Consider the following 57,273-nt stretch of genomic DNA (forward strand, 5'->3'; position numbering starts at 1 on the left):
CAGCGTCTATGGCGGCATTCGGTTGCTGGGCCTGCCGCGCAATGTCGCCGCTGCCGGAATGCTCGGCCTGTTCCTCATTCCGCAGATCGGCTGGGAATCGCAGCGCGCGCTCACCCACTCCGTCGCCGGCACGACAGGCTGCGCCTGGGCCTTTCTGGCCTTCGCCTGGCACATGAGATCACGTTCCGCCCTATCCGCGGCGCTCTTCGGGCTGGCGATGGCGGCCGCCTTCCTCGGCAAGTTCAACGCCAGTTTCTTTCTCCTCACCCTGCTCGTCACATCCCTGACGATCGCGGATTACAGGAAGGTGCTGCTGTCGCGCCTTTCGCTGGTGACAATAGCCGTTTCTGCACTCTGCCTTGCACCGACCGGTTTATGGATGCTGCAGCACAGGGACAGCGTCCTGGCCCGCTCGAGCAAGTTCGAGATCGGCGCCACCGGCAGTTTCCTGCTCGACCGGATGCTTGGCGTGTTTCGGCTTTTCGAGGTCAGTTTCCTCTTCTCTATCCTCGCCGTCGCCGTCGCCGGCATCATATTCATTCTCCATCGCAACCGAAGAAACCCTGCCCCTGTCGCCGTGACGACGGGCGAGCGGTTCCTGCTCCGCCTCATTCTTATCGGCTTTGCTGTTGTCTTTGTCGGCGTCTGCCTGACCGGCGCGACCAATGTGAAGGACCGCTGGCTGCAGCCCGTGCTGTTCCTGCTTCCGGCCAGCCTCGCCTATCTCCTCCACCGTTACCGGCTGACCGACCGCAGCCTGTTCGATTTCGGCATCGTCAGCATCGTCGTGGCGCTCCTGGTCCCGCCGGTCCTGGCCATCAACCTGATCTATGGCAGCCGAAACGACCCGCCCATCGGTCAGCTCGACTACGCGCAATTGTTCAGGCAAGTGCATGAACAGGGCAATTTCTCCACCGTTCTGGCAGATTTCCCGCAGATACCCGGCAATTTCCGGCTCTATGATCCCTCGATCAGGGTCGTTCATCCGGAAACACCCGATGCGGCGTCACGGATCGTCAAACCTTTGCTCGTCCTCTGGTTCGGTGGCGATAAGCCGCCACAAAAGGTCATGGCTATTCTCCAAGCCGCGCATATCCAATTGCCAGCCGATAAAATCGCCTCTTCGGAACTGGCTTACCGCACCTATCCGGATACCAAGCTTCCCGTGCATTACGTGATCGTCGATTGAGCAGGCCATATGCGGCATACGCATTGACCTGATATAAAGACTTCCTTATATCTTTATCCAATCTCTGAAACTGGAAACACCGCCATGAATGCCGCGCCCGCATCGAACCCGCTATCCGATCTCATCGTTGAAAAAGGCGTGCTGCTCGCCGACGGCGCGACAGGCACCAACCTCTTTGCGGCCGGGCTCGAGGCGGGCGAAGCGCCGGAGCTCTGGAACGAGAGCAATCCCGACAAGATCAAGGCGCTGCACCAGGGCTTCGTCGATGCAGGCGCCGATATCATTCTCACCAATTCCTTTGGCGGCACCAGGCATCGCCTGAAGCTGCATCATGCCCAGGACCGGGTTTTCGAGCTTAACAAGAAAGCGGCCGAGCTTGCCCGCGCTGTCGCCGACAAGGCGGGCCGCAAGGTGATCGTTGCCGGTTCGGTCGGACCGACGGGCGAACTGCTCGTACCGCTCGGCGCACTTACTTATGAGGAGGCGGTTGCAGCCTTCAAGGAACAGATCGAGGGATTGAAGGCCGGCGGCGTCGATGTCGCCTGGATCGAAACCATGTCGGCGGCAGACGAAATCCGCGCCGCGGCGGAAGCCGCGACGTCGCTCGGCCTCGCCTATGTCTATACCGGGTCGTTCGATACGGCCGGCAAGACGATGATGGGGCTCCATCCCAGGGATATTCATCATGTCGTGGACGGGCTTGCAGCAAAGCCGGTGGCGGTGGGCGCCAATTGCGGCGTCGGCGCTTCCGATATTCTGTCGTCGCTTCTCGACATGACCGACGCCGACCCGGCAGCCACCGTCGTGGTGAAGGGCAATTGCGGCATACCCGAATTTCGCGGCTCGGAAATCCACTATTCCGGAACGCCGGATCTGATGGCGAATTATGCACATCTGGCCGCCAATGCTGGCGCCAGGATCATCGGCGGCTGCTGCGGCACCTCGTTCGTTCATCTGGCGGCCATGCGCAAAGCGCTCGACAGTCACATCCAGGGGCCACGCCCCACGGTCGAAACCATCATCGAGACCATCGGCCCGATGCGCAACAAGATCGCCGGCGACGGCACCGCTGCCCCACGCCGCGAACGACGCGGTCGCCGAGGCTAAAAACCTCTATTGGAGCTTATGAAAGCCGCCATATGAAAGCGCTGCTGCGCGGCTTCATAGGCATATTCCCGCCCGACCGGGCACGCGAGCCGGGCGCGACAGCCACCATCACGGCAGGCCTCCCCGGCATCCGCCCGCAGATAATTCCGGCAGATGTCGACGGCAAAGCCAGTACCGTCGAACGCATCGACCGGGCAGGCCGAGAGACAAGGTCTGGCGGCGCATCGCTCGCACGGATGGCCTAAATCATCACGCGCGGGAAAGCCGATCTCCTCATCGAACAGCAACGCGCCGCGATAGGCGTGCCAGAGCCCATAGACCGGATGGATCAGCAGGCCGAGCGGCGATGGCTGCAAACCTTCTGCCCGCATCGCCCATTGCTGGAACGGCAGCCACGGTTTGTCGGATGGGAAAACCGCCCTTGCGCCCAGCCTCGCCGCAGCCTCGTCCAGCACCTCTTTCGACCAGCGATCGAGTGGATTGGCCTCGCCCCCGCCCTTAACAGCATACCAGCGTGAAAAATGCGGCCAGATGGACGATCCCGCATGACCGGCGAGAACCACGCTACGCGCATGATCCCGATCCAGCGCAGGCGGCGCATCGTTGCCATCGCCGAAAACAAAGCCGCCGCGCGAGATAAGCCCGAAGGGCTCCAGCGCGGCGGCAATGTCGCCCAGCGAAGGCGAATGCCTGGTCATTTTTCGGCACGGCCGCTTATGGCCGACCCCCAGACCTCGCGGTGAATCAGATCGGCCACTTTAGCCCGGCCGTCTACGGGCTTCTTTCATGTGAAGGCGTCAGGCATCGAGGCTTTCTTCTCCGCGATGAACGCCTGCAGCGCCTCGTCGATCGCCGGATCGAGATATGGCGCCTCATAGGTTTCCAGCCAGCGGCGCGCTATATCGTTGGCGCGCTGATCGGCCCGCTTCTCGCCCTCCGCAAGCCATTGCTCGTAGGAATTATTGTCCGCAATGGAGGAGCGATAGAAAGCGCTCTGGAAATTGGCCTGTGTGTGCGCGCAGCCGAGATAATGGCTGCCGGGGCCGACTTCGCGGATCGCATCCATCGCCTGGCCATTCTCCGAGAGGTCGACGCCTTGGGCAAACTTCTGCTGCATCCCGAGCTGGTCGATATCCATCATGAATTTATCATAGGATGAAACCAGCCCGCCTTCGAGCCAGCCTGCCGCGTGCAGCACGAAATTGGTGCCGGCAAGCATCGTCGAATTGAGCGTGTTGGCGCTTTCATAGGCCGCCTGCGCATCGGGAAGCTTCGAAGCGCAGAGCGAGCCGCCGGTGCGGAAAGGCAGCCCGAGACGCCGCGCGAGCTGCGCCGCGCCGTAGGAAACGAGCGTGGGCTCCGGCGTGCCGAAGGTCGGCGCACCCGACTGCATGGAGATCGACGAGGCGAACGTGCCGAAAATGACAGGCGCGCCGGGGCGAATCAGCTGCGTGAACGATGCACCGGCCAGGACTTCCGCCAGGATCTGCGTCAGCGTGCCGGCTACCGTCACCGGGCTCATGGCGCCGGCAAGGATGAACGGCGTGACGATGCAGGCCTGGTTGTGGCGCGCATAGACCTTCAGCGCGCCGAGCATGGTCTCGTCGAAGACCATCGGCGAATTGGCATTGATCAGGCTGGTCAGGACCGTGTTGTTCTCGACGAATTCGTCGCCGAACAGGATCTTGCACATCGCAATCGTGTCTTCGGCCCGCTCAGGCGCCGTCACCGAGCCCATGAACGGCTTGTCCGAATAGCGGATATGCGCATAGATCATGTCGAGATGGCGCTTGTTGACGGGCACGTCGACCGGCTCGCACACCGTGCCGCCGGAATGGTGGATGGACGGCGCCATATAGGCGAGCTTCACGAAATTATGGAAATCCTCGATCGTCGCATAACGGCGATTTCCGTCGAGGTCGCGCACGAAGGGCGGGCCGTAGACGGGAGCGAACACTGTCGCATTACCGCCGATCTGCACGGAACGCTCCGGGTTGCGCGCATGCTGGATATAGGTTGATGGAGCGGTCTTCAGAAGCGACCTGCAAAGCCCTTTCGGAAAGTGCACGCGCTCGCCCTTGACGTCCGCGCCCGCTTCGCGCCATAGCGCCAGCGCCTCCGCATCGTCGCGGAATTCGATGCCGATCTCCTCCAGAACGATATCGGCATTTGCCTCGATCAGCGCCAGCCCTTCCTCGTTCAGCACCTCGTACACGGGCACGTTGCGGGTGATGTAGGTGAGCGACTTGCCCGGACCACCGCCCGAGCGCGCAGCGCGTCTTGCAGCAGCTCCGCCGCTTGCGCCGCGCCCGCGGCGTCCGCTGCTCTCTTCTCCGGTTTCGACAGATGCTTCCTGGTCCATCTTTTTTCTCCTGCGCCTGGATACGCAGTCTCCCTTTCGCACATATGGATATCCGAACCAACAGCCTAATCGCGATGGAGGAAAGAACGTTCCCGTGTGCGCCAAACCGTGGCGCGTTAAAGACAGGCTCCGGTCGCTTTCATGTTTCGCGAGGTCGCTTTTGAGCAATGGATTTTTACGGCTTGTCAGATATGTAGTAGAAATGCGATGGCCCGTTTTTCAAGAACGGAGCTCAAGGTGAGGGTGCGCTAATGGCCGACGACGAAATCATTCTTTCCGAACTTTCCGACGACGAACTCGTGCAGCAGATGCATGACGATCTCTATGACGGCCTTAAGGAAGAGATCGAGGAAGGCACCAATATCCTGCTCGAACGCGGCTGGGTGCCCTATAGGGTTCTCACCGAAGCGCTCGTAGAAGGCATGCGCATCGTCGGAGAGGATTTCCGCGACGGCATCCTCTTCGTGCCGGAAGTCCTGCTCTCGGCCAATGCGATGAAGGCGGGCATGTTCATCCTGCGTCCCCTGCTCGCTGCCACCGGCGCGCCGAAACAGGGCAAGTTGGTGATCGGCACCGTCAAGGGCGACATTCACGACATCGGCAAGAATCTCGTCGGCATGATGATGGAGGGCGCCGGCTTCGACGTCATCGACCTCGGCATCAACAATCCGGTCGAAAATTACCTGGCCGCCATCGAAGAGCACCAGCCGGACATCGTCGGCATGTCAGCCCTGCTGACGACCACCATGCCCTATATGAAGGTCGTCATCGATACGATGAAGGAAAAGGGCATCCGCGACGATTATGTCATCCTCGTCGGCGGCGCGCCGCTCAACGAGGAATTCGGCAAGGCTGTCGGCGCCGACGCCTATTGCCGTGACGCGGCCGTCGCAGTCGAGACAGCCAAGGCCTTCATGAAGCGCAAGCACAACCAGCGCACAGGAACGGCCGGGTAGAACAAAGATCGAATCATAAGGGCGATCCTCTTTGCAGTGGATCGCCCCTTGAGATAATCCGCTCCTGGAATTGAGCGGTTCGAATATGATGCTACGCCAAACAAAAACGACTTAAGCGGCCCGGAATATAAAGGCGCCTGGCGTACGGCTGAACACCCTAGATGCTATTCCACGGTATCCTGGATCGCATGGGCGGTACTTTTGACATCCTTGCCGACGCCGCGCACCGTATTGGCGCAGGCAGTGAGCGAAATCGCGCAGAGAATGGCAACCAATGGCGCAACGCGTGACGATTTCATGGACGGTGTCTCCCGATCTGATAGAATGACGACAATCTGCGGAATCACCTCCGCTTCAGGAGGGTAGCGTGATGAACGCGCTTGGCCAAGATGAAGTTTGAGCCGCCGGAAGCACCATCGCCGAAGAGATTGCGGATAATCGCCTGCGGCATGATCGCGCGCGAAATCCTGGCGATCCGCGAGCAGTTCGCCCTCGACCATATCGAACTGAAATGCCTTCCCGCCATTTATCATCATTATCCCGACAGAATCGCCCCCGCCGTGGAGCGCGCGATCAGGCGGGCCAGACGCGAGGGCATCGAGCGCATTTTCGTGGGATATGCCGATTGCGGCACCGGCGGCGCGCTCGACAAAATTTGCGAGAAATATGGCGTGGACCGCATTGCCGGGCCACACTGTTTCTCTTTCTATGTCGGCAACGAGGCTTTCGCGGAACGCTGGGATGACGACATGACATCCTTCTTCATGACCGATTTCCTCGCCCGTCAATTCGAGGCGTTCTTGGTCAAGCCGCTCGGCCTCGACCGTCACCCTGAGTTGCGCGACATGTATTTCGGCAATTATACAAAGATGATCTATCTGGCACAGACGGATGATCCGGAACTCTCCCGCAAAGCAGAGGAAGCGGCCGCATTCCTCGGACTTGCCTATGAGAGGAGGTTTACCGGATTTGGCGACCTTACCAGTGCAATCAGGAAAGAAAGCAGCAGAAATACGCTCAATCACACCTGAAGCTGATCATATAAACTTAAATATACTTGAATTTATTATGGATACATCCACGCATTAAACGAATTCCACATCGAAATCCCCTGCACTCCGCCCCGTTCTTAATTTTCATCACCGGAGTTTCGTGTCATTGAATTATCATCATAAGCGGGCGATATGCAGGGCATGAACCAAAAGCCGCATCCGACACCCTCCCGGGAAATCTCTACCCCGGCGACTGAAACTGCAGGTCCCGATCAGCCATCCGGCTTTTCCGACAGCCGGCCGCTGTCACAGGTTTTCGAGGATCTGGCGGAGAATGCAAAAGGCCCGATCAGCTTCGGCCAGATCGAGCAGGCGCTTTCCGACCGCAGCTTTGCTGCAGTCCTCACCTTCTTTGCCCTGGTCAACCTCCTGCCGCTTCCGCCCGGGACTGGCATTCTCACCGGCATTCCGCTGGTGCTTATCTCTGCCCAGATGGTGCTGGGCTTCGAAACGCCATGGCTGCCGCGCTTCCTGCGTGAACGCTCGTTGACGCCGGAGCGCTTTCGCCAGCTTTCGCAGCGGGGCGTTCCCTGGCTCAAGCGCATCGAACGCTTCATCCAGCCCCGCATGTGGCCATTCGCCCGGCGTCACGGCGACCGTTGGCTGGGGCTTCTGACGCTGATCCTCGGGCTCGCCGTGGTTTTTCCGATACCGCTCTCCAACTGGCTGCCTGCCCTCGCCACCGCCATTATCGGCGCCGCCCTCACCGAGCGAGATGGCATCCTGATGGTGATCGGCATCCTGATCGGGCTGATATCCCTTGGCATCATCGCCGCAGTACTGTTCACCGCTGGAACGCTCATCACCAAGCTGCCCTTTCTCTGATCCAATTTGACCACCTCGGCTCATGACGCAAATACGACAGCCGCTCACGTCGCTTTTGAATGGCCGCACGTCGCCGCGCAGCAAGCCCCGCCCCGCGATTCCAGCGATGCTGAGCATATGGAAGGATGAAAGTGCATGGCTGATCTCGTTGTCGTCTATTGGCGGGATATACCCGCCCAGGTGATCGTCAAGCAGGGGCGCAAGGCCGCCAAGCGCGAATTGCCTCTGCGGTTCACCGAGGCGATCGACATGTGCGCCATGCGCGTCGGCGCGCAGGATACCGACGCCTATCTCGCCGAATGGCGTCGCGGATCGCCTACGCCTGTCGGCGATGATCTCGAAGCCGAAGCCAGCGCCGCACTGGAGCGTCTCGACCGTGAATTCACTCAAACCCGCCTCGTGGCGCTGGTAAAGGCAGGTGGACATGACCATCCATGAATTTAAAACCCGTGAGGCAAGCATGAGCCGCATCGCCGCATCCATCGAGGTCGCGCCAAAGCAGGCGATCGAATCGCAGGAACTGCCGGGCCTGTTTCCCGCCGGCAGCCGCGTCTACATCACCGATATCGGCACCGATTCGGTCGATACACTGACCGCCGCCGCCAAACGCGTGCACGATCTGGGCTACAAGCCCGTGCCGCATTTTGCCTGCCGCCGCCTCACCACGAAGGAGGCGCTCGAAACCCGCATCCGCCGTGCGGCTGAAGAGGCTGGCGTCACCGACGTTCTCGTCATCGGCGGTGGCCTTGAGCGCCCTGCCGGTGAATTCAATTCCACCATGCAGGTCCTCGAAACCGGTTTCTTCGACCGCTACGGCATCACTGAAATCGGCGTCGCCGGCCATCCCGAGGGCAGCCCGGACTTTTCCGAATCCGTCGCCATCGAGGCGCTGCGCCTGAAAAGGAATTTCGGCGAACGCACCGGCGCAAGGCTGCGCATCGTCACGCAGTTTGGCTTCGATGCTGACCATTTCATTGCCTGGGCGGAAGGCTTGCGCGAAGCCGGCATCGATCTGCCAGTCCATCTTGGCGTGGCCGGACCCGCCAAGATCACCACGCTCATCAAATATGCCGCCATGTGCGGCGTCGGCAATTCGATCAGCTTCCTGAAGAAGAATGCCTTCGCCCTGACCGCGCTCGCCACCACCCATTCGCCGGAAGGCGTCGTCGGGCCGATCGAGCGCCATATGCTCGAAAATCCCGCGAGCAACATCAAGCAGGTTCACGTCTTCCCCTTCGGTGGCATCAAGAAAGCCTCCGAATGGCTGGTCGAGCGTGGAACCTGGAATTTAGACCCCGCCGCCCCTGTCGCCGCCGCGCAATAAGGAACAGATTCGCATGACCCGCACCATCGTCGCCTCCGCGACAAGAGAAATCGTCATCGGTTTCGACCAGCCCTTCTGCGTCATCGGCGAGCGCATCAACCCGACGGGTCGCAAGAAGCTCGCCGCCGAAATGGTGGTGGGCAATTTCGAGACGGTCATCAAGGACGCGCTGGAGCAGGCGGCGGCTGGCGCGACCATGCTCGACATCAATGCCGGCGTCACCGCCGTCGATCCGAACGCGACGGAACCCGCGCTGATGGTGCAGACGCTGGAGATCGTGCAGGGGCTGGTGGACCTCCCGCTCTCCATCGACTCTTCCGTCAGCGCCGCCATCGAGGCCGGGCTGAAGGTCGCCAAGGGGCGCCCGCTCGTCAATTCCGTGACGGGCGAACTGGAGAAGCTCGAGGCGATCCTGCCGCTGATCAAGAAATACAACGTGCCCGTCGTGGCGATTTCCAACGACGAAACCGGTATTTCCGAAGACCCTGACGTGCGTTTCGAAGTGGCGCGGAAGATCGTGCGCCACGCCGCCGATTACGGCATTCCGGCCCATGACATCGTCGTCGATCCCCTGGTCATGCCGATCGGCGCGATGGGAAGCGCCGGCCTCCAGGTCTTCCGGCTGGTGCGCCGCCTGCGCGAGGAGCTGGGCGTCAACACCACCTGCGGCCTTTCCAACATCTCATTCGGCCTGCCGCACCGCCACGGCATCAACGCTGCCTTCATCCCCATGGTGATCGCCAGCGGCATGACCTCCGCCATCATGAACCCCTGCCGCCCGCAGGAGATGGAAATGGTCCACGCTGCCAATGTGCTGAACGGCACTGACCCCAATTGCGGCCGATGGATCAACAAATACCGCGACCACCAGCCGACGGCCGCTGCCAGTGCGAATACGGGCCAGCCTGCGCCAGCGGGTGACGGAAACGGCCGTCGTCGTGGCGGACGCGAGGCAAGGCGCGGCGTCATGGCTTAAGGCTATGCGGCCCGGCTTGAATGTCAGGGCCGCATGGATGATATATCGGGGGTGACAATACCCCCTCTGGCCTGCCGGCCATCTCCCCCCACAAGGGTGGAGATAAGCCTTCGTTCTGCAACCTTGCCGATTGGCTGCCAACGACAATAACAACCCATCTCCCTTCTTGTGGGGGAGATGGGCGGCAGGCCAGCGGGGGGTGAAGAACACAGGCCGCCCTGCTCGCGGTTAGAGCACAAGAAGGTTGATTGCAGCCATGAATGCCCCAGCGAAAAATCCCGCCGCACAGGCCAGCCACCCCCTCGTTCTTTTCATGCCCTCCGGCAAGCGTGGGCATTTCCCGGTTGGCACGCCGATCCTCGAAGCCGCGCGCACCCTCGGCGTCTATGTCGAAAGCGTATGCGGCGGACGCGCCACCTGTGGGCGCTGCCAGGTCGAGGTGCAGGAGGGCCGGTTCGCCAAGCACGGCATCACCTCCTCGAACGACCATATCTCCGAAGTCGGCCCGAAAGAACTTCGCTATGCCGAAAAGCGCGAGCTGAAGCCGGGCCGCCGCCTCTCCTGCTCCGCCACCATCGAGGGCGATCTTGTCATCGACGTGCCGCAGGACGTCCAGGTCAATGCGCAAACCATACGCAAGGATGTCGACACCCGCATCATCGCGCGCAATCCAGCCATCCACATGTGCTATGTCGAGGTCGAGGAGCCCGACATGCACAAGCCGCTCGGCGATCTCGACCGGCTGAAGGCGGCGATCGAAAAGGATTGGGGATACAGGAACCTGCAGGTCGACGCTCATCTCCTGCCCCATATCCAGCATATCCTCCGCAAGGAAAAATGGGGTGTCACCGCCGCCGTCCACCAGGATGAGGAAACGGACCGCCCGACCCTGATCGCGCTCTGGCCTGGCCTCAAGAACGAGGCTTACGGCATCGCCTGCGATATCGGTTCGACCACCATCGCCATGCATCTTTCCTCGCTGCTTTCGGGCCGCACGCTCGCCTCTGCTGGCGCGTCCAACCCGCAAATCCGCTTCGGCGAAGATCTGATGAGCCGCGTTTCCTATGTCATGATGAACCCTGACGGACGCGAGGCGATGACGCTTGCCGTGCGCGAGGCGATCAACGGGCTGATCGACAAGGTCTGTGCCGAAGGCGGCATCGCGCGGGAAGACATTCTCGACGCCGTCTTCGTCGGCAATCCCATCATGCACCATCTGTTCCTGGGCATCGATCCGACGGAACTCGGCGGCGCACCCTTCGCGCTGGCTGTTTCAGGCGCTGTGCATCTGAAATCGTCGGATATCGGGCTGCCGATGAACGCCGGCACCCGCGTCTACATGCTGCCCTGCATCGCCGGCCATGTCGGCGCGGACGCCGCCGCCGCGACGCTTTCCGAAGGCCCGCACCGGCAGGACGAGATGATGCTCCTCGTCGATGTCGGCACCAATGCCGAGATCGTGCTCGGCAATCGCGAGCGCACCGTCGCAGCCTCCTCGCCAACCGGCCCTGCCTTCGAAGGCGCGGAGATTTCGGGCGGACAGCGCGCCGCACCGGGCGCCATCGAGCGCGTGCGCATCGATCCTGGGACACTGGAGCCGAAATTCCGCATCATCGGCGTCGAACAATGGTCTGATGAGCCGGGCTTTGCGGAAGCAGCCAGCAGCACCGGCATCACCGGCATTTGCGGCTCAGCCATCATCGAAGTGGTCGCGGAAATGTACCTGACGGGCATCATCTCCGAGGATGGCGTTGTCGATGGCGCGCTGGCCGTCCGCTCGCCACGCATCACCGCCAATGGCCGCACCTTCTCCTATCTCCTGCATGAGGGCAGCCCGCGCATCGCTATCACCCAGAACGACGTGCGCGCCATCCAGCTGGCCAAGGCCGCGCTCTATGCCGGGGTGAAGCTGTTGATGGACAAGCTCAGCATCGATCATGTCGATCAGATTCGCTTCGCCGGCGCCTTCGGCTCCTTCATCGATCCGAAATATGCCATGGTGCTCGGGCTGATCCCCGATTGCGAGCTGGAAAACGTCAAGGCGGTCGGCAATGCGGCCGGAACCGGGGCCCGCATGGCGCTGCTCAACCGCGATTATCGCCGCGAGATCGAGGAAACGGTCAATCGCATCGAGAAGATCGAAACCGCGCTGGAGCCAAAGTTCCAGGAGCATTTCGTCTACGCCATGGCGATACCCAACAAGGTCGATCCATTTCCCAAACTGTCGGCGGCTGTGAAGCTCCCCGAACGGAACTCCGATGGCGACGGCTCCGAGGGGCCGGGAGACGGAGCCCCCCGCCGCCGCTCCCGCGAGGAACGCGCCGCGAGGAGGAACCGTGAGTAGGGCGTTTTGCTTTTCGCCGTAGCGGAGCGGTATCGCCGGGGAATGGATCCCTGTGACAAGCACAGGGATGACGGTGGAGAGATCACCGCCATAACGAGGACCGCCCAGCATACAGCGCGTTACATTAGACTTGAACGTCACCCTCTCCCGTCAAACCTGAACGTCAACCTCTTCCGTCATTCCTGTGCTTGTCACAGGAATCCATGCCTCGCCCTTTCCGCTGCTTCAGCGGGGCAGAATGGCAAGCCGGGAGACGCATCATTTACTCATTTATCAAATTCTCCTCCCATCGACACTGCCCCTGCTTTCTGCGAATAAGTCCGAATGATTACATGCTTCGATATCGGCGGCACCGCCATCAAGAGCGCCAGCGCTTCATCGCCCACGGACATCCAGTCCCTGGGGAAGGTACCGACGCCGCTCCATGATTTCGAGGCCTTCGCCGCCGCGATCGGTCGCATCGCCACGCAAGCGACCGGCAACGATCATAGCCTCATCGCGATCTCGCTTGCCGGCGTTATCGATGCCGACAGCGGGCGCATCACCTGCGCCAACATTCCCTGCATCGACGGGCGCCCGCTGGTCGCCGACCTCAGCGAATTCCTGAAACGGCCCGTGCTGATTGCCAACGATGCCGATTGCTTCGCGCTTGCCGAAGCCGTGACGGGCGCAGGACGCGGCCATCGTATCGTTTTCGGCGCGATCTTCGGCAGCGGCGTTGGCGGCGGCATCGTTATCGACGGAAAGATCCTGGTGGGCGCCGGCGGCTTTGCCGGGGAATGGGGCCATGGGCCCATTTCGGCGACATCGGCGGGAAGTCCGCCGGTCCCCATACCGCGCTTCCCCTGCGGCTGCGGCCAGACGGGGTGCATCGATGCCATATGCAGCGCCCGCGGGCTCGAAAAGCTGCATCGCTATCTCCACGGCGTCGATAGATCCAGCACCGAGATCATCGACGCATGGACGATCGGCGATGCGAATGCCGCCCGCACGGTTGATTGCCACGTCGACATCCTGTCGGATGCACTGGCGCTCGTCGTCAATGTGGTAGGCGCGGCCGTCGTGCCGGTAGGCGGCGGCCTCTCCAATTCCCTCCCACTAATAGAGCGCATCGACCTAGCCGTTCGAAGCCGCATCCTGCGCAAGACCGACCAGCCACTGGTGGTGCGTGGAGAATGCCGCATCGAACCGGGGCTGATAGGCGCCGGTTTGCTGGGACTAGCGGAAGTGCAGCCATGAGCGCCATCCAACTGGAAGTCTGCGTCGATGACACGGAAGGTCTGGCGACGGCGATCGAAGGCGGTGCCGACCGCATCGAGCTCTGCTCGGCGCTGCAACTGGGCGGCCTCACTCCCTCGCCCGGCCTCATCGCCCTCGCCGCGCAGGCAAATATCCCGGTCTATGCGATGATCCGCCCGCGTAGTGGGGATTTCATCTATGGGGAGCGGGAAATCGACCAGATGCTGCGCGATATCGATACGGTCCGCGCTTCCGGTCTTGCAGGCGTGGTGTTTGGCGTCAATAAGCCGGACAGCAGCCTCGATCACCGCGCGCTCGACCGCCTGACGGCGCACGCCAACGGCCTCGGCACCACACTCCACCGCGCTTTCGATCTGGTGCCCGATATCGGCGAAGCGGTGCACATCGCCACCGACACCGGTTTCGAGCGCATTCTTACCTCAGGCCGCGCCCCAATCGCGCTTGAAGGACTCGACGATCTGGAGAAAGCCTTCGCGGCGGCGGGAGACAAGATCGCCATCATGCCGGGATCAGGACTGACGGCGGACAATGTGGATATTTTATTGTCCCGGTTACCTGTGACCGAAATCCACGCTTCGTGCAGCGCGGCGTTTCCGCCATCCAGTAGAAACCTGGTCCGCCTGGGCTTTGATGACGGCCTGCGGCGCAAGACCGACAAACACCGTGTGGCTACGCTCAAGCGAAAGCTCCGGTAAAACAGATAGTTGGCGCATTTATCGGATTCGATATGGAAGCGTTCTGCACTTCCTCTGCCGCCCTTCGACAAGCTCACGAGGGCAGAGGGAGGCATTTAAACGCCACTTTCAGATACTCAAAACTTCCCCGTCCGCTGATACTTCTCGAAAATCCCCCTCAGATGCTCCGCCACCACCTGGACATGCTGGCCGGCATCCTTGGCGACGATCATGCCAAGCTCATAGGTGCCGAGCGGTGGCAGGCCGTGTTCCGGCCCGAGTGCGATGATCCCCTCGCCTAGCAAAGTCTTGCCAAATGGAGCGATGGCCAGATCGGCGAGAATTGCCGAGCGCTGCCCCGTGGTATGTGAACTCATATAGGCGACGCGATAGTCCCGCCCCGCCGCTTCGAGTGCCTCCAGCGCATTGCCGCGCCAGGCGCAACCCTCCTCCCACATCGAGAGCGGCAGCGGGTCGCGTTCATGCGCGGTGCCGCATTTGGCGCCGGCCCAAACCAGTTCCTCGGTCATCAGCACCTCGACATCGCTGGTCTTCGGCACCGTGTTCGACACATTGACCATGGTGATGTCGAGGCGGTGCTCGTCCATGCGCCTGCGCAGATTGATGCTCTGGTCGATGACGACATCGACAGTCACGCTCGGATGCGTTTCGGCGAAGCGCTTGAGCACGAAAGGCAGCACCCATTCCCCGATATCGTCCGGCGATCCCAGACGGACGACGCCCGACACGGTCGGCACCACGAACTTCGCCACAGCCTCGCGGTTGAGTGCGAGCATGCGCCTTGCATAACCCAGCAGCACCTCGCCATCGCTGGTCAGCGCCACCGAGCGCGCATCGCGCTCCAGAAGCGTGACGCCCAGCGTCTCCTCCAGCTTCTTGATCTGCATCGATACTGCCGACGGCGTGCGGAACACCGCATTCGCCGCAGCCGAGAAACTTCCGGTCTCCGCTATCATGACAAATGTCCTCAACACATCAAGATCGAGGATCGGTAGCGGGTGGTGCATGGGAGCTGTCATGATCTGCCTCTTAGATCAATTATTCTGAATGTAACTGTTCTTCAATTTCGTTTGATTGAACATCAAGCGTCCTGCATAGTCAACCCAGAAGTAACGGAAATGGACGAGGAAAAGACCATGACCACCTGCGACAGAGACTATCTGGACAATTATAGCACATCTCGGGCGACCTATGCTGATCGGTTGGTGCGCTTTTTCGAAAGCACCACACTCGGAGTTGCGAGGACATACAGAGAGAAAGTTGCGTTGATCGCCGCCCGGAAGCGGCAGCGCGACACCGTCCGCGCCCTGGCCTATCTGCCAGAGAACATTCTTCAGGATATCGGCTGGCCGGACCTCTATGAGCGTCAGCAAAGGAAGACCGGGAAATGATGTCTCGGGATAATGCCAACGGGCGGCACCGCTTGTTCCTGCCGCCCGTTATTCTTTCCGGCCTGTTCCCAGCCCTATAAAATATCGCCCGTTTGCGACAGCTATTTCGTCGCACTTCCCATAGGAATAATTCTATGGCTCAATGGTTTTTAGGTCTTAACTGCGCCTGAATCGTGCTGAATCATTGTTCAGATGCGACAGAGAAACGGCAGAAGACAGCGGGAACATTGCAGCCATGGATCAGAAAACGCTTATAAAGCGCTCATTCGTCTTCTTTCTCATTCCTGATTTCTCGATGATCGCCTTTGCGACGGCGATCGAGCCGTTGCGGATTGCCAATCGCATGCTCGGCTACAACGCCTATCGCTGGCGTCTCGCATCGAGCGACGGGAAGCCCATCACCGCATCCAATGGCGTTGAATGCGCAGTCACCTCCTCCCTTGAGGATGAGCGCCGCTTTCTGACCGGCGAAGACAGGCCCTCGATGGTGTTCGTCTGCTCGGGCGTCCATGTGGAAAAGTTTCAGAACAAATCGGTCTTCGCCTGGCTGCGCGAGGAGTTCAATCGAGGCGTCGCCGTCGGCGGTCTCTGCACGGGCGCGCATATTCTCGCCGCCGCTGGCCTCCTCTCCGGCAAGCGCTGCGCCATTCATTGGGAAAATCTGCCCGGTTTCGCCGAGGCCTTCCCCAAAGCCGATGTCTATGCCGATTTGTTCGAGGTCGATGGCAATATCCACACCTGCGCGGGCGGCACCGCGGCGCTCGACATGATGCTCAAGCTCATCGGCGACGATTTCGACGACAATCTGGTCAACCGCGTCTGCGAGCAGGCCCTGACCGACCGTGTTCGCAACCCGCATGATCGCCAGCGCCTGCCGTTGCGCGCGCGCCTCGGCGTGCAGAACTCCAAGGTGCTGACCATCATCGAATTGATGGAGGCAAGCCTGACCGAGCCCTTGTCGCTGATCGAGGTCGCCGATCATGTCGGCCTCTCGCGCCGCCAGATCGAACGCCTGTTCCGCCAGGAAATGGGGCGGTCACCGGCACGATATTACCTGGAGATCCGCCTCGACCGCGCCCGCCACCTGCTCATCCAGTCGTCGATGCCTGTGGTGGAAGTGGCAGTCGCCTGCGGTTTCGTCTCGGCGTCGCATTTCTCCAAATGCTACCGCGAACTCTACGGCCGCTCCCCGCAACAGGAACGCGCCGACCGCAAGCAACTGATTGCAGCGTGAGTAGTGAGTATTACCTCCACTCCCAATCCCGCATGCGCTGCTGCCAAACCCGTTCGCCGGCCATGCAGTCGTAATCCTGCTTCTCCTGCACTTTGAGGACCGGCGGATCGTCCGCGTCAAAGGTCTCCGCCGGATCGCCGGCCAGTTCGAGCATCAGTTTGCGCCGCACGGCTTCGGGAAACTGCTCCCATGAATTGACCGGTATCATGAACGCTCCCGGTCCGCCGATGACGCAATCGCCGTAATACTGGTCGAGATCCTTCACGTCCCATCCGCCATAGAGCGAGCCGCGCGTCATCAGCGGCAGGCCGTTAATGGTGATGCCCTTGTCCAGTGCAGCGGCGCGCGCGGCGGTCACCGACCGGCCATGATTGTTCGGGCCGTCGCCGGAGACATCGATGATGCGGCGCTGTCCCTTGAAGCCGCTATTGTCGAAGAGCCCAGCGCTGAAATCGATCGCGCCCGAGATCGAGGTGCGGCTTTGCGGCGGCGGCACCGGCTGGTCGAGCTCGGCGGCGAGCTTTTCCGCCGCCTCTTTGCTATCGACCAGCGTCCAGGGAACGATGATGCGCTGGGAGCCGAAGCCCGCCCATTCGATATAGGTGATGGCGACGCGGCCGTGCAGCCCTTCCAGGATCGCCTTGATCACCTGCGGATGGCGCAGCGCCGCGACATAGCCATCGCGCTGGATCTTCTGCTCGAACGCCTCCATCGAGCGCGACGCATCGACGGCCAGCACCAGTTCCACGTCAACCGGAATGCCGTCTCCCGCCTTATCCTGGGCGCGCGCGGGGAACGAGGCCATAACGGCCATCATCATGACCAGCACATGGATCGTTCGCAGTCCCATACTGGAACAATATCACAAGAAATGAAAAATGCCGCGACGAAAACACACGCCGCGGCATCAATCGGTCAGTCCAACGCGTTTACGCCTTCAGTCGCTCGTTTTCCGGATCGAACGGCGATTCCTGAATGGCGGTTGCCTTGTGCATTCTGCCGAGGATCCGGATCTCGAATTCGGTTCCGAGCGCGGAGAGGTCCGGCTTGACCATCGCGAGCGCCAGGCTCTTGCCCAGGCGCCAGCCATAGCTGCCATGCGTCGCACGGCCGACGAGCTTGCCATTCTGGTAGATCGGCTCCGAGCCGCGTATGTCGGCATCGCCGATATCATGCACCTCAAGCGTCACGAAGTTCCACTTCAGCCCTTGCTCACGCGCCTTCACCACCGCGTCGCGGCCAATGAAATCGCCCTTGTTGGGATGAACGAAGCGGTCGAGACCGGATTCGAAGGCGTTATATTCGATGGAAAGTTCGCGCGGGATCAGGCGATAGGATTTCTCCACCGCCATCGCCGTCATGGCGCGAATGCCGAACGGCTTGATGCCGAATTCCGCGCCTGCTTCCATCAGAAGGTCGTAGATCGTGTTCTGCTGCTCGATCGGGTGATGCAGCTCCCAGCCAAGCTCGCCGACGAAATTGACGCGCAGCGCATGTGCCGTCGCCGGTCCGACACTGATCTTTTTGCCAGACAGCCAGGGAAAGTCCTCATTCGCGAGGCTCGTACGGGTCAGCTTCTGCAACACCTTGCGGCTGTTGGGCCCTGCCAGCACCAGCACGCCGAACAACTGGGTGATGGGACGCAGGCGCACCGATCCGTCCGCAGGCAGAAGCTTGGCGAGATAATCATGATCATGGTTTTCGTAAGCGCCAGCCGAAACCAGATAGAACGAACCGGGCTTCCATTCATAGACGGTGAATTCCGAGCGCACGCCGCCATTCTTGGTCAGCAGATGGCAAAGCGCGATGCGCCCCATCTTCTTAGGGATGCGGTTGGCGAGGATCGAGTCTAGCCATGCGCGCGCGCCGGGGCCGGAAACTTCCATCTTGGCGAAGGCAGACATGTCGAGAAGGCCGACATTCTCGCTCACATTCTTCACCTCGTTGCCGACATGCTCGAAGTAGTTCGAGCGGCGGAACGACCACAACTCCTTGACCTTGCCGTCGGCATCGGGCTTCGGATGGTTGCGGTTGAGCAACACGTCCGGCTTGTCCAGCGAGGCAACATCGATGCCGTAACCTTCCGGCGCGAACCAGTTGGCGCGTTCCCAGCCATAGACGGAGCCGAACACTCCGCCGAGCGCCTTCTGGCGATCATAGGAGGGCGAACGCTTCAAGGGCCGCGCCGCGCCGCGCTCCTCGTCCGGATAATGGACGGAGAAGACTTCCGCATAGGCTTCCTCGTTCTTCTCCTTGAGATAACCCTCGGTCGCATAGGGCCCGAAGCGGCGCGGATCCACGCCCATCATGTCGATGGACGGCTCGCCTTCGACGATCCATTCCGCGAGCTGCCAGCCGGCCCCGCCCGCCGCCGTCACGCCGAAGGAATGTCCTTCGTTGAGCCAGAAATTCTTCAATCGTGGCGCCGGGCCGATGATCGGCGAACCATCGGGCGTATAGGCGATAGCGCCGTTATAAACCTTCTTGATGCCAACTTCACCGAAGGCCGGTACGCGGGCGATGGCCGTTTCAATATAGGGCATCAGCCGCTCCAGATCTTCCTGGAACAGCTCGTATTCGCTTTGGTCGGAAGGCCCATCGACATAGCAGACCGGCGCGCCCTTCTCGTAAGGTCCAAGCAGCAGGCCGCCATTTTCCTCGCGCATGTACCAGGAGGAATCGCTCTCGCGCAGCACGCCCATCTCAGGCAGGCCCTTGGCCTTGCGTTCGAGAATAGCCGGATGCGGCTCAGTGACAATATACTGATGCTCGACCGGAATAACGGGAATATCGAGGCCGACCATCTGGCCGGTCTTGCGCGCGAAATTGCCGGTGGCGGAAATCACATGCTCGGTGAGAATATCGCCCTTGTCTGTCTTGACCAGCCATTGGCCGTCCGGCTGCTGCTCGATGCCCAGAACCGCAGTATGGCGATAGATGGTTGCGCCACGGTCGCGCGCGCCCTTGGCCAACGCCTGTGTCAAATCCGCCGGCTGGATATAGCCGTCATCGGGATGCTGGATCGCCCCCAGAATGCCGTCCATTTCAGCGAGCGGCCAGATTTCCTTGACCTCTTCGGGCGTAAGCAACTTGACCGGCACACCGATCGTCTCCGCCACGCCGGCATAATACATATATTCGTCCCAGCGGTCTTTGGTGCGGGCCAAACGGATATTGGTGCAATTGGTGAAACCGACATTCATGCCGGTTTCTTCCTGCAGTTCCTGATAGAACTTCACCGAATATTTGTGGATCTGGCCGACCGAATAGCTCATGTTGAACAGAGGCAAGAGCCCCGCCGCATGCCACGTCGAGCCCGAGGTCAGTTCCTTACGCTCGATCAGGACGACATCGCTCCAGCCCTTCTTCGCCAGATGGTAGAGCGTCGAAACGCCCACCACACCGCCACCGATCACCACCGCACGGGCATGGGTCTTCATATCGTGTCATTCCCCTGAATAAAGGCGGGCTTCTCGGCCCGCGCATAAGGACGGATTTTTGTGCACTATGCCGAGTGCCCCGGCCATTGGTAAGGCCTGTTTGCGACATGGCCACGAAATGCCGCGACGCGCAACATGGCAGTCATGTCGGCGGCAATCGGCAACGGTCTGCATAATCCCTGAGCCTTGCCATTTCGTCTTTCATGACCGATGAATGGCTGAGCGGGGGAGATCGATCGTGACGGACATGCCGGCTGAACAATATGAAGGGGGCGGCGGGCGGGAGCCTTTCCTGCGCCGTATGGCAAGGGCGCCGCTTGCCTGGCTCGCGCTGGCCCTTCTCGCGCTCTGTGTTCTCCTGAGCATCCGCCTCATCCTGCCCATCGGCCCGATGTATTGGGACACCTACATCTATTTCGATGCCGCGCAGCGGATCTATAACGGCCAGATACCCAACACAGATTTTCTCACTCCGGTGGGGCCGCTCGCCTATTATATCTTTGCGCTGGGCCTGAAACTTTTCCCCCATGCTCAGCCGCTTCTTCTCGCCCAATGGGTCATCCTGATCGTCGCGGCTCCGTTGATGGCGGTGATCATCCAGGACGTCGCTCGCACTGAGCGCCGTCTCGCCTTCGCACTGCTCATCCCATTCCTGATTTTCGCCATCTGCCCCGCCAATGTGCAGTCCTTCCATCCCTATCCCGGCTTGGACGGCTTCGGCATCTACAATCGCCACGCCACGCTGCTGCTCTATGTGCTGGTTTCCGCCCTGATGTTCGTCAAGGATGGCCGCAGGCTCGCGATTATCTGCGGGCTGGCCATGCTGGCGCTGTTCCTCATCAAGGCCACCGGCTTTCTGGCCGGCGGCTTGATCGGCCTTCTGGCGCTATTGTCCGGGCGTATTTCCTGGCGCAGCGTCGTCCTGGCGGGCGCGATATTCCTCGCCGCCCTCATCTGCCTGGAATTCAACGGGCGTATGATAACAGCCTATCTCGACGAGATAGCTCTGCTCATCGGCATGAATGAAGAGGCGTTGCTGCCACGATTCCTCACGGTTCTCTCCACCGATCTGGACATCATTCTGGCCGGTGGCGTTCTGGTTCTCGCGCTCGCCTGGATGGGACGGCAGAAACTCCGCGCCGGCTCAGCGGCGACCCTGCTCAACAGCAATTTCGTCTGGCTCGGCGTGGCGCTTGTCGCCGGCATCTTCTTCGAAACGCAGAACACCGGCAGCCAGGATTTTACCTTCCTGTGGCCGATCCTTCTGGCGATCTTCATCCAGTCCGCTAATGAACCTGTTCCACGGCGGCTTTTGATCGCCGTACTGGTCGGATTTGTCGCGATCCCCTATACAGCCAAGATCGCCCATAAGACGCTGCGCGCCGTCGCCGTATCGCCGACCTATGTCGCAGCACCGGTGACGGATATGAAAACACTGGGGCAGGTCTCTACGCGCTGGGATATCATGGAGCGCAGTCTGCTCATGGAAAAGCACTATCTGAAACATGGCGATGCCTATAGCGATCTCTCCAGCCATGGCCAGCTTCCAAGCTGGCAGCTTTATTCAGAGCTCGATTACCAGATGTACTGGGTCATCTCCGCGGATGAGGCCGTCAAGGCTATCAGGCAGTTCGAAGCCACGAACGGCGTCCACTTCGCAACCCTCATGAATCTCGATTTCACCAATCCGTTTCCATGGCTTCTCGATCGTGACGCGACACGGCACATCCAGATCGGCGCCGACCCCTACCGCACCGTGCCGCCGCTTGATGACGCTGCCCGGAAATCGATCGCCGAGACCGACGCCGTGCTCGTGCCGCACTGCCCGTTGACCACCGGCCGCCGTGCGCTACGCCGCATCTATGCCGACGCGCTCAAGGACCGGCAGGAGGTGAAGCTCAACGATTGCTGGGACATGCTGCTGCGGCCGGGGGTTTTCCCAACCTCCCCTTGATGGTCCTGCCCCCTTGATGGCCGGCATCTGCTCCCCATCTCCCCGAAACAAGAAGATGAAGAGCGGATAGCTTTAAGACTTCACCTGCGCCTTGACGAAATCCTTGACGATCCGGACGATGCCGCGCGAGAGCACTTCGTCCAGCGCCGCGATGAATTGATCGACATGCGCCCGCTCGCAGATCAGCGGCGGCTCCAGCCTGACCACATTGCGATTATATTCGGTAAAGGCCACCAGCACCGCATGGTCGCGCAGGAGATGGCTGCCGATGAAGCCCGGCAGCGAGCCCTTCAGCTTGTCGTCCAGCATGGCGAGGACCGGACGCAGCACGACGGGCACGGACTTGGAGAAATCGTGGAACTCCAGACCGACCATCAACCCCTGCCCGCGCACTTCCTTGATCAGCGACGGATATTTTTCCTGCAGCGCCTTCAACCGTTCGACGAGATAGTCTCCAACCGCCGCGGAATTGTCGATCAAGTGCTCGTCATAAAGCACGTTCAATCCCTCGATCGCCGTGATGCAGGCTTCGCCGATGCCGCCGAAGGTCGCCATGGCGTGGATCAGCGCCGTCTTCGGCGTTCCATAGGCCTTCATATAGACCTCGCGCCTGGCGATCATCGCCGCCATCGCGGTCTTGCCGCCGCCAAGCGATTTCGCCAGCGCCGTCACATCGGGCACCACCCCGTGATGCTCGAAAGCATAGAACTTGCCCGACCTGCCAAGCCCGCACTGCACCTCATCCGCCACCCACAACACACCGTAACGGTCGCAGAGCGCCCGCAGCTTCTGCCAGAATTCGGTCGGCGCGGTGATGATCCCTGCCCCGCCCTGAATGGTTTCGAGAACGATGACGCCGATCTCGGGATCGGACTTGAAGGCATTCTCGATCGCGTCGATATCGCCGAACGGCACGCGCACCGTATCGCCGGCCAGCCTGAACTCGCCACGATATAGCTTGCCGTCGGTGACATTGAGAACGCCCTTGGTCTTTCCGTGGAACGAATTCTCGGCATAGACCACCTTCGGGCGCTTCGGCCCAGCGGCGCGCTCGGCAACCTTCAGCGCCGCCTCCATGGCCTCCGAGCCGGACGAGCCGAAGAACACCATGTCGAGATCGCCGGGGCTGCAGGCGGCAAGATTATGCGCCAGCGCCGCCGCATATTGCGACATGAAGGCCATGGCGATCTCGTGGCGCTTTTCCTCCTGGAAGGCTTGGCGAGCCGCGAGAATGCGCGGATGGTTGTGACCGAAGGCGAGCGAGCCGAAACCGCCGAAGAAATCGAGGATTTTCCGGCCATTCTGGTCGATATAATACATGCCTTCGGCACGCTCGATCTTGATCTTGTTGAAGCCGAGCAGCTTCATGAAATGCAGTTGGCCGGGATTGATATGAGCCGAGAAAAGCTCCGTCATCCGCGGCAGGGCCATCGATTTGGCCTGCTCGACCGTCAGGAGATCGGGCTTCCGCGTTCCCCCTGCCGTTACGGCTGGTATATCGACAGACGCTTCTTTTTTCACAAGTTTCACAGCCTTGGCCATACTTCTTCCCCCGTTCCTATTCCGCTGCAAGCGGCACCATATGGGCCACCGGTTTGCCGTCCACCTTGTTGCGGTATTCCTTGTAGGCGGCGACGAGCATGTCCTCGTCGCGGAATTTCGGCTTCCAGCCGAAAGCGGCGAACGCGCGCGACGTGTCCCGCACGCAATATTCGTCGGCGATCAGATATTGCTCGGGATCCATCAGCGGTTTGTTGACCGCATCGAGCATCGCCAGCGCGCCCTTGACCGCGAAGGCCGGCGTCGGCAGCAGGATCGATTTCGACCCTGCTTGCTTGATCAGTCCGCCCAACAGTTCACGCACCGAAGGGGGATTAGAGGAGCCGAGATTGTAGGCATCGTTCGGCACGCCATGCTCCCAGGCGAGCCGCGCGATTTCCGCGCAGTCATAGACGGAAATGAACTGGTACGGGTTCTTGCCCGAACCGATCATCGGCACCGGCAAATTGCGGTCGACCAGCTTGAACAGTTTTTCCAGGATACCGAGACGGCCCGGGCCGATGATCAGCCGGGGACGCATGATAGAGATGTTCATGCCGCGCGTGCGCCAATCGGCGGCGAGCGCTTCGGTGGCGGCTTTCGATTTGCCGTACTCGCCGAGCGGAGCGATCGGATGATCCTCGGTCTGCGGCGAGACGACGGTGTGGCCGTAGACCATGTCGGTGGTGAACTGCACCAGCTTCGACGCCCCCGCCCGGTCCATAGCGCTCATGATGTGCGCCGCGCCGTGATAGTTTACCGGCCAGAAGAAATCATGACGCTTGGCGCGTACCTGCAGCGGCGCCAGCATCTTTGCCGAGAGATTATAGACCATGTCGTCCGGCTTGAGCCCGACGGCATTCACCTGCGCCTCGCTGGTGACGTCGCAATGGATGAACTTCGCCTTGGCGTAATGCGGCAGGTCGGTCTTGACGATATCCGCCACGACGACCTTCTCGCCTTGGCTGACCAGATCGTTTGCCAGATACCGGCCAACGAAGCCGTCGCCGCCGAAAATGATATGTCGCATGTTTCTACCCGCTATCCCTGAAACATCAGGGCCCTAGAACTTGGAGTTGGAATCGGTATTCACTGTCTCGCGAGACGCCGCCCCGCTGCCGTGACCGCTCTGCGCGATCAGCACCGTACCGATGCAGATGAAGGCGATGCCGGCGATTTTCAATGTGCCGAGATCTTCCTTGAACACCGCCCAAGCGAAAACGGCCACCGCCACATAGGCGAGGCTCAGAAACGGATAGGCGAAGGAAAGATCGACCTTCGACAACACGTAGAGGTGTGACGCCATCGAGATGACGAAGACAGTGAGCCCGGCAAACACCCAGGGATTGAACACAATCTGGAAGATGCGCTGGATCGCGGTATCTGCGCTGAAGCTGATCGGTCCGAGCGTGATCATGCCATATTTGAGCAGGACCTGCGCCGCGGCGTTGGTCATCACCGTGAACAGAATGAAAGGAATATATTTCGTCATCGCATCCTTGCCTTACCCACTTTAGGCTGTCGCCTGCGATCTGCAGCGAAGCGTTACACCGAGCATGTTGAGAAGCCGCAAAGCGCTTCCGTAAAATTCGAACCATCCGCAATTTTTGATTGCAATTGGTATTTCATATCCTGATCAAACGAGCGCCATCGCCGTTCTCTGCCAGAAATTCGACGAAAACGCCGGATCACGATGCTCTTCCAGCTTTTTCCAATGTGGAAACGACGCAGCGAAGGTCGCCGGCGACATCCTCTGGTCCTTGTAGGGATTGACCCGCCCGCCAGCCGCAATCGTCAAACGATCGAGTTCGGACAAAAGCGCCAATGTTCCCGCGCCCCGATTGGGAAAATCGAGCGTCAGAGTATAGCCCGGCTGCGGAAACGACAAAAGTCCCGGCGAGCCGATCGTCCCGAACCGCTTCAGCACCGTCAGAAACGATACCTCGCCTGCCTTGCGCGTCGCCTCAAGCATGGCAGGGATTGTATCCGGTGCTTGTGCATAAGGGATGACGCTCTGGTGCTGGTAAAGCCCCGCAGGACCATAAAGCCGGTTCCAGTCGCGCATGCCGTCGAGCGGATAGAAAAATCGCTCATATCCCGTCAGATGCGGCTCAGCGCCCCTTCCCTTCAAATTCAGATATGCGGCATTGAAAAGTGTCAGGCTTGGCCGGTTCAGCGCCGAAAAGGGCAATTCGAAGGGGACGCGCAGACGTGTCGGTCGTGGGTTGACGGTGAAATTCCCGTTCCCCGCATGGTTTCCCGTTAGAAGCAGCCCGCGTCCGGCGCGCGCTCCTCTCGCGATCTGATCGATCCATGCAACGGCATATTCATTGGCCTCATCCGCCTTCTCAGCCAGTTCGAAGAATTGGTCGAGATCGGCAAAGCGCGTGATCCGCTCCTCGACATCCAGCGACGCAACACGCATCAGCCGAATCCGGGCCGTCGAGATCAGCCCCGTCAGGCCCATTCCCCCGATCGTCGCGGCGAAGAGCGGCTCGTTGTTGAGCGGGGCGCAACTGACCGTCGTTCCGTCTGAACGCAACAGCTCGAATGAAACAACGTGACAGCCGAACGTGCCGCGCCGGTGATGGTTCTTGCCGTGCACGTCATTGGCGATGGCGCCGCCCAGCGTCACAAAGCGGGTGCCCGGCGTCACCGGCAGAAAATAGCCATGCGGCGCGGCAAAGGCGATGATCTCGGCCAGAAGCACGCCGGCTTCGGCTTCGATAATGCCGCTTGCAGCATCGAATCCCAATATCCGGTCTTTCGGGCGCATCTCGACCAAAGCGCCCCGGTCATTATGGCAGCTGTCGCCATAGGAACGGCCATTGCCGAACCCAAGCAAAGACCCCGGCGCAGCAGACCCGTCCTGCAGCGACCGCTCCGCCCCGGCAAATGAAACCGCCCGTCGCGGTTTCCGCTCTATGCGGCCAAAGCTCTCGCCAAAGCGATCGCCAGAGTTATCGCCAAAACGATCGAACGACATCAGCGCATGCCCGCCGTCATCAGCATGACGCCACCGAGCATGATCATCATGATGCTGCGCCAGTCGCTAAGCAGGAACACAACTGGATCGTCATGCATGTGGTCGCGATGCGCCAGAATCCAGATGCGCAAATTGATGTAGAGTACGATCGGACAAAGCGGCCAGATCATCCAGGGATAGGAATAGAGCGTCTTGACAGAATTGCTGTCGATATAGAGCGCCAGAACCATCACCGCGCCGAACGCCGCGGCCACTCCGCTCTGGGCTACAACTTCCCGATCGCTGCTGCGATAGCCCCGGCCGGCGATTTTCTCGTTTTCATCCGGCGGTGCATGGTTCAGTTCGACATAGCGTTTGACCAGCGCCAGCGACAGGAAGAAGAAGATTGAAAAAGACAGGAGCCAGAACGAGCCGGGCGTCGCATTGGCGGCAGCGCCGGCGAGCAACCGCACGGTATAGAGCCCCGCCAGCACCAGCACATCGATGAGCAGCATCCGCTTCAGCGCCGCCGAATAGGCGGTGGTGACAAAGAGGTAGAGCGTCAGCACCAGCATATATTCGGTGGGCAACAGGGCGGCGATCCCGTAGGCGAGCGCCAGAAGTGCTATCGAAGCGCAGACCCCGAACCATATGGGAAGTTCGCCGCTGGCGAACGGCCGCTTCTTCTTGCGGGCATGGCGACGGTCAAGCTGCAGGTCGAACAGGTCGTTGATGATATAGATCGACGACGCAGCGGCGCAAAAGGAGACGAAGGCGAGAAAGGTTCGTCCGAAGACGTCGTGATAGAGGATGTCATGGGCGAGGATCGCCGGGACGAAGACGAGCATGTTCTTCATCCATTGATGAACGCGAAGCATTCTGAGATAGCTGCCGGGCCGCACGCGCGGCGCGGCAAAGAAGCCGCCGGTGTGCCCGTTCGGCCCCTGTTTCAGTCGCCAGGCGCGCACGGCTCTATCAGGCGCGACCACGATGGCATTCCGCGCTCTGTCGAAAATGGCGATATCGGCGCGGGAATTGCCGGCATAGTCGAATCCGTCCTCGCCAAAGGCCTCCACCAGCATCTTCAGCTTTGCCTCTGAAGCGAGGTTGCGATACCGGTCTGTCGAATAGACCGCATCGAAAATACCGAGATGCTTCGCTACCGCCTCGGCAAAGGAGGTGGCGGCGGCGGTCGCAAGAACCAGCTTGCGGCCCTCGGCATGTTCCGTCTTCAGGAATGCCAGGAATTCCGGCCGGTAGGGCAGCGTCGAGGGGTCGATCGTAACGCGCTCGGCTATTTCATGCTTCAGCCTCGCCCTGCCCTGCAACGCCCAGATCGGCAGCAGAAAGACAAACAGGAAATTTTTTTTCAAAAGCAGGAAGATGCCTTCCCACAAAAGATCCGTCGCGATCAAAGTGCCGTCGAGATCGACCGCCAGGGGTACTTTCGTATCGGCCCTGTTGTTTTTGCCCGCAGCCATCGTTTTCCTACCCCCACGTCCTAAAGGCAATTGTCCCCCAGGGCATTTGATCGCCCTGGAACCGGCCCGGAAAATGAGAACCCGTTTCCCAACTACCTTTTGTCCCGAATTGCGTTCGAGCACAGGAATTGGGCGGTTCTTCGTTTCGTTCAGAACAGCAACTGCTCTAGCAGCTATAAGAAAACGAAGGATGAACTCCGGCGATGTATAGAGGACGCACTTGCGCAACTGTGGGATGGGGTAAACATGCGCTTAAAAAAACAGGGTGATTTCTGCCGATGCAAGAACGCCAGACGCGATCAACCAGGTTTTATCCTGCGTATGCCTCGGATGTGTCGAGGTCGAGTATCCAGGTCTGCCCGACGAGATCCTTGCCGAACGAATGATGCGGGGCTTCATCGATGAGTTGGAAACCTGCGGCCTGATAGATGCGGCGCGCCGACACGAGCACGTCATTGGTCCATAAGGTTAGCTTTTTATAGCCGAGTTCGCGCGCTCGCTCGATGCACGTTTCAACCAACCTGCGTCCGACCCCCATCCCGCGTGCGCTTGGCTCCACATAAAGCAGCCTCAACCTGGCCACGGCGGGATCGGCGCTCTTCATCAGGAATACCGATCCGACGATCACACCGGCACGTTCGGCGACCCAGCCGTCCTCGCCTGCCGGATCGAAATGGGCGACGAAATTACCGAAAATCTCGCAGACAAGCCCCTCATAGGTCCAGTCCCAGCCATATTCGCGGTTGTAGAGCACCATCTGGCGATGCGCGATCCACCCAAGATCGCCCGGCTCGATCCCGCGCAACCGGACACTTCCAGCCTGTGCCTTGTTTGTGTCGAGCACCGTCCTGATTGAATGCATCGCCGAAACGAGCCGCTCGCGTCTTTCTCCGTCGAGCGGCATCAGGATTTCTTCCATCTGCGACCGCGTGCCCTGCTCAAGTGCGGCAAACGCCTCACGTCCAGCATGGGTCAATGCAAGCTGCCGCCGCTTGCCGTGCTCGGGACTGATCCGGCTCACCACCAGCCCGCGCGCGCGAAACCGTGTCAGTATCCGGCTCAAATGAGCTTTGTCCATGCTCAGCACACGGGCGATCTCAGCCGCCGTCAGTTCCCCGCCTCCCTGCTCCGGGCCATGCGCCAGTTCATAGAGAACCCGCGCCTCGGCGAGCGAGAAATCGCTTTTCGGAAGATGCTCGTCCAGAAGCCCGATTTCGCGCGTGTAGAAGCGGTTGAAGCTGCGTATCTCATCAACGGTGTTCATCGATGCGCCCACACTAATGTTGTCTGAGACAACACTTAGCGCAAAACAAAAGATTTGAGAAGGATTTTCAGCGCGGAAAATTCGGGAAGAGCGAGGGAGAGTACGATATAAAAGCAATCATCAGAGCGGCTCCCATCTTCAAAATGGGCGCCGCCCGGACGCAGTCACCTATTTACGCAATCACCTATTTGATGGTCGCCGCGCCGCCGTTGATTTCGATTGTCTCACTTCCCGTCAGCGCCTGGCGATCGCCATTCGGAAAGGTGACGAAGCAGCCCGACGGGCAGAAATCCACCGTCTCGCCCGCCGACAGGAGCAGGTCGCTCTTGGTCGAACCCTCGGTGACAACAAGGGTGCGAGGCTCGCTGTCCTTGTTGACCGCGGTAGCGGCGAATGCTGGAGCGGCGCTGATAACAGTAAGAAACAAGGCTGTTGCAAATCTATTCATATCGCTCCCGGTGTCGCCACCGCCTCCTCTGTAAGGCATGTATCTCTGCCTGTTGTGTCAGGCATTGTTATAAAGCCCCTAAACTGAACGGCAACTGAACATCGTCAGATTTTTATTCCGCTGGTGCCGGCCTTGCCTCCCACTTTTACCGTTACCTTCGTTTCCCCGGGGCGTTCCTGGCCATTGGCATCGGCCGGCGGCTTGTTGTTCCGGGCCGCGATCACATCGGCAATGGCTTCGATCTGCTCGATGCGCAGATGGATGTCGGTTTGCGGGAATGGAATCTCGATTCCCTCCTCCGCGAATCGTTCCACAATCTGGAAACGCAGCTCATTCTGGACCAGCACGATGGCCGATATGTCGGCCAGGAATACACGCAGCTCGAAATCGAGCGACGATGCACCGAACCCCTTGAAAGCGACGAAAGCTTCGGGGTTCTTGAGCACCTGAGGATGGGAACGCCCGATATCCGACAGCAGCGCATGGACTTTGCGCGGATCACTGCCATAGGCCGCCCCCACGGGTATATCAACGCGGCCGAGCTTGTTGCGATGCGTCCAGTTGGCGACATTGCCGTTGATCAGCGACGAATTGGGCACGATGATCGACTGGCGTTGGAATGTCTCTACTTCCGTGGCGCGCACGCTGATCTTCTTGACGATCCCCGCAACGCCGCCGGCCTCCACCCAGTCGCCCACCTTGATAGGCCGTTCGGCCAGAAGGATGAGGCCGGAGACGAAGTTCGACACCACGTTCTGCAGGCCGAAACCGATACCGAGCGAGAGACCACCGGCAACAAGTGCCAGATTGGAGAGGTTGATTCCCGCCGCCGAGATGCCGATCAACGCCGCCACCGCCAGGCCGAGATAGCCGACGACGGTGCGGATCGAATTGCGCACGCCGGAATCGACCCTCCCCCGCGCCATGACACTGCCGTCGAGCCAGTTCTGGAACCAGCGCGTGACGAAATAGCCGATGACGAACAGCAGGAGACCGGTGAAGATACCGGTGAACGAAATCGAGAAATTGCCGATCTGGAAGCCGGTCATCAACCGGAAGAACCATGTCTGCAACTCGGACCACTGAAAGCCGAATTGCAGCAGGATCAGCGGTATGCCGATCAGACAAACGGCAAAGTTCGTGAGAACGCCCGCGACCAGTCCGAGCTGATCGAGCGATGTCTCGTCCATGCCGAAACGCTGCTTCATCGCGCGCCCGACAGAGGTGCTGCCGAAGGCGTGCTCGTCCGTAATGGCCCGGGCGGTCAGGAAACCCAGATACATCGTCACCAGGAAGGCTCCATTGACGACAATCTGCTGCGAAGCGAAGCGCGCCAGCCCGATATAGCCGAGCAGGGCCGCGACGATCGGAAACAGTCCCAGACATATAAGAAAGATCCGCAATGGCTTGGGCCAGGGCCGGACGACCCCGGCATCTTCCCGTTCGATCGGCTTCACCCAGGCGATGGCGATAATCAAAAGTCCTACGAGCACCGTGGCGATAAGGCTTTTCGCCACCGTCAGCGACAGTGGTGACACCACGACCTGGCTGACGGTGTTGAGGAAATAATCGAGCCCGTTGATCAGCGCGGTCGCGGTGATGAGATAGGTCAGTATCCGCGCCGGCTTTGGCGCGATATGCACCAGCCGCCAGGCCGGCATATTCGCGCAGAGCACCGACTTCGCCAGCCTGTGAATGAAATAGACGATGCCGGTAACGCCAAACAGCGACGACAGCATTGTTGCGATATCGGGCCGCAGTACGTTGAAATAATTGAGGAAGAAATAGGTGGTCCCGAGAAATACGCCAACAGCAGCCGAGGGAACAAGCGTCGACCAGAAGGCCGCGGTAAGCCGGCTGAGATAGGACGGGGCATCTGCGGTGGGATCACGCCAGAACAACTCCCCCAGGAAACGCTGCGCGCCGAAATGCAGGACAAGCGCCGCCGCCAAGGCGAAGAACGCCGCAGCCAGGAATGATTTGAGCTTGAACATGACGACGAAACGCCACCAGGATGAAATCACCCGTCCCAGCGTCTGCGTCTCCGCGCCGGCGGCACTGATGACTTCGCTGCCCAGCGAATAATTGATGTCGACACGTTGTGACAAAGTGCGTGCGAACAGTTCGCGGCGCATGTCGCCAATCTGCTCGATCATCTGATTGACGGAAAGCGAGGTGTCCTCCGTTTCCCCGATCATGGCGTTGATCTCGGCCTTTTCACCGGTCAGCCGAGTACGCTCCTCGGTAACGATAGGCGGCTCGGCGGGCTGTCCCTGGGCTGGCGGCGCACCGAGTTGCTCCAGCCGCGCATTGATCTCCGCCAGCCGCGGTCTGAATGCCACACCCGCATCGAGCAACTTCTTCGCCACCTGTTCCATCTGCAGGCGCAGATCGACCAGGGACGCGTCGTTCTTCGACGCTTTCCCCATCTGATCGGACAGGACCGCCGCCTGCCTCTCGAGAGAATCGATAATAGGCCGTTGCTGCGTGGCGATATCCTGGGCAAAGCCCTGCGCAACCGGCGCCAGAAGCGCCAGAAATACAGCGAAAACAAACAGGAATTTCGAGAATTTACCTGATAGAATCAATTTCGACCCGCCAATTTCGATCAATTTCCCGGCCACGAAGCGCTTTCCGAGCTCTATTCATAGAAACCTACCCTACCGTTCACAAGCAAAACCGGGCACAATAAAGGCTTCGGCGTGAATCAAAATTGCAAAACCACGCCGTAAAATACGGGAAACAGGCGATATTTTCTTGTTCCCGGACGCTTGGCTGGTTAAGGAGAGTTGTGATCAGCGCGGTTTTCGTGCAGACGGACAGGAATGTCCGTATATCGCCGTGATGTCATGACATTCACGAAATCACACCATGAAATGTGCAGGAGTTGATCGAGGCAATGCATTTTACCGATGACGCACAACAGGAAAAGCCCGGCCTGATGCCGCTTTTCGCCTGCGTCTTGTGGATTGCTGCCGCACTCTTCGCGTTTCACTGGGCCCTCCCCGGCGAAAACAACACCGATGAAATCCTCGCCCTAGCGGCGGGAAATCAGGATACGCTGCGTTCAGCCGCTCCGATGAAGGAGCAATCGACCCCAGCTCGAAACCCGATGCGGGCCGCAGCGCTGGACGCATGGCATCTGAAGACGGCGCCGCTTCGCCTCGACAGCGGACATGACTCCGTCCTTCTGCCCGCTTCGTCGGCATTCGACACATCGATTGTCGGCAGCGCGACCTTCGGTCAGATAGCTCTGCGGCCCGCCGGGATATCCGGCCGGACCTTATCGGCGCGTGCGCCGCCCGTTATCGCCTGAAACTTATCGGCGCGCGGAATATCCCTTTTGAAGGGGAACTCCATCTAGAAAACCGGCGCCCGCGAACATCCTCCCGCGAGGCTTCAGCGAGCGCGATTTTACCGGACCATAAAAATGCGTACTTCAAAATGGGTCGTCGCGACCTACAGTATCATCATTCTTCTGGGCATTCTCATCGCGATGCCCAATTTGCTCACGCAACAGCAACTGGCTTCGCTGCCGAACTGGCTGCCGAAAAAGCAGGTCACGCTGGGTCTCGACCTGCGCGGCGGCTCATATCTCGTTCTCGAGATTGACGCGGCCAGCCTGAAGAAGGACCGCCTGCGCTCGATGCTTGATGACGCGCGCGCCAAGCTGCGTGCCGAGCGCATTCAGCCCCAGTCGATCCGGATTGTCGGCGACTCCGTGGTAGCCAACATCGCCAACCCCGCTCAACTCAGCCAGGCCGAAACGGCGCTGCGCACGCTTGTCAGCCCTGTCGGCGATAATGGCTTCGGTACGGCGACCAACGATATCGACGTCAGCACCGGCGGCAACCAGGTCCGCATGACGCTGACGGAGGCGGGCACGAAGTACCGCATCGACAGCGCGCTCCAGCAGAGCCTCGAGATCATTCGCCAACGCGTCGATCAGGTCGGCGTCGCCGAACCCTCGATCCAGCGCGTCGGTTCCGACCGCATCGTGGTTCAGCTTCCCGGTCTTCAGGACCCGGCGCAATTGCGCCAGCTTCTCGGCAGCACGGCCAAGATGTCCTTCCACATGGTCGCCGACGCCAACCCGAACGATGTGCCGCCTCCCGGCGTGACCATCCTGCCGGATGCCAAGGACCCGAACATCAAATATCCGATCGAGGATCAGGTGGCGCTCAGCGGCGAAAGGCTGACGGATGCGCGCGCCGGTTTCGATCCGAACACCAGCGAACCCATCGTCTCCTTCCGCTTCGACAGCGCCGGTGCGCGCCAGTTCGGCGATATCACCAGCCGCAATGTCGGCAAGCCCTTCGCCATCGTCCTGGACGGCAAGGTGCTGAGCGCCCCCGTCATCCGCGAGCCGATCACCGGCGGTTCCGGCCAGATCAGCGGCAACTTCACGGTCGAGGACACGGTGACCCTGTCGGCGCTTCTGCGCGCAGGCGCCCTGCCCGCCCCACTGACGGTCATCGAGGAGCGCACTGTCGGCCCGGATCTCGGCGCCGACTCCATCAAGATGGGGCTTTATACCGGTCTGGCGGGCTTCGCCCTCGTGGCGATATTCATCGTCGTGCTCTACGGCTTCTGGGGCATGGTCGCCAATCTGGCGCTGCTGCTCCACACGATCCTCACCTTCTCCGCCCTAAGTCTCCTTGGAGCGACGCTGACGCTGCCGGGTATCGCCGGCATCATTCTCGGCATCGGTATCGCGGTGGACGCCAACGTCCTCATCAATGAACGCATCAAGGAGGAAACCCGCAGGGGGCTCAACGCCATGCCGGCCCTCGACAAGGGCTTCAAGAGCGCCTACGCGACCATCGTCGACGCGAATGTGACGACGCTCATCGCCACCGGCCTTCTCTTCCTGTTCGGCACCGGTCCCGTACGCGGCTTCGCCATCACCATGATGCTCGGCATCGCCATCTCGATGTTCTCCGACGTCGCCCTCGTGCGCATGATGATGGGCTGGATCGTTCGCCGCCGGAAATTGAAAAAGCTGGAAATCAAGCCGCTCTTCAATCTTTCGCCCGGCGAGACAAGTTTCAAGTTCATGCGCGCGCGCTTTCTCGGCATCGGCGTTTCCATTCTTCTCTCGATTGCCTCGATCGTGCTCTTCATCAAACCGGGCCTCAATTATGGCATCGACTTCAAGGGCGGCATCCAGGTAGAGATCAATACGCCCCAGCCGGCCGATCTGGCGCAATTGCGCTCGACGCTCGGTGCGCTCGATCTGGGCGAGGTCGCGCTGCAGAATATCGGCAGTCCCAGCGAGGTGCTGATCCGCGTGCAGCGCCAGGACGGCGGCGAGGAAGCGCAGACGGCGGCGGTCACCAAAGTCCGCGCCGCCGTCGAAAAGCTCATCCCCGACGTCAAGATCGAACGCACGGAAGTCGTTGGCCCGAAGGTCAGCGGCGAACTGGCTCGCTCCGGCATCCTCGCCGTGGGCCTCGCCGCCATTGCCATGCTGTTCTATATCTGGTGGCGTTTCGAATGGTATTTCGCGCTGGGGGCAATTGCCACGCTCATCCTCGACACCACGAAGATGATCGGTTTCTTCGCCCTGACTGGTCTCGATTTCAACCTGACGGCCATCGCCGCCCTCCTGACGATCATCGGCTATTCGGTGAACGACAAGGTGGTGGTCTATGACCGGATGCGCGAAAACATGCGGCTCTACAAGTCCAAGCCGCTGCGCGAGATCATCGACATGAGCATCAACCAGGTGCTGGCGCGCTGTATCTTTACCTCGGCGACCACCTTCCTGGCCATGCTGCCGATGGCGCTCTGGGGTGGCAGCGCGGTCTTGAACTTCGCCGTCCCGATGATCTTTGGCATCGTGATCGCGACGAGTTCCTCGATCTACATCGCCGCTCCGATCCTGCTGTTCCTGGGTGACTGGTGGAAACGCCACAAAGACGAACGGCAGCAGGCAGACGGCGCCGTAACCACCCAGAACTGACGCAAAGACCCGATGGCGCGACCGAAACGATCGGCGCGCCATCGGCTTTTAGAACGTCGGAAGCACAATGAAGGAAAGAGCTTGAGCAGCAGGCGACATGAAGCTTAAGGATTACATCTGGCCGATCGTCGGCGTCGGCGCAGTCACCGTTTCGGCTTGGCTCCTCTACAAGGAGCTGCGCACTATATCGCTTGACGACGTGATCGATAGCCTCGATGCCATCAGCATGCATCGCTGGACGCTCGCTGCCGCCTCGGCGATATTGTCCTATATGGCGCTTGCCGGCTATGACCGTATCGCACTCCTGCATCTGAAGAAGAATATCTCCTGGATATTCATCACGCTGAGTTCCTTCACCACCTATGCGCTCTCCCACAATATCGGCGCCTCGGTCGTGTCAGGCGCGGTCGTGCGCTACCGCGCCTATAGTTCGCAGGGGCTCACCGGAAGCGAAGTGGCGCTCCTCGTAGCCTTCTGCTCCTTCACCTTCTTTCTAGGCACCACGATATTGAGCGGCATCGTCCTGCTCATCGAGCCCGACATCCTGCAACGCTTCAACGAAGATATCTCCCCTCATCTGGCGCTCGGCCTCGGGGTGTTGATGATTCTTCTGGTACTGCTCTATGTCTTCGGCAGTTGGCTGCAACTGCGCCCGCTGGTGATCGGCAAGTTCCGGCTGGAATATCCGCGCCTGAAAATCGTCTGGCAGCAATTGCTGATTGCGCCCGTCGAACTGATCGGCGCGGCCGGAATCATCTATTTCGCCCTGCCTGAGGCGGGAAATCCGGGCTTTCTCATCGTGCTGGGCATCTTTCTCATATCGTTTTCCGCGGCCCTTATCTCGCATGCCCCCGGTGGGCTCGGCGTCCTCGAAATCGTGTTCCTGACCGGATTGCCCGATATGCATCAGGCCGATGTGCTTGCGGCGCTGATCGTTTTCCGCCTGCTCTATCTCCTGATTCCCTTCGCGCTTTCGCTTTTTGTCGTGCTGATCTTCGAAAAGACCCAGTTCGCGCTGCGCTGGAGCGAAAAGGACAAACGTCCGCCGGATACGGATAGCCCGTAACCAGTGATTGCAGACGTCAATTTTTCGCGCTGCTGAATGATTATTAGGCGAATAGTCTCCAAAACCCGGACAACCATAGCCGGGCTTTTCTTCATCAATGCCGCGCCACCGCTTATTCTTGGACAGGATTGAAGTCCTGTTCGAGGAAGCGGAATGACGACGACATTGATCATACCCGGTTACAGGGGATCGGAAGCCGGCCACTGGCAGCGCCAATGGCTTGTCGATGATCCGCAGGCAAAGGTGGTCGAGCAGGAGGACTGGGAGAATCCCGTCCTCTCGGACTGGCTGCATGTGCTGGAGGCGCATCTGGCCGAGCATCCCCATGCCGTGCTGGTGGCCCACAGCCTCGGCTGCGTGCTGGTTTCCCATCTGGCAAACCGGCCGGCGGCGGCCCATGTGGCAGGCGCCTTGCTGGTCGCTCCCGCCGATAGCGAAAGAATGGCGCGTCATGACAGGAAATTCGCGAGTTTCGCGCCCCTGCCCCGCCAGGAACTCATGTTCCCCTCCGTTGTCGTGGCCAGCCGCAACGATGAATATATGAGCTTCGCCAAGGCGAAGGCGTTGGCCGATGTCTGGGGTTCCGGGTTTGTCGATCTCGGCCATGCCGGTCACATCAATCCGGCCAGCGGCTTCGGGTACTGGCCGGAAGGCCTGATCCTCACCTCCTCCTTCCGCCAGCCTGCGCTGATCGCGGCGGAATGAGCACTACTGCATAATTCCTTTAATCGGAATCGATTTAGGGATAAAATTATGCAGCATTTCAAAGTGTTAGAGCGTCCTTTGCGTGTCCAATAGGACGCGCGGCGCTCTAACCGTGCGCCTTGCGCTCCAGGATGTATTTGAGGACCAGCGTCAGAAGCGCGATGAATGCAAGCGTCGAGGCGGCAGCGAAGGCGCCGACCGTATTGTAGTCGTTGAAGAGCAGTTCCACCTGCAAAGGCAGCGTATTGGTCTTGCCGCGGATGGCGCCTGATACGATCGATGTCGCGCCGAACTCCCCCATCACACGCGCATTGCAAAGCACCGCGCCATAGAGAAGCGCCCATTTGATATTGGGCAGAGTGACGTAGAAAAAGGTCTGAAGGCCCGTCGCGCCAAGCGTGATCGCAGCTTCCTCCTCATCGCTGCCTTGGACCTCCATCAGCGGAATGAGCTCGCGCGCCACGAACGGACAGGTGACGAACAAGCTGACCAGGAAGATCGCCGGAACAGTGAACATGATCCGGATATCGTGCGCTTCGAGAAACGGCCCCAGCAGGCCCTGGGAGCCATAGAGGAACAGATAGATCACGCCGGCGACGATCGGAGAGACCGAGAACGGGATTTCGACGAAGGTGATCAGCAGCCGTCGCCCCGGGAAGCGGAACCGAGTCACCAGCCATGCCACGCAGATGCCGAAGATCATGTTGATTGGCACGACGACGATGGCGGTCAGAACCGTAAGCCAGATCGCGTGCAGGGTCGAAGGCTCGGTGATCTCACGCCAGAAGACACCGACCCCGCCGCCGAAAGCGGAAGTGAAGATCACCGCCAGCGGCACGCCGAGGAACAGTGCCGAAAGGCCCACGGCAGCAAGAATCAGCGCCACCTGCCATGGACCGCGCTTCTTCTTCTGTGCGCCGTTATCCCTGACGGCTGTCCTGCCGTTGGCCAAGCTAGCTGCGCTCTGCATATCGTAACTGCCAGGCCTGGATAAGATTCGTGGTGAGAAGCATGAGGAAGGCGACGATCAGCATGACCATCGCCAGCGCCGCCGCCGAGGGATAATCGAACTCGTCGAGCCGGATGAAGACCAGGAGGGAGGTTACCTCTGTCTTGAACGGCAGATTGCCTGAAATGAAAACGATCGCGCCGAACTCGCCGAGGCTGCGGGCGAAGGAGAGCGCGGATCCCGCCAGAAAGGCCGGGAAGATCATCGGCCAGATGATATGCCTGAAAATCTGCCAGGGTCGCGCACCCAATGTCTGCGCCGCCTGCTCCACATCGTCAGACAGATCCTCAAGTACCGGCTGCACGGTGCGGATGACGAAAGGCGCGCTGGTGAAGGCCATGGCGATGGCGATGCCAAGCGGCGCATAGGCGATCTTGATGCCCATCGGCTCCAGATATTGCCCGAACCAGCCATTGCGCGAGAAGACAGTGACCAGCGCCAGCCCGGCGATGGCCGTCGGCAGCGCGAAAGGCAAGTCGATAAGCCCATCGATCAGCCTCTTGCCCGGAAATTCGTAGCGCACCAGGACCCACGCGAGGAGCAGGCCGAAACTGGCATTGATCAGCGTGGCGATCGCAGCGGTGCCGAGCGTGATACGGTATGTGGAAAGCGCGCGATCGGACGTGACGATCGACCAGAACTCGGCCCAGCCAAGGCTCGCCGTCTTCAGGACCATGGCCAGGAGAGGCAGCGCCACGATGATCACCATATAAAGCAGCGTGACGCCCATGGTGATCCCGAAACCCGGCAGAACGCCTTTTCTGATCCTGGATGATTTAGAAAACATGATGGCCTTTGGTCACGCGGGACAGGGTTGATTACAGCATCGGCCCGCGATGCGGAACCGCAATCGACATGTCCGTCCAGACATTTGCGGCGCAGTTCGATACCGCGCCGCTTCTTGCTTGATCAATATCGTCTACCGCGCCGTGAAGAGCTGGTCGAGAATGCCGCCGCTGGCCAGATGCTCTTCAGTCACCTTCTTCCAGCCGCCGAATGTGTCTTCCACGGTCACGAGGCGAACCTCCGGAAACTGGTCCTTGTATTTCGCCTTGACCGTCTCGTCATGCACGCGATTGAAATTCCGGGCAATGATATCCTGCCCTTCCGGCGAATAGAGGTAGTTCAGATAGGCTTCCGAGACGGTGCGCGAGCCGCGCTCGTCAGCGACCTTGTCAACCAGCGTCACCGGAAATTCCGAGAGAAGGCTGATGGGCGGTACGACGACATCATATTTGTCCTTGCCAAGCTGCTTCTGCGTGCCCAGCACTTCCGCCTCGAAAGTGATTAGCACATCACCGATGCCGCGCTCGGTAAATGTCGTGGTCGCGCCGCGCCCGCCGGTGTCGAAGACCGGCACATGCTTGAACAGCTCGGTGATGAATTCGCGCACCTTGGCGTCGTCATTGCCAAAGGCTTCCCTGGCGTAGGCCGTAGCGGCCAGATAGGTATAGCGCCCGTTGCCCGACGTCTTCGGATTGGGAAAGATCACCTCGACATCGTCGCGCACGAGATCGCCCCAGTTGCGGATATTCTTCGGATTGCCTGCCCGCACCAGGAAGGCTGGCAGCGAATAATAGGGCGAGGAATTGTTCGGAAGGCGCGACTGCCAGTCGGCCGGAATAAGATTGCCCTTGTCGTGGAGGATCTGCACGTCCGTCACCTGGTTGAAGGTGACGACATCGGCCTCCAATCCTTCAAGAATCGAGCGCGCCTGCTTTGAAGATCCGGCATGCGACTGATTGACCGTGATGTCATTGCCGGTCTTCTGCTTCCACGCCGCGGTGAAAGCCTTGTCGATCTGCTCGTAGAGTTCGCGTCCGATATCATAGGAGACGTTGAGTATCTCCTTCGGCTCCTGGGCATGCACAGGCGCCGCACCGAGTGCCAGCGCCATTGCGGCATATAGAAAAATTTTCTTCATGGATCGTCATCTCCATAGGCGCGCTTGCGCAAAGCTGCCTATCCAGGCAGTACATTGGAAAAACAATCTAGCCACTGGAGCGGTGAAATCAACCTAAATCATTGATTTGAATGGATAAACTACTCATCAGCGGGATGACGAAATGTCCATCACGGCGCAATGCGAAAAAGCGGGTGATTTTTTCAAGGCGCGGCCATTGAAAAGCAATCGATTTCCAAAGCAGGAGTGCAGGAAAAGCCGGCCAAAAAGAAAGGCTGGAAAGGAGATGCTCCATCCAGCCTTTTGCGCGGGGCCACATCACCCGCAATTGCCACTGAAATTGAAATTGCGTCTTACCAGAAACCGCGCTGCTTCCAGCACCAGAGGACGTCATCCTCAGTCCGCTCGGTCCTGCGCTTGCGCCGCGCGGCAATCTCGTCGGTATCATGCGCCATGGCAAAAAGCGGGCGCTCCAGGCAGGCCAACGCCCGCAGGAACAATGTGGTGACGGGGAGAACACCGAGTTCGTAAATACGTGTCATCGCTACCTCCTTGCACCGATATCAAAGCTGTAAAGCTCCGATTTGTCCTCTTCGGAATTGCCCTGTTTTCGCCACACAGGTCAACGTTTCTTAATGATGGAGCCTTTCCCCGAGATGTCAATAAGACGACCGCAATGATAGTATATAAATGCAATATATATTTCGTGATAAGGCCAAAAAGACACACTTCACATGGAAAAGCCGCCCCTGTGATTAACAAAAGCGGCTCGAATTAAGGGGCTCAAACGGGGTCGGTCGCGCTCAGGCGCTACGGATCGTTTGAAGGCCCGTGGTCCAGCGGAACAGTTCGCCCAGCACCGTCGTGGCGCTCGCCGCGATCAGATCGTTCGGCTTGAAGACGCCCTCTTCATCAATGAACTGTGGGAAGGACGGTACGGCTATCCCCTCCGGGATCGCCACCATCTTGAGGTTCGAAAGCTGCAGCCGCGCAATCTGCGCAGCGCGCAACCCGCCGGAAACGCCAGCATAGCTGAAGATCGCTGCCGCCTTGTAGTGCCATTCCGATGCGAGATAGGTGACGGCGTTGAAGAAGGCCGGAGGCGGCGAATAATTATATTCCGGCGTCACGAAAACGAAGGCATCTGCGGCCTCGACGCTCGCGCTCCAGTCCTTCGTGTGCTGGTTTTCATATTGCTTGAGGCGCGGATGCTTTGGCTCGTCGAATACCGGCAGGTTCAATTCCGCCAGATCGACCAGAACCGCATCGAACTTGCCGTGCTCCTTGGCAAAGTCACGAAACCATTCGGCCATCTTCGGTCCGAGACGTCCGGGCCGGGTGCTGCAGATGATAATATGAAGTTTGGGCTTCATCAGGCAATTCCTTTGCGAATGGGGATTTCCACGCGCAATAGCCCGGATATGGCAGGACGGGCAAGAAGGCACCTGGACGTAACCGGCCGGGAAAGGGCCCGTTCAAGAAAATATGATCGCGCCTAAGGCTGTTATTCCGCGGGTGAAATCTGCACGCCGCGCTTGCGGCGCGGGCGGGATTTGAACATGCGTACGCCGAAGATCGTGGCGACGGTGGCCACGACTGTCACGCCGATTGTCAGCCACATCCAGTGGTCACCGTTCATCTCGCCGAAAACTCCGGCCCCCTTGGCCGCAAGCCAGCCAGGCGCAAACATCAGCGGCGCCCAGACGGCGGCGGAAAGAATGTTGGCCGTCTGGAAACGCTTCTGGTCCATCGACATGATGCCCGCCACGAGCGGGACGGTACAGCGGATGGGACCGAAGAAGCGACCGAAGAAAACCGCGGCAAAGCCGTAGCGGCGGAAATACAGCCTGGCGCGGGCAACGCCCTGGCGATGCCGGTTGAGTGGCCATTTGTGAACGATGCTGCGTCCGACCCACCAGCCCAGGAGATAGGAGATGATATCGCCAACGACCGCGCCGATGATTGCGCCCAGAATGACGGAGAAGGGATCGATGACACCCGCCCCGATCAGTCCGCCGATCAAAAGCATGATGGGGGTGGCCGGAACGAACATCCCGATCAGCGCGAGCGATTCGCCGAATGCGATCAGCCCGACGATCGGCCCGGCCCACACCCGGTGCACCGAGATAAAATGTCCAAGCTCGCCCAGAATGCTTTCCATGCAGTCCCCAATACCATCAACAAGACTTTAGCTGACAGAGTTTAAGGAACTGTACAGCGATTTCGAAACCCGGCCGAACCACCGCGCCCGCCGGTTGTTGTCTTTTAATTGTGACAGACAAGGATCAAACATTGATGACAAAACATTGTCGCCAAGGTGACACACTTTCCCGTCCGCTGCTTTTCTGCGGCACATATGGCAATCGGATCGCTTAAGGGCAAGCGCCCGTGGGAAACGAGTTGGAAAACAGTTCCGGCCGGGCGTCATAGCCCGAATGGTAACAACCCCGTAAAATCCGTAGACAAACCAGATTAAAATTCAGCGGCAAACCATTGAAAGGTTTGGTGGGTGCGACAGGGATCGAACCTGTGACCCGCTGATTAAGAGTCAGCTGCTCTACCAACTGAGCTACGCACCCGCTTCGTCAGAACAGTGTCCCGTTGAAGTGAGCGGTTCTATAACTGCACTGATCGCACCTGTCCAGCCTTCAATTACGCATTTTTGCAGAAAGCCGGAATGTCGGACCAACCATTCCGAGATTTTCAGCCAGCCGCCTGCATTCACATAAATAATTTGCCTTCCGCCACCCTTATCGCCGCCCCGCCGATACGCGCGCCTTTTATGCGACGGTTCTCGACGTCGATCTCGAGCCTGATGCGTGACGGCCGGCCCATTTCCATGCCCTGCTCGACCCAGAGCTGCGTTACGCCATCCACCGGCTTGTCGAAATGATGAATTGCGCCGGCAAAGGCGGCAACAGCCGATCCGGTCGCCGGATCCTCATAATGATTGCCCCCCGTCACGAACATCCGCCCATGAAAATCGCTGTCGAAAAGCCGCGTCTCGCGGCAATAGGCGTAGATCGGCAATGGTCGTCCGTCGACCGCTGGAAGACTTTCCCTGGCAAAGACTGTATCGATCGAGATCTTGGCCGCTGTGATCAGATTGTGAACGGGGATGAGCAGATAGGGAACACCGCCGCTCCAGACGCTCGGCACATGATTCTCGAAGCCGATCTCATGCGTACCGACGCCCAGCGTTGCCGCCGCGACTTCCTTTTCCACCTCGATGTCGAGCTTTTCCGGCAGGCGTGGCAGATCGAACTCGGCAAAGACCCCCTTCTTCGAAAACCTGACGCCGCAGCGCACCACGCCGATCTTCTCCTCCAGCGCGATCAGCACATCGGTTTCGCCGCCGTTGAAGTCGCGCCGCTTGGCCGCAAGCGCGATGGCTGTGCCGACCGTCGGGTGCCCTGCAAAGGGCAGTTCATGTTCCGGCGTGAAGATGCGGATGGCCGCCGTATGGATCGGATTCTCCGCCGGGGTGACGAAAACCGTCTCCGAAAGGTTGAATTCGCGCGCGATCGCCTGCATGCGCTTCTCGTCGAGCCCTTCGGCGTCATGAACGATCGCAAGCGGATTGCCGCTCAGCGCCTCGCCGGTGAACACGTCGAATATCTCGTAGGCCCGTTCCGAAGCCGCCTTACCGTCCATATGTCGCAATCCCTGTCATATGCCCTGAGTAAAGGCCCCAGCATAGACATGGAGAAGTCGGACACAATGTTTTTCCGGCGAATGTTTTCCCGGCGAATATTTTGGGTTCGTCACGCTTCGCTGAAATGCCAGTCGGCGAACGCTCTGACATAGCTCGGCGTCGCCTCCCCCATCTGCCCCGGCCCGCTCACCTCGATGATCTGGTCCAGCTCCGGATCATCCTGACCGGCAAGATGCTCCCTGATGCGGCAGATCAGCGTCGCCGCATCATCGACGAAGCGGTAGCGGCGGAAAAGCGCGATGCTGCGGTTGCCGGTCACCAGATGGATCTTTGCTTCCGGCCGGGCATGCGAGAGATCAAGGCCGGTTTCCTCCTGCACTTCACGCCGGTTGTTGGCGTCATAGTCGACCATGCCATCGGCAATATCATTGTCGTCGATGGAGCCTGCCGGAAAATAGATGCGTCCGCCACTGGCATTGTGCATGGCCATGCGCGCGGCGATCAGGCGGTTATCGGCGGAAACGACCACGCCCACACTGAAAATATGCCACGGGCGGAACATCCTCGGGTCGCGCCGCCAGAACAGCAGCGTCTCGTAGCGAGAACGTATGAAACCAGCGTGCAGCACGCCATTCTCGATATATGCCTTCGGAGCGAGATAAAGCTCGCCATTGAAAAGACCGGGGTTGGCTGCAAGCTCGTTGCGCCAGTTCTGCTCGATCGCCGCCTTGTTCCCAATGGCATAATCGAGCACGCCCGGCACGACCCGCACCTCGACGCGGTCGATCGAAACAACCGTGTTTTCGGGAATGTCATCGATCAGGGAATATCCGGGGATCATGAAATATCCAGCGTCACCGCGACCGGGCAATGGTCGCTCGCCTTGGGTCTGTCCCAACCGGTCCGGGGATAGCGCTCGACCGCCTGCCCCTCCGGGAAGATCGTGCGCCAGGGCTGGCCATGACGCACGATGTTGGGCACCGCTTGGGCATTCCGACGGCTGAGTGCCGGGGAAGCCAGGATGTAGTCGAGCTGGCAGAGATGGCGCTCCAGCGGGCCGCGTGTGTGATAGAGCGTCCAGCGGTCCATGACAGGACGGCGCTCCACCAGGTTCTCGGCAAACCCGTCCTGCAGGAAGACATCGAGCGAGCTGACGCTCTCCGTCACTGATTCGAAGACATAGCCGTTCACCTCGTCGCCGCTGATGACGATGCGCTCGCGATAATCGTTGAAATCGCCGCAGATCAGCCAGCGCTTGTGCGCCGTGCCGTCGCGTCCGAACTTGTTCTCGATGATACGGCGAACCGCCTTCGCCTCGGCGACACGCACCGGCATGGTTGCCATCCGCCCATCGAGACCATTGCGCTGCCCGGCCATCGATTTGAAGTGACAGACGAACAGCGAAATCGGCTGACCGCCGATCCGGACGTTGATCTCGAGGCAATCGCGCTTGAAGATGCGCTCATGCGGTTCGATACCGAGCGTCGCGAGGATCGGATCGTAAAGTTCGAGCTCCGCATAGGTGAGATGCGCATGGCTCGCCATCGACACGAATTCGATGACCTGGCCGTCGCGCGTGGCCTCGCGCATCATCACCGCGACATCGATGCCGCGGCTGTCATTGCCTTCGACAATGTATTTATGGCGATAGCCCTGCCCGACCATCTTGAAGAGATAGCCATATTCGAACGCGTTGAGCGCGGCCAGATTGTCCACCTCCTGTAGGCAGAGGATGTCGGCGCGGGTATCGGCAATGGCAAGCGCCGTCATCTGTCGCGTGTCGTCGGCATGGCCGATGGCGCGCGCCTGTTCGAGCAGCTTGTATTGCGCCTCGTCGCGGATCTCGAAGAGTTGAAGACTGCGATCCTGATGCAATTCGTTCCGGAAGCCCGAAAAATCGAACCGGTGCATCAGGTTTTCAACGTTGAAGGTGGCGATCGTTAAGGACATGTGCGGCGGAGTTTTGCCCGCCTCGCTCGAAATGACAAGGCCCGCCGGCAAATCTTTCGCAGCCAGCCTGCCGATATCTGTCACAACCATGGCGGGAAATCGTCCAACCGCTACATCCCATGGCCCGCCTTCGGGATGAGAATCGCCCAATCCGCCGAAAACGGAACAATTGGGCATGCGATATTGTTGGCGCTGTCCGCCCACTGACCCTATATGTCACGGGAAGGATTAGGATAATGAATGTGTCGAGACCATTCCGGACGGCTGTTCTGGCGGCAGGGTGTTTGCTGCTGGCTGTCTCCGCCGCATCGGCGATCGAGATACGCCAGGAATCCGGCATCAAGCCGCTGCGGCCCGAGGGCGGCTTTACCGGAAGCTTGCGCCCCAACTATTCAGAGCAGGGCGTTCAGCCCTACAGGAACGGCGAGCCAGCCCGACAGCAACGCGCGCCCCGCGTCAAATCGCGCAGCACCACGCCGAGCATAAACCATATCCAGTGGTGCCAGAACCGCTATCGTTCCTACAGCATCAACGACAACACCTATCAGCCATCCGCCGGCATCCGCCGCAGTTGTTCCTCGCCCTTCAACCCATGATCAAGACGGGCGTGCTGCCGTCACCTGCGTGCGCACGAGCCGCCCGAGACGGCTGATCCCTTCCTCGATCATCGCTTCGTTCGCGCATGAGAAACTGAGCCGCAGCGTATTGGCGCCCGACCCGTCGGCAAAGAAGGCGCGGCCGGGAACAAAGGCCACCTTCTCGGTTTCGACCGAAGCCGCGAGAAGCTTGGCGCCATCGAACCCCTCCGGCAGCCCTCGCTTACCGAATATTGCAGCGGCGTTCGTCTCCGGGCCGCTCAAATGTCAGTGATACTGACCTAAATGGCGATACCCGAAAAAGCCGGGGATGTCTCCCCGGCCTGTATGTTTTGACTGACGGCCCTGCCGCTGGCAGAGACGTCCGGTTTGTCTTAGTTCTTCGCCTTGTCGACCAGCGCATTCGACTTGATCCACGGCATCATGCCGCGCAGCTTTTCACCGACTTCTTCGATCTGGTGCGAGTCGTTCATGCGGCGGATGCCCTTGAAGCGCGATGCGCCAGCGCGGTATTCCTGCATCCAGTCCGAGGTGAACTTGCCGGTCTGGATGTCGGTCAGCACGCGCTTCATCTCGGCCTTGGTCTCGGCAGTGATGATGCGCGGGCCCGAGACATATTCGCCCCACTCGGCAGTGTTGGAAATCGAGTAGTTCATGTTGGCGATGCCGCCTTCATAGATCAGGTCGACGATCAGCTTCACCTCGTGCAGGCACTCGAAATAGGCCATCTCGGGCGCATAACCCGCCTCGACCAGCGTCTCGAAGCCGGCGCGGATGAGTTCGACCAGACCGCCGCAAAGCACGACCTGCTCACCGAACAGATCGGTTTCGCATTCCTCGCGGAAATTCGTCTCGATGATGCCCGAACGGCCGCCGCCGACGCCGCAGGCATAGGAAAGCGCCAGATCATGCGCATTGCCGGATGCATCCTGGTGAACGGCGATCAGGCACGGCACGCCGCCGCCCTTCTGGTACTCGCCGCGAACCGTATGGCCCGGGCCCTTCGGCGCGATCATCACGACATCGACGGTCTTCTTCGGCTCGATCAGGCCGAAATGCACATTGAGGCCGTGGGCAAAGGCGATCGCTGCGCCGTCGCGGATATTGTCGGCGATGTGTTCCTTGTAGATGTCAGCCTGCAATTCGTCCGGCGTCGCCATCATCATCAGGTCGGCCCATTTGGCGGCCTCGGCAACGCTGACGACCTGGAAACCGTCGGCTTCCGCCTTCTTGGCGGTGGCGGAACCCGGACGAAGCGCGATGCGCACATCCTTGGCGCCCGAATCCTTCAGGTTCAGCGCATGGGCGCGGCCCTGGCTGCCATAGCCTATGATGGCGACCTTCTTCGACTTGATCAGATTGAGATCGGCGTCGCGGTCATAATAAACGCGCATGAGGTATTCCCTTCCTTGTGTTTCCATCCAATTTTGCTCCGTAAAGAGCGAAAAACTGCTGCGTCGCGCGCCCTGCATCCCGGGCGATTGCCGCGTCAGTCAATTCCAGCCGGTCGCCGAGCAGCAGCCGGATTTGCATGTCCCGGACGACAAGCCCGAAGAACGTGCGAAATGCGTCGTCTGTATCCTCGAAGGCAAGCAGGCCCGCCTCGCGGCCGATTTCGAGCACCGGCTTCAACCGCCGCGCCATGGCGAACGGGCCATTGGCCAGAACGATGGCGCCGAGATCGGATTTGCCCGTTCCCGCATGGCTGACCGCCAGGCGGTTAAGCGCCACGGAAATCTCGCCCGAAAGCACGCGCAACCAGTCGCGGGCGAAACCTTCGAGACTGGTAAAGAGCGATTTCGCATCCAGACCTTCACGCGCCACGGGCACCACCCGCACTTTGGATGCCTGCCACTGCACCGTGGCGTTCAAAAGGCCGTCACGGTCGCCGAACCATTTATAGAGCGTTTCCTTGGAGCAACTTGCGCGCCGGGCGACGCCCGTCATGGTCAGCGCATCGCCGCCCTCGACCAGCAGGCCGAGCGCCGCGTCCAGCACGTCTCTTTGACGCGCCGTAAGACTGTCGCCGCTCACTTCCACCCTGCCCTGCACCTTCGCTCCCATGATTGCGTACCGTACGTTACGGTTCGGCAATATGTCGAAAGCCGGCGGAGGATGCAAGTCCCTCCGGGATCAATTTTGGGAGAGGCTGGATGGCGAGTTCAGCACCGCTGAGCCAATGAAATGGCGAGGATGGATTCCCAGTGACAGCACTGGAATCCATTCCTCAACGGAGCCGCTGCCGTTACATCGAATGCTGGCCAGACCAGCGCCAACGCTTCCGCACGAGAAGAGAAATTCCGTCAGATATTGACCTGCGTCCCCACTTCGACCACGCGCCCCGTCGGTATCTGGAAATATTCCGTAGCATCGGATGCGGTGCGGGCCAGCAAAATGAAAAGCTTGTTCTGCCAGAGCGGCATTCCGGAATTGGGCGAGATTTTCAGCGAGCGCCGCGACAGGAAGAACGAGGTTTTCATGATATCGAACTTCCAGCCGAGTTTGCGGCAGATGGCGAGCGCTCGCGGGATATTGGGCTGCTCCATATAGCCGAAAGTCAGCGTCACCTGCATGAAACGCTCATTATATTGCGACACGCGAGCCCGGTCGGCGGAAGTCACGCGCGGCGTCGGCGCCGTGACCACTGTCAGGATGACATTGTTCTCATGCAGCACCTTGTAATGCTTCAGGCTGTGCATCAGCGCAGTCGGCGCACTTTTTGAATCGCCCGTCAGGAAAACAGCGGTTCCAGGCACGATGATCGGCGGCTTCTTCGCCATCTGATCCAGGATCAGGTCGAGTTCCACCTCGTTCTTGCGGGTCTTGTGGAAGAGATGCCGGCTACCGCGCACCCATGTCACCATCACCACCATGACGATAGCCGCCATAAGGATGGAAACCCAACCGCCCTCATGCACCTTGGCGATGTTGGCGCTGAAGAACACCAGGTCGATGAACAGAAAGCCTGCCGTCGCCAAACCCGCCACGGCCAGCCGCCATTTCCAGATGCGGGTCATGACGATGAACAGCAATGCGCTCGTCACGATCATGTTGCCGGTAACGGCGATGCCATAGGCTGCGGCAAGCCTGGAAGAGCTTCCGAAACCCACAACCAGCAGGATGACGGCCATGCCGAGAAGGAAATTGATGCGCGGCATGTAGATCTGTCCGAGCAGCTTTTCCGATGTGTGCTGGATTTCGAGCCGGGGCAGAAGATTGAGCTGCACCGCCTGCCGCGCCAGAGAATAGGCGCCGGTTATGACCGCCTGGCTGGCGATGACGGTCGCCGCCGTCGCAAGCAGCACCATCGGCAGGAGCCCCCAACTCGGCATCATCTGGAAGAACGGGTTCGATGCGGCCTTTCCATGCGAGAGGATGAATGCCCCCTGCCCGAAATAATTCAGCAGCAGGCAGGGAAACACGATCCACAGCCATGCGGCAACGATCGGCTTGCGCCCGAAATGGCCGAGATCCGCATAAAGCGCCTCGGTGCCTGTGACCGCGAGGAAGATCGCGCCAACCGTCCCGAATGCCGTCGCAGGATTCACCAGCAGATAGTGGATTGCGTAATAGGGGTTGATGGCCAAGAAGACCGAGGGATCATCGAAAATGTGCCAGAGGCCGGAGAGCCCGAGCGAAAGAAACCAGAGCGCGGTGATGGGACCGAAGACCGCGGAAACCTTGGCCGTGCCCAGCCGCTGCACCGAAAAAAGCGTCACCAGGATGACGATGGTGATAGGGACAACAAAAGGTGTGAGTTCCGGCGTGACGATTTCAAGACCTTCAACGGCGGAGAGGACGGAAATGGCCGGCGTGATGACGGCATCGCCAAAGAACAGCGCCGCACCGCACATGCCGATGCCGAGGACAACATTGGACCGGTGACGAAAACTCGACCGCACCAATGCCATCAGCGAGAGAATGCCACCCTCGCCATTATTATCGGCACGGAGCACGAAAAGGATGTATTTGACAGTGACGATGAGGGTAAGCGCCCAGAAAATCAACGAGATGACGCCGAGAATATCCCCGCGGGTCAGCAAGCCGTCGCTTGCCGCCGCGTGCAGGCCCTCACGGAAGGCATAGATCGGGCTGGTGCCGATATCGCCATAGACGACGCCCAGCGCGCCCAGCAGCAGAACGCGGAAACTGTCGCTCTCGTGCCCGGCGGTTTCAGCCCCGTTTTCGGAACCGGCAGCTCCGGCCTCAAGCGCATCGCCGTTCTGCATATCACTCATCAATGGCACCCCACTGCCTCAGCATTGCCCAGCTCCCGGGAGGTAGAGCGCCGCGCGTGAAATCGATCAAGGAATATGCAGTAACAATCGAGCATCATTCCTAGGATGTGGGCGGTGGGAATAGCCCCATCGCACCACAAAGACAAATGCGGATACTGCAACGGTTGCAGGTTAAGTTATGCACTGGGCGAACACCTACGCCAGTTCGGAAGCCGCCCGGACGGAAGACATCATTGGAGCGCACCCGTTTCCAACTGGACGCGGACGCTCCAATACTTTCATATGCTGCATGATTTCACGAAACATCCTAACATTTTGAAATGCCACATGGTTTCCAAGGGATTACCCTGTAGCCGCCAGCGCCGCCAGAAACCGCCTGACCGTCGCCGCCATTCCATGTTCCAGCGCATCGGCGGTAAGGCCGTGACCGATGGAGACTTCGGCAAGGGCTGGAATCCGCCTGACCAGCGCCGGAATATTCTCAACCGTCAGGTCGTGGCCCGCATTGACCCCGAGACCAAGCGCAAGCGCCGCATCGGCGGCAACGCCGAGCTTGCGCAGCTCTTCCGCGGCGGCTTTCGCCGAAGTATGCGTTCCGCCATAGGGCCCGGTATAGAGTTCGATTCGGTCCGCTCCGGTGGCCTTTGCCAATGCAAGCCCCTTTGGTTCAGCATCGGCGAAGAGCGAGACCCGCATCGTCAGCTTCTTCAGCCGCGCCACGATAGGCGTCAGGAAATCGGCCTTGGTCTCGAAATCCCAACCATGATCTGATGTCGCCTGCGTCGGATCGTCAGGCACCAGCGTCACCTGTTCCGGCTCGTATTTCTCGACCATGTCCAGGAAATGTTCCGTCGGGAAACCCTCGATATTGAATTCCGCTCCCGGAAATTCATCATCGATCAGTGCCCGGATCTCGCCCAGATCGGAGAAGCGGATATGACGCTGATCGGGACGGGGATGCACCGTCAACCCGGATGCGCCGGCATCGAGCGCAATACGTCCGACGCCGGTAACGCTAGGCCATGGCAGGTCGCGACGGTTGCGCAACATGGCGATGGCGTTAAGATTAACGGAAAGTTTTGCGGTCATTCCCGGCCTCGCTCCTCAACGAAAATGCTGTTGCAGCGTTATAATGGAAAAACAGCCGGCTGAAAGCGCGTTAATATCACTTTCTGGTTCCAGATAAGGACATGACATGAGGCCCGAAACCACCATTCCCGTCGTCCGCCAGATCCCGACCAACCGGGCGGACGTCTTTGCCTTCACCATAGAAGGTCATCTCACCAGCGCGGATATTGAAAATGTCTACGGCCTGCTGGAGGGCGCCTACGAGCAGCACGACAAGATCGACCTTCTGGTACGGCTTGACGGCTACGAGGGATTTGACTGGAACGCCGCCTTCAAGGATACGACGCTCTCCATGCAGACACGCTCGCTCAAGCACATCCGCCGCTATGCGATCGTAGGCGGCCCGACCTGGATCCATATGAGCGCCGGTCTTCTGAAACCGTTTCTTTCCATTGAGATGAAGACCTTCGATTCCGCCGAAGAAGCCGAGGCCTGGAAATGGATCGGCGCAGAAGCAGTCAAGGAATAATGTTTACCTGACGATCGTCAGCCGCTCCGCCGCCCGGGTGATCGCGGTATAGAGCCAGCGGTCGCGCGTGTCGCGGAAGGCGAAGCTTTCGTCGAAGAGCACGATATCGTTCCATTGCGAGCCCTGCGCCTTGTGCACGGTCAGCGCATAGCCATAGTCGAAATCGTCGAAACGCTTCTTGGTCTGCCACGGAATTTCCGTGTCAGGCTCCTCGAATTGAGCCTTGAGAAGCTTGATCTTGGCCACGCCCTTGCCTGGCTCCTCGTCCTCCGGCGAGACCAGGAGATTGATGCCCGGCTTCACGGTTTCCCGAGACGAGGTCATCACCTTCCAGAGCGAGCCGTTGAGCAGCCCCTTCGCCGGATCGTTCCTGAGGCAGACGAGTTTGTCGCCCGCCTGCGGATAATCGGCGGTGAAGCCTTTCAGCTCGCGCAGGCGCTGATTGTAGCGCCGTCTGGTCCGGTTGGTGCCGACCAGCACCTGATCGGCGGCAAGCACCAGTTCCTGCGTCACCTCGCTCTTATTGATGACCTTGGCCGTGCCATAGTCGCCATGCTCGAATTCGCGGCCCTCGCGCACGTCGAGCGCCAGCCGCAGGATCGGGTTGTCCCATGCCTGACGGTGGATTTCCGTCAGGAGGAAGTCAGGCTCGTGCTCGGTGAAGAAGCCGCCGCCCGAGATCGGCGGCAACTGGCCGGGATCGCCCAGGACCAGGATCGGCGTGCCGAAGGTCATGAGATCGCGCCCCAGTTGCTCGTCCACCATCGAGCATTCGTCGACGACGATGAGCTTGGCCTTCGCCACCGGGCTCTGCCGGTTGAGCGAGAAGGTCGGCGAGATGCTGGTCTTGCCCGTCGTCTCGTCCTCCACCGCTTCCTCGCCCTTCGGACGATAGATCAGTGAGTGGAGCGTGCGGGCGTTGGCCGCCCCCTTGGAGCGCAGCACCTGCGCGGCCTTTCCAGTGAAAGCCGCGAATTGCACATCCCCGTCGACATGCTCGGCGAAATAGCGCGCAAGCGTCGTCTTTCCGGTTCCGGCATAGCCGAACAGCCGGAAAATCGGCCGGCGGCCTTCATTCAACCATTGCGAGACGGCCTTGAGCGCCGCGTCCTGTTGGGGCGAAAACTGCATGGGGTTCAATGGCAGGATTCTTCGCCGAAGAGCAAGACGCAATCGTCATTCAGCGCAGTAGGCCAGTGCACTTCAGGATGGGCTCCCAAGAAGTTTGCAGAACTGCTCGAGATCGACATTTCCGCCGCTGACGATAACGCCGACCCGCTGCCCCTTGAGCTGCGGCCCGAACTTGCGCGCTCCGGCGATGCCGACGCAGCCGGTCGGCTCGACCACCATCTTCATGCGTGATGCGAAGAAGCGCATGGCTTCAACCAGTTCACCATCCGCAACCGTCAGGATATCATCGACATCGCGCCGGATGATGGCGAAGGTATAGTCGCCCAGCGATTGGGTCTGCGCGCCATCGGCAATGGTCTTCGGCGTCGCGATGCGGACGATTTCGCCGGACCGGAAGGATTGCTGCCCGTCATTACCAGCTTCCGGCTCGACGCCGTAGATCTTGCATCCCGGCGCCAGCGCCCTGGCGGCCAATGCGCTGCCGGAAAGGAGCCCGCCGCCGCCGAGACAGACGAACAGCGCGTCGAGTTCACCTACCTCTTCCAGCAATTCCTTCGCCGCCGTGCCCTGCCCCGCAATGATGTCAGGGTGATTAAAGGGCGGAATCAGCGTCAGCCCCCGTTCTTCCGCCAGTCGCCGGGCGATCGCATCGCGATCCTCCTTATAGCGGTCAAAGGTCACGACGGTCGCGCCATAGCCCCGCGTCGCCGCGATCTTGGACGCAGGCGCATCCTCAGGCATGACAATGGTTGCCGAAATCCCGAGCAGCTTCCCCGACAGCGCTATCGCCTGGGCGTGGTTGCCTGAAGAAAACGCCAGGACGCCGGCTTTCTTTTGCCGCTCATCGAAGCGCGACAATGCATTGAAAGCGCCGCGAAACTTGAACGCGCCAATGCGCTGAAAATTCTCAGCCTTGAAGAAAAGTTCGGCGCCGAGTTCCCCATCGATGGTGCGCGACCGCAGCACCGGCGTACGATGCGCATGGCCCTCGATACGGCGCGCCGCCGCCAGCACGTCGTCATAGGTCGGGAGATTTTGCACCGCGGGAACCTTTCTTGAAGAACAGATTATTTGAGCATCGGCCAGAGGCTGGCGACCAGAAGAATCGCCATTGTGATGTTGAACCATTTAAGCCGCACCGGATTCGAAAGCCAATTACGCAACAACATGCCAAAACCGGCCCAGCTCGAAACGCAGGGCAGATTGACGAGTGCGAAGGCGAAGCCAACCAGCAACACTGTCAGCATGTAGCTTTCGTGCGAGGTATAGGTCGCCATCGCCGTAACCGCCATTACCCATGCCTTGGGATTGACCCACTGAAAGGCCGCGGCCTCGATAAACCGCATCGGTCGGGCATCCGCCACCGCGTCTGCGCCCACGGACCGCGAGATGGCGATCTTCCAGGCGAGATAAATGAGATAGACCCCGCCGGCGAATTTCAGCACCGTATGGAGAAGCGGCACGGTTTCAAGATGCGCGCCAAGACCGAACCCGACGCCGAGCAGCAGCGAAAAAAAGCCGACGCCGATGCCCAGCATATGCGGGATCGTGCGCCGGAAGCCGAAATTAACACCGGAAGCAAGCAGCATTAAATTGTTCGGCCCCGGCGTGATCGAGGTCACGAAGGCAAAGACAAGCAGTGTGAGAAATATCTCGGGAGACATGATATTACACCGGCTGCATTTGGCTTTGCAGCATCCGAAAAACCAAATTCATTAAGACTACATCCCCTCCGGCCCGCGGTTCATCGCCGCCACGCCCGTGCGGCAGATTTCCACGAGGCCAAGCGGCTTCATGATGGAAATGAACTGGTCGATTTTCGCGCTTTTGCCCGTGATTTCAAAAATGAAATGCTCAGTGGTGGCATCGGTAACCTTGGCGCGGAAGGCATCGGCGAGCCGTAGGGCCTCGGCACGCTCTTCGCCCGCCCCCACAACCTTGATCAGCGCCAGTTCGCGCTCGATCGGCCGTTCATGGCCCAGTTCCGCCGCGCGCAGCGAAAGGTCGATCACCCGGTGCACCGGCACGATGCGCTCGAGCTGGTGGCGGATCTGGTCGAGCACATGCGGTGTGCCGCGCGTCACGATCGTGATGCGCGACAGATGCTGCTCGTGCTCCGTTTCCGAGACGGTGAGGCTCTCGATATTATAGCCACGTCCGGAGAAAAGGCCGATGACCCGGGCAAGGACGCCCGGCTCGTTATCGACCAGCACGGCCAAGGTGTGCGTCACTGGCTTCTGCGTCTCGCTGGCGATGAAATAGGCCGAACCGGAAGCTAGATTCTGTGCATTCATGGTTTCATCTTTCTAGAGCATGATCCCAAAAAGTTGCAGGCTTTTGGATAAGATCATGCGGCTAACAATAAATCAGAGCATGATGCGAAAAGTTGCGGACCTTTCGGGATCATGCGGCAAAACCTAGACGAGTTCCCGCCCCTTGGCGTCGATGGCGTTGGCGACGGCTTCGTCGGTCGCCTCGTCGGGCAAAAGCATCTCGTTATGCGCCTTGCCGGAAGGGATCATCGGGAAGCAGTTGGCGAGGTTCGCCACGCGGCAATCGAAGATCACCGGCTTCTTGACGTCGATCATCTCCTGAATGGCGTCATCGAGATCGCCGGGCTTCTCACAGCGTATGCCATGGCCGCCATAGGCCTCCGCCAGCTTGACGAAATCGGGCATTGCCTCCGTATAGGAATGTGACAGACGGTTTCCGTGCAGCAGTTGCTGCCACTGGCGCACCATGCCCATATACTGGTTGTTCAAGATGAATATCTTGATCGGCGCTTCAAACTGCACAGCCGTGCTCATTTCCTGCATGGTCATCTGCACCGAAGCATCGCCAGCGATATCGATGACCAGCGCATCGGGATGCGCGATCTGCACGCCGAGTGCTGCCGGCAGGCCGTAGCCCATCGTGCCGAGGCCGCCCGAGGTCATCCAGCGATTGGGTGCCTCGAAACCAAAGAACTGCGCCGCCCACATCTGGTGCTGGCCGACTTCCGTGGTGATGTAGGTGTCGTATCCCTTGGTCAGCTCATAAAGCCGCTGGATCGCATATTGCGGCATGATGACATCCTTGTTGGACGCATAAGCCAGCGAATTGCGTGTCCGCCATTTGTCGATCTGCGCCCACCATTCGGCCATCGCTTGTCTCTCGGGCTTTTTCTCCGATGCCCGCCACTGGCGCACCATGTCCTCCAGGACCCGGGCGACATCGCCGATGATTGGCACATCGACGCGGACGACCTTGTTGATCGAGGATGGATCGATATCGATATGGATCTTCTTCGAGTTCGGCGAGAACGCATCGAGCCGGCCGGTGATGCGGTCGTCGAAGCGCGCGCCGACGCACAGCATGACATCGCAATCATGCATCGTCATGTTGGCCTCATAGGTGCCGTGCATCCCCAGCATGCCGAGCCAGTTCTTGCCCGATGCCGGATAGGCGCCGAGCCCCATCAGCGTCGAGGTGATGGGGAAATTGGTCAGTTCCACCAGTTCGCGCAACAATTGGCTCGCCTGCGGACCGGAATTGATGACGCCGCCACCGGAATAGATGACCGGCTTCCTGGCCGATGTCAGAAGTGCGATCGCCTGCGTGATGGCATTCTGGTTGCCGTCGATGGTCGGGCGATAGCTGGTGCGCGGCGAGG

The 57,273-nt window shown here is 59.9% G+C and carries 53 protein-coding genes, 1 tRNA gene and 1 pseudogene (2 of these 55 cut by a window edge); 20 read left to right on the forward strand and 35 right to left on the reverse strand.

Going from position 1 to position 57,273, the window contains the following annotated elements:
* Positions 1-1,189 carry the 3' portion of an ArnT family glycosyltransferase gene (locus DUT91_RS00795; RefSeq protein WP_114438476.1) on the forward strand. Its footprint begins 299 nt before the window's first position, so only the last 1,189 of its 1,488 coding nucleotides appear in the window; its start codon lies off the left edge, out of view; the stop codon is at positions 1,187-1,189.
* A gap of 84 nt (positions 1,190-1,273) precedes the next feature.
* Positions 1,274-2,296 carry a betaine--homocysteine S-methyltransferase gene (gene bmt / locus DUT91_RS00800; protein WP_114438477.1) on the forward strand — a complete coding sequence of 341 codons (1,023 nt, stop codon included), beginning with the start codon at positions 1,274-1,276 and terminating at the stop codon, positions 2,294-2,296.
* Here the strand turns inward: bmt and DUT91_RS00805 are convergent.
* The gene (locus DUT91_RS00805) at positions 2,293-2,994 is read right to left on the reverse strand and encodes a 4Fe-4S dicluster domain-containing protein (RefSeq protein WP_114438478.1); all 702 of its coding nucleotides are present in this window, start codon (positions 2,992-2,994) and stop codon (positions 2,293-2,295) included. The two genes, bmt and DUT91_RS00805, sit on opposite strands and share 4 nt — an antisense overlap.
* Before the next feature lie 86 nt (positions 2,995-3,080).
* Positions 3,081-4,658: a trimethylamine methyltransferase family protein gene (locus tag DUT91_RS00810; RefSeq protein WP_114438479.1), complete on the reverse strand. Its 1,578-nt coding sequence runs from the start codon at positions 4,656-4,658 to the stop codon at positions 3,081-3,083.
* A 251-nt stretch (positions 4,659-4,909) separates the two neighbouring features.
* Between DUT91_RS00810 and DUT91_RS00815 the strand changes: the two genes are divergently transcribed.
* A complete protein-coding gene (locus tag DUT91_RS00815) occupies positions 4,910-5,614 on the forward strand; it encodes a corrinoid protein (protein WP_114438480.1) in 705 nt (234 codons plus the stop codon).
* Positions 5,615-5,778: 164 nt separating this feature from the next.
* Here DUT91_RS00815 and DUT91_RS00820 read toward each other — a convergent pair whose 3' ends face one another.
* Positions 5,779-5,913: an entericidin A/B family lipoprotein gene (locus DUT91_RS00820; protein ID WP_114438481.1), complete on the reverse strand. Its 135-nt coding sequence runs from the start codon at positions 5,911-5,913 to the stop codon at positions 5,779-5,781.
* 90 nt (positions 5,914-6,003) lie between these two features.
* Here DUT91_RS00820 and DUT91_RS00825 point away from each other — a divergent pair, with 90 nt between their 5' ends.
* The 8 genes from DUT91_RS00825 (at position 6,004) to DUT91_RS00860 (ending at position 14,090) form a co-directional block, all read left to right on the forward strand.
* Positions 6,004-6,645 (forward strand): DUF1638 domain-containing protein, encoded by a 642-nt coding sequence (locus DUT91_RS00825; RefSeq protein WP_114438963.1) that lies wholly within the window; start codon positions 6,004-6,006, stop codon positions 6,643-6,645.
* 162 nt (positions 6,646-6,807) lie between these two features.
* A complete protein-coding gene (locus tag DUT91_RS00830; RefSeq protein ID WP_114438964.1) occupies positions 6,808-7,491 on the forward strand; it encodes an exopolysaccharide biosynthesis protein in 684 nt (227 codons plus the stop codon).
* 135 nt (positions 7,492-7,626) lie between these two features.
* A complete protein-coding gene (locus DUT91_RS00835) occupies positions 7,627-7,929 on the forward strand; it encodes a virulence factor (RefSeq protein WP_114438482.1) in 303 nt (100 codons plus the stop codon).
* 22 nt (positions 7,930-7,951) lie between these two features.
* The gene (locus tag DUT91_RS00840) at positions 7,952-8,815 is read left to right on the forward strand and encodes a methylenetetrahydrofolate reductase (RefSeq protein WP_114438965.1); all 864 of its coding nucleotides are present in this window, start codon (positions 7,952-7,954) and stop codon (positions 8,813-8,815) included.
* A 13-nt stretch (positions 8,816-8,828) separates the two neighbouring features.
* Positions 8,829-9,791 (forward strand): methyltetrahydrofolate cobalamin methyltransferase, encoded by a 963-nt coding sequence (locus DUT91_RS00845; RefSeq protein WP_114438483.1) that lies wholly within the window; start codon positions 8,829-8,831, stop codon positions 9,789-9,791.
* 256 nt (positions 9,792-10,047) lie between these two features.
* Positions 10,048-12,135 (forward strand): ASKHA domain-containing protein, encoded by a 2,088-nt coding sequence (locus DUT91_RS00850; protein WP_114438484.1) that lies wholly within the window; start codon positions 10,048-10,050, stop codon positions 12,133-12,135.
* Positions 12,136-12,459: 324 nt separating this feature from the next.
* Complete coding sequence (locus DUT91_RS00855) at positions 12,460-13,374, forward strand: ROK family protein (protein ID WP_114438485.1); 915 nt, start codon at positions 12,460-12,462, stop codon at positions 13,372-13,374.
* Positions 13,371-14,090 carry a copper homeostasis protein CutC gene (locus DUT91_RS00860; protein ID WP_114438486.1) on the forward strand — a complete coding sequence of 240 codons (720 nt, stop codon included), beginning with the start codon at positions 13,371-13,373 and terminating at the stop codon, positions 14,088-14,090. The genes DUT91_RS00855 and DUT91_RS00860 overlap by 4 nt, the downstream gene beginning before the upstream one ends.
* A 116-nt stretch (positions 14,091-14,206) precedes the next feature.
* On the opposite strand, the gene DUT91_RS00865 is transcribed toward DUT91_RS00860, so the two are convergent.
* Positions 14,207-15,109 carry a LysR family transcriptional regulator gene (locus DUT91_RS00865; protein ID WP_114438487.1) on the reverse strand — a complete coding sequence of 301 codons (903 nt, stop codon included), beginning with the start codon at positions 15,107-15,109 and terminating at the stop codon, positions 14,207-14,209.
* 99 nt (positions 15,110-15,208) lie between these two features.
* On the opposite strand from DUT91_RS00865, the gene DUT91_RS00870 reads away from it, so the two are divergent.
* The gene (locus DUT91_RS00870) at positions 15,209-15,481 is read left to right on the forward strand and encodes a hypothetical protein (RefSeq protein WP_147272134.1); all 273 of its coding nucleotides are present in this window, start codon (positions 15,209-15,211) and stop codon (positions 15,479-15,481) included.
* A gap of 235 nt (positions 15,482-15,716) precedes the next feature.
* Positions 15,717-16,715, forward strand: coding sequence for a GlxA family transcriptional regulator (locus DUT91_RS00875; protein ID WP_114438489.1), 999 nt, complete (start codon positions 15,717-15,719; stop codon positions 16,713-16,715).
* Between the two features lie 10 nt (positions 16,716-16,725).
* Here DUT91_RS00875 and DUT91_RS00880 read toward each other — a convergent pair whose 3' ends face one another.
* The gene (locus DUT91_RS00880; protein ID WP_245419427.1) at positions 16,726-17,565 is read right to left on the reverse strand and encodes a DUF1194 domain-containing protein; all 840 of its coding nucleotides are present in this window, start codon (positions 17,563-17,565) and stop codon (positions 16,726-16,728) included.
* Between the two features lie 79 nt (positions 17,566-17,644).
* On the reverse strand, positions 17,645-20,155 hold the full coding sequence (locus DUT91_RS00885; RefSeq protein WP_114438490.1) for a GcvT family protein: 2,511 nt from the start codon (positions 20,153-20,155) through the stop codon (positions 17,645-17,647).
* A 247-nt stretch (positions 20,156-20,402) separates the two neighbouring features.
* Here DUT91_RS00885 and DUT91_RS00890 point away from each other — a divergent pair, with 247 nt between their 5' ends.
* Positions 20,403-22,109: a hypothetical protein gene (locus DUT91_RS00890; RefSeq protein ID WP_425373735.1), complete on the forward strand. Its 1,707-nt coding sequence runs from the start codon at positions 20,403-20,405 to the stop codon at positions 22,107-22,109.
* Between the two features lie 72 nt (positions 22,110-22,181).
* Here DUT91_RS00890 and DUT91_RS00895 read toward each other — a convergent pair whose 3' ends face one another.
* From DUT91_RS00895 to DUT91_RS00930, 8 genes are all read right to left on the reverse strand, one after another.
* On the reverse strand, positions 22,182-23,540 hold the full coding sequence (locus tag DUT91_RS00895) for an aspartate aminotransferase family protein (protein ID WP_245419481.1): 1,359 nt from the start codon (positions 23,538-23,540) through the stop codon (positions 22,182-22,184).
* A gap of 127 nt (positions 23,541-23,667) precedes the next feature.
* Complete coding sequence (locus DUT91_RS00900; RefSeq protein ID WP_114438492.1) at positions 23,668-24,678, reverse strand: NAD-dependent epimerase/dehydratase family protein; 1,011 nt, start codon at positions 24,676-24,678, stop codon at positions 23,668-23,670.
* A gap of 33 nt (positions 24,679-24,711) precedes the next feature.
* Positions 24,712-25,140, reverse strand: a complete 429-nt coding sequence (locus tag DUT91_RS00905) for an EamA family transporter (RefSeq protein ID WP_114438493.1) — start codon at positions 25,138-25,140, stop codon at positions 24,712-24,714.
* Positions 25,141-25,284: 144 nt separating this feature from the next.
* Positions 25,285-26,634 carry an FAD-binding oxidoreductase gene (locus tag DUT91_RS00910; RefSeq protein WP_114438494.1) on the reverse strand — a complete coding sequence of 450 codons (1,350 nt, stop codon included), beginning with the start codon at positions 26,632-26,634 and terminating at the stop codon, positions 25,285-25,287.
* Positions 26,634-28,094: a UbiA family prenyltransferase gene (locus DUT91_RS00915; protein WP_114438495.1), complete on the reverse strand. Its 1,461-nt coding sequence runs from the start codon at positions 28,092-28,094 to the stop codon at positions 26,634-26,636. The genes DUT91_RS00910 and DUT91_RS00915 overlap by 1 nt, the downstream gene beginning before the upstream one ends.
* A gap of 310 nt (positions 28,095-28,404) precedes the next feature.
* Positions 28,405-29,358: a bifunctional helix-turn-helix transcriptional regulator/GNAT family N-acetyltransferase gene (locus tag DUT91_RS00920; protein WP_114438496.1), complete on the reverse strand. Its 954-nt coding sequence runs from the start codon at positions 29,356-29,358 to the stop codon at positions 28,405-28,407.
* A gap of 184 nt (positions 29,359-29,542) precedes the next feature.
* Positions 29,543-29,806 (reverse strand): hypothetical protein, encoded by a 264-nt coding sequence (locus DUT91_RS00925; RefSeq protein ID WP_114438497.1) that lies wholly within the window; start codon positions 29,804-29,806, stop codon positions 29,543-29,545.
* A gap of 104 nt (positions 29,807-29,910) precedes the next feature.
* Complete coding sequence (locus DUT91_RS00930) at positions 29,911-32,343, reverse strand: mechanosensitive ion channel family protein (protein WP_245419483.1); 2,433 nt, start codon at positions 32,341-32,343, stop codon at positions 29,911-29,913.
* Positions 32,344-32,705: 362 nt separating this feature from the next.
* On the opposite strand from DUT91_RS00930, the gene DUT91_RS00935 reads away from it, so the two are divergent.
* The 4 genes from DUT91_RS00935 (at position 32,706) to DUT91_RS00950 (ending at position 37,542) form a co-directional block, all read left to right on the forward strand.
* Entirely contained in the window at positions 32,706-33,122 is a 417-nt protein-coding gene (locus tag DUT91_RS00935; protein ID WP_147272135.1) for a hypothetical protein, read from the forward strand.
* A 114-nt stretch (positions 33,123-33,236) separates the two neighbouring features.
* Complete coding sequence (secD, locus tag DUT91_RS00940) at positions 33,237-35,771, forward strand: protein translocase subunit SecD (protein ID WP_114438499.1); 2,535 nt, start codon at positions 33,237-33,239, stop codon at positions 35,769-35,771.
* A 97-nt stretch (positions 35,772-35,868) separates the two neighbouring features.
* Positions 35,869-36,837 carry a lysylphosphatidylglycerol synthase domain-containing protein gene (locus tag DUT91_RS00945; protein WP_114438500.1) on the forward strand — a complete coding sequence of 323 codons (969 nt, stop codon included), beginning with the start codon at positions 35,869-35,871 and terminating at the stop codon, positions 36,835-36,837.
* A 153-nt stretch (positions 36,838-36,990) separates the two neighbouring features.
* Positions 36,991-37,542 carry an alpha/beta hydrolase gene (locus DUT91_RS00950; protein ID WP_114438501.1) on the forward strand — a complete coding sequence of 184 codons (552 nt, stop codon included), beginning with the start codon at positions 36,991-36,993 and terminating at the stop codon, positions 37,540-37,542.
* Positions 37,543-37,648: 106 nt separating this feature from the next.
* On the opposite strand, the gene cysW is transcribed toward DUT91_RS00950, so the two are convergent.
* The 11 genes from cysW to DUT91_RS01005 all read right to left on the reverse strand — a co-directional run bounded on the left by cysW (position 37,649) and on the right by DUT91_RS01005 (position 46,059).
* Positions 37,649-38,512: a sulfate ABC transporter permease subunit CysW gene (cysW, locus tag DUT91_RS00955; protein ID WP_114438502.1), complete on the reverse strand. Its 864-nt coding sequence runs from the start codon at positions 38,510-38,512 to the stop codon at positions 37,649-37,651.
* On the reverse strand, positions 38,496-39,338 hold the full coding sequence (gene cysT, locus DUT91_RS00960; protein WP_114438503.1) for a sulfate ABC transporter permease subunit CysT: 843 nt from the start codon (positions 39,336-39,338) through the stop codon (positions 38,496-38,498). Before cysT ends, cysW begins: the two co-directional genes overlap by 17 nt.
* A gap of 132 nt (positions 39,339-39,470) precedes the next feature.
* Complete coding sequence (locus DUT91_RS00965) at positions 39,471-40,475, reverse strand: sulfate ABC transporter substrate-binding protein (RefSeq protein WP_114438504.1); 1,005 nt, start codon at positions 40,473-40,475, stop codon at positions 39,471-39,473.
* An 88-nt stretch (positions 40,476-40,563) separates the two neighbouring features.
* A complete protein-coding gene (locus DUT91_RS00970; protein ID WP_160113616.1) occupies positions 40,564-40,848 on the reverse strand; it encodes a hypothetical protein in 285 nt (94 codons plus the stop codon).
* Positions 40,808-40,996, reverse strand: a complete 189-nt coding sequence (locus tag DUT91_RS00975; protein WP_114438506.1) for a hypothetical protein — start codon at positions 40,994-40,996, stop codon at positions 40,808-40,810. The genes DUT91_RS00970 and DUT91_RS00975 overlap by 41 nt, the downstream gene beginning before the upstream one ends.
* Before the next feature lie 261 nt (positions 40,997-41,257).
* Positions 41,258-41,827: an NADPH-dependent FMN reductase gene (locus tag DUT91_RS00980; protein WP_114438507.1), complete on the reverse strand. Its 570-nt coding sequence runs from the start codon at positions 41,825-41,827 to the stop codon at positions 41,258-41,260.
* Positions 41,828-41,958: 131 nt separating this feature from the next.
* Positions 41,959-42,615 carry a DedA family protein gene (locus tag DUT91_RS00985; RefSeq protein WP_114438508.1) on the reverse strand — a complete coding sequence of 219 codons (657 nt, stop codon included), beginning with the start codon at positions 42,613-42,615 and terminating at the stop codon, positions 41,959-41,961.
* Positions 42,616-42,957: 342 nt separating this feature from the next.
* A tRNA-Lys gene (locus DUT91_RS00990) sits at positions 42,958-43,033 on the reverse strand.
* A 142-nt stretch (positions 43,034-43,175) separates the two neighbouring features.
* Positions 43,176-44,108 carry a PhzF family phenazine biosynthesis protein gene (locus DUT91_RS00995; RefSeq protein ID WP_114438509.1) on the reverse strand — a complete coding sequence of 311 codons (933 nt, stop codon included), beginning with the start codon at positions 44,106-44,108 and terminating at the stop codon, positions 43,176-43,178.
* Between the two features lie 110 nt (positions 44,109-44,218).
* Positions 44,219-44,929 carry an NUDIX hydrolase gene (locus tag DUT91_RS01000; RefSeq protein ID WP_114438969.1) on the reverse strand — a complete coding sequence of 237 codons (711 nt, stop codon included), beginning with the start codon at positions 44,927-44,929 and terminating at the stop codon, positions 44,219-44,221.
* Between the two features lie 17 nt (positions 44,930-44,946).
* Complete coding sequence (locus DUT91_RS01005; RefSeq protein ID WP_245419485.1) at positions 44,947-46,059, reverse strand: endonuclease/exonuclease/phosphatase family protein; 1,113 nt, start codon at positions 46,057-46,059, stop codon at positions 44,947-44,949.
* Positions 46,060-46,301: 242 nt separating this feature from the next.
* Between DUT91_RS01005 and DUT91_RS01010 the strand changes: the two genes are divergently transcribed.
* Positions 46,302-46,655 (forward strand): BA14K family protein, encoded by a 354-nt coding sequence (locus DUT91_RS01010; protein ID WP_245419429.1) that lies wholly within the window; start codon positions 46,302-46,304, stop codon positions 46,653-46,655.
* Here DUT91_RS01010 and DUT91_RS01015 read toward each other — a convergent pair.
* The 5 genes and pseudogenes from DUT91_RS01015 to DUT91_RS01035 form a co-directional block, all read right to left on the reverse strand.
* Positions 46,656-46,871, reverse strand: a pseudogene (locus DUT91_RS01015) (PLP-dependent aminotransferase family protein); the annotation flags it as partial.
* A 158-nt stretch (positions 46,872-47,029) separates the two neighbouring features.
* A complete protein-coding gene (gene ilvC / locus DUT91_RS01020) occupies positions 47,030-48,049 on the reverse strand; it encodes a ketol-acid reductoisomerase (RefSeq protein WP_114438511.1) in 1,020 nt (339 codons plus the stop codon).
* Positions 48,033-48,719 (reverse strand): TetR/AcrR family transcriptional regulator, encoded by a 687-nt coding sequence (locus tag DUT91_RS01025; RefSeq protein ID WP_114438512.1) that lies wholly within the window; start codon positions 48,717-48,719, stop codon positions 48,033-48,035. Before DUT91_RS01025 ends, ilvC begins: the two co-directional genes overlap by 17 nt.
* A 239-nt stretch (positions 48,720-48,958) precedes the next feature.
* Complete coding sequence (locus DUT91_RS01030) at positions 48,959-50,893, reverse strand: potassium transporter Kup (RefSeq protein WP_114438513.1); 1,935 nt, start codon at positions 50,891-50,893, stop codon at positions 48,959-48,961.
* A 342-nt stretch (positions 50,894-51,235) separates the two neighbouring features.
* Positions 51,236-51,982, reverse strand: a complete 747-nt coding sequence (locus tag DUT91_RS01035; protein ID WP_114438514.1) for a pyridoxine 5'-phosphate synthase — start codon at positions 51,980-51,982, stop codon at positions 51,236-51,238.
* 106 nt (positions 51,983-52,088) lie between these two features.
* Between DUT91_RS01035 and DUT91_RS01040 the strand changes: the two genes are divergently transcribed.
* On the forward strand, positions 52,089-52,490 hold the full coding sequence (locus DUT91_RS01040; protein ID WP_114438515.1) for a SpoIIAA family protein: 402 nt from the start codon (positions 52,089-52,091) through the stop codon (positions 52,488-52,490).
* A 3-nt stretch (positions 52,491-52,493) separates the two neighbouring features.
* Here the strand turns inward: DUT91_RS01040 and DUT91_RS01045 are convergent, their stop codons facing one another.
* From DUT91_RS01045 to DUT91_RS01065, 5 genes are all read right to left on the reverse strand, one after another.
* Positions 52,494-53,621, reverse strand: coding sequence for an ATP-dependent DNA helicase (locus DUT91_RS01045; RefSeq protein WP_114438516.1), 1,128 nt, complete (start codon positions 53,619-53,621; stop codon positions 52,494-52,496).
* A gap of 72 nt (positions 53,622-53,693) precedes the next feature.
* A complete protein-coding gene (locus DUT91_RS01050; protein ID WP_114438517.1) occupies positions 53,694-54,662 on the reverse strand; it encodes a threo-3-hydroxy-L-aspartate ammonia-lyase in 969 nt (322 codons plus the stop codon).
* A gap of 26 nt (positions 54,663-54,688) precedes the next feature.
* Positions 54,689-55,285, reverse strand: a complete 597-nt coding sequence (locus DUT91_RS01055) for a LysE family translocator (protein WP_114438518.1) — start codon at positions 55,283-55,285, stop codon at positions 54,689-54,691.
* A gap of 57 nt (positions 55,286-55,342) precedes the next feature.
* Positions 55,343-55,915 (reverse strand): acetolactate synthase small subunit, encoded by a 573-nt coding sequence (ilvN, locus tag DUT91_RS01060; RefSeq protein WP_114438519.1) that lies wholly within the window; start codon positions 55,913-55,915, stop codon positions 55,343-55,345.
* Positions 55,916-56,038: 123 nt separating this feature from the next.
* Positions 56,039-57,273, reverse strand: partial view of an acetolactate synthase 3 large subunit gene (locus DUT91_RS01065; RefSeq protein ID WP_342634433.1) — the 3' portion only. 586 nt of this gene lie beyond the right edge of the window; only the last 1,235 of its 1,821 coding nucleotides appear in the window; the start codon falls outside the window, past its right edge; it ends in the stop codon at positions 56,039-56,041.

It is taken from the genome of Paramesorhizobium salinisoli (assembly GCF_003335045.1).
Classification (GTDB): domain Bacteria; phylum Pseudomonadota; class Alphaproteobacteria; order Rhizobiales; family Rhizobiaceae; genus Paramesorhizobium; species Paramesorhizobium salinisoli.

Excerpts from the sequence above, each read along its gene's own strand:
- DUT91_RS00875 (WP_114438489.1), top strand. The coding sequence starts at position 15,717 with ATGGATCAGAAAACGCTTATAAAGCGCTCATTCGTCTTCTTTCTCATT.
- DUT91_RS00855 (WP_114438485.1), top strand. The coding sequence starts at position 12,460 with ATGATTACATGCTTCGATATCGGCGGCACCGCCATCAAGAGCGCCAGC.
- DUT91_RS01040 (WP_114438515.1), top strand. The coding sequence starts at position 52,089 with ATGAGGCCCGAAACCACCATTCCCGTCGTCCGCCAGATCCCGACCAAC.
- DUT91_RS00890 (WP_425373735.1), top strand. The coding sequence starts at position 20,403 with ATGCCGGCTGAACAATATGAAGGGGGCGGCGGGCGGGAGCCTTTCCTG.
- DUT91_RS00910 (WP_114438494.1), bottom strand. The coding sequence starts at position 26,634 with ATGTCGTTCGATCGTTTTGGCGATAACTCTGGCGATCGCTTTGGCGAG.
- DUT91_RS00850 (WP_114438484.1), top strand. The coding sequence starts at position 10,048 with ATGAATGCCCCAGCGAAAAATCCCGCCGCACAGGCCAGCCACCCCCTC.
- DUT91_RS00805 (WP_114438478.1), bottom strand. The coding sequence starts at position 2,994 with ATGACCAGGCATTCGCCTTCGCTGGGCGACATTGCCGCCGCGCTGGAG.
- DUT91_RS00920 (WP_114438496.1), bottom strand. The coding sequence starts at position 29,358 with ATGAACACCGTTGATGAGATACGCAGCTTCAACCGCTTCTACACGCGC.
- DUT91_RS00950 (WP_114438501.1), top strand. The coding sequence starts at position 36,991 with ATGACGACGACATTGATCATACCCGGTTACAGGGGATCGGAAGCCGGC.
- DUT91_RS01035 (WP_114438514.1), bottom strand. The coding sequence starts at position 51,982 with ATGACCGCAAAACTTTCCGTTAATCTTAACGCCATCGCCATGTTGCGC.
- DUT91_RS00860 (WP_114438486.1), top strand. The coding sequence starts at position 13,371 with ATGAGCGCCATCCAACTGGAAGTCTGCGTCGATGACACGGAAGGTCTG.
- DUT91_RS00970 (WP_160113616.1), bottom strand. The coding sequence starts at position 40,848 with ATGACGTCCTCTGGTGCTGGAAGCAGCGCGGTTTCTGGTAAGACGCAA.
- DUT91_RS00935 (WP_147272135.1), top strand. The coding sequence starts at position 32,706 with ATGCATTTTACCGATGACGCACAACAGGAAAAGCCCGGCCTGATGCCG.
- DUT91_RS00835 (WP_114438482.1), top strand. The coding sequence starts at position 7,627 with ATGGCTGATCTCGTTGTCGTCTATTGGCGGGATATACCCGCCCAGGTG.
- DUT91_RS00985 (WP_114438508.1), bottom strand. The coding sequence starts at position 42,615 with ATGGAAAGCATTCTGGGCGAGCTTGGACATTTTATCTCGGTGCACCGG.
- DUT91_RS00915 (WP_114438495.1), bottom strand. The coding sequence starts at position 28,094 with ATGGCTGCGGGCAAAAACAACAGGGCCGATACGAAAGTACCCCTGGCG.
- DUT91_RS00880 (WP_245419427.1), bottom strand. The coding sequence starts at position 17,565 with ATGGGACTGCGAACGATCCATGTGCTGGTCATGATGATGGCCGTTATG.
- DUT91_RS00825 (WP_114438963.1), top strand. The coding sequence starts at position 6,004 with ATGAAGTTTGAGCCGCCGGAAGCACCATCGCCGAAGAGATTGCGGATA.
- DUT91_RS00820 (WP_114438481.1), bottom strand. The coding sequence starts at position 5,913 with ATGAAATCGTCACGCGTTGCGCCATTGGTTGCCATTCTCTGCGCGATT.
- DUT91_RS00905 (WP_114438493.1), bottom strand. The coding sequence starts at position 25,140 with ATGACGAAATATATTCCTTTCATTCTGTTCACGGTGATGACCAACGCC.
- DUT91_RS00965 (WP_114438504.1), bottom strand. The coding sequence starts at position 40,475 with ATGAAGAAAATTTTTCTATATGCCGCAATGGCGCTGGCACTCGGTGCG.
- DUT91_RS00815 (WP_114438480.1), top strand. The coding sequence starts at position 4,910 with ATGGCCGACGACGAAATCATTCTTTCCGAACTTTCCGACGACGAACTC.
- DUT91_RS01030 (WP_114438513.1), bottom strand. The coding sequence starts at position 50,893 with ATGAGTGATATGCAGAACGGCGATGCGCTTGAGGCCGGAGCTGCCGGT.
- DUT91_RS00895 (WP_245419481.1), bottom strand. The coding sequence starts at position 23,540 with ATGGCCCTGCCGCGGATGACGGAGCTTTTCTCGGCTCATATCAATCCC.
- ilvC (WP_114438511.1), bottom strand. The coding sequence starts at position 48,049 with ATGCGCGTTTATTATGACCGCGACGCCGATCTCAATCTGATCAAGTCG.
- DUT91_RS00925 (WP_114438497.1), bottom strand. The coding sequence starts at position 29,806 with ATGAATAGATTTGCAACAGCCTTGTTTCTTACTGTTATCAGCGCCGCT.
- cysT (WP_114438503.1), bottom strand. The coding sequence starts at position 39,338 with ATGTTTTCTAAATCATCCAGGATCAGAAAAGGCGTTCTGCCGGGTTTC.
- DUT91_RS01005 (WP_245419485.1), bottom strand. The coding sequence starts at position 46,059 with ATGTCCTTAACGATCGCCACCTTCAACGTTGAAAACCTGATGCACCGG.
- DUT91_RS00830 (WP_114438964.1), top strand. The coding sequence starts at position 6,808 with ATGAACCAAAAGCCGCATCCGACACCCTCCCGGGAAATCTCTACCCCG.
- bmt (WP_114438477.1), top strand. The coding sequence starts at position 1,274 with ATGAATGCCGCGCCCGCATCGAACCCGCTATCCGATCTCATCGTTGAA.
- DUT91_RS00945 (WP_114438500.1), top strand. The coding sequence starts at position 35,869 with ATGAAGCTTAAGGATTACATCTGGCCGATCGTCGGCGTCGGCGCAGTC.
- DUT91_RS01045 (WP_114438516.1), bottom strand. The coding sequence starts at position 53,621 with ATGCAGTTTTCGCCCCAACAGGACGCGGCGCTCAAGGCCGTCTCGCAA.
- DUT91_RS01055 (WP_114438518.1), bottom strand. The coding sequence starts at position 55,285 with ATGTCTCCCGAGATATTTCTCACACTGCTTGTCTTTGCCTTCGTGACC.
- DUT91_RS00900 (WP_114438492.1), bottom strand. The coding sequence starts at position 24,678 with ATGCGACATATCATTTTCGGCGGCGACGGCTTCGTTGGCCGGTATCTG.
- cysW (WP_114438502.1), bottom strand. The coding sequence starts at position 38,512 with ATGCAGAGCGCAGCTAGCTTGGCCAACGGCAGGACAGCCGTCAGGGAT.
- ilvN (WP_114438519.1), bottom strand. The coding sequence starts at position 55,915 with ATGAATGCACAGAATCTAGCTTCCGGTTCGGCCTATTTCATCGCCAGC.
- DUT91_RS00865 (WP_114438487.1), bottom strand. The coding sequence starts at position 15,109 with ATGACAGCTCCCATGCACCACCCGCTACCGATCCTCGATCTTGATGTG.
- DUT91_RS01025 (WP_114438512.1), bottom strand. The coding sequence starts at position 48,719 with ATGGGAGCGAAGGTGCAGGGCAGGGTGGAAGTGAGCGGCGACAGTCTT.
- DUT91_RS00995 (WP_114438509.1), bottom strand. The coding sequence starts at position 44,108 with ATGGACGGTAAGGCGGCTTCGGAACGGGCCTACGAGATATTCGACGTG.
- DUT91_RS00870 (WP_147272134.1), top strand. The coding sequence starts at position 15,209 with ATGGACGAGGAAAAGACCATGACCACCTGCGACAGAGACTATCTGGAC.
- DUT91_RS00980 (WP_114438507.1), bottom strand. The coding sequence starts at position 41,827 with ATGAAGCCCAAACTTCATATTATCATCTGCAGCACCCGGCCCGGACGT.
- DUT91_RS00810 (WP_114438479.1), bottom strand. The coding sequence starts at position 4,658 with ATGGACCAGGAAGCATCTGTCGAAACCGGAGAAGAGAGCAGCGGACGC.
- DUT91_RS00845 (WP_114438483.1), top strand. The coding sequence starts at position 8,829 with ATGACCCGCACCATCGTCGCCTCCGCGACAAGAGAAATCGTCATCGGT.
- DUT91_RS00975 (WP_114438506.1), bottom strand. The coding sequence starts at position 40,996 with ATGACACGTATTTACGAACTCGGTGTTCTCCCCGTCACCACATTGTTC.
- DUT91_RS00840 (WP_114438965.1), top strand. The coding sequence starts at position 7,952 with ATGAGCCGCATCGCCGCATCCATCGAGGTCGCGCCAAAGCAGGCGATC.
- secD (WP_114438499.1), top strand. The coding sequence starts at position 33,237 with ATGCGTACTTCAAAATGGGTCGTCGCGACCTACAGTATCATCATTCTT.
- DUT91_RS00885 (WP_114438490.1), bottom strand. The coding sequence starts at position 20,155 with ATGAAGACCCATGCCCGTGCGGTGGTGATCGGTGGCGGTGTGGTGGGC.